We start from the raw sequence: 57,134 nt of genomic DNA, 5'->3' as shown, positions 1-57,134 counted from the left end.
ACATGAATCTGGCAGCACAGTGACCCGTCGGACAGTCCCTAGACCGCTGCTCCACGCAAAAGGAGCCCTGCATCCCCAACGGAAGTTTCTCAAGCCTCTGAGTTGCGAGGTCTCCTTGCGCGGTGTTCCAGCACGCCTACCGAAGGAACGATCATGGTGGGCATCGGTTCGATTGAGGCGGCCCGGACGGGTGATCTGCGGCTGTGGCGCGCATGCGTTCCTGTCAGCTCGGCGCTTTCGAAGCTCGAACACCGCAGGCCTGGGGCAGAAGACTACTCCCCGCCTCAATCTTCGGGAGTTGGGACGGGTGATGTGCCCACGAGCTTGCGAAGGAAGCGATCGACCTGGTCCTCCAGCGGGGGCCAGTGCTGGTCGGACTGGTTGACCCGCATGGAGACCGCGCCGTGTACGGCGGCGCGCAGGTCGAGGGCCACGGTGGATGCGTCGTCCGCGGGAGCCAGGCCGGCGTCCATGCATCTCTGGACCGCGGCCGTGGTCGTGCGCCCGAGCTCTTCCTTAAAGCGCATGTCCGCGCGCTGGTTGAGGGTGCTCTCGTGCAGCACCTTGTAGAGCCCAGGGTGGTCATGTGCCCAGGCTCCGAGTACGAGGGTTCTGGCGCGCAGTTGGGCGACCGGGTGGCTCTCGGCGAGCTCAGCCTGTTGCACGGCGATCATCAGGTCCTGGTGGCACCGCTCCAGCGCGGCCAGGACGAGCGCGTCGCGGTCGGGGAAGTGGAGGTATACCGACGTTGCGGCGACGTTGACCTCCCGGGCGACGGCTCGCAGGGACAGAGCCTGGTCGTCGCCGAGCTCGTCGAGCATGCGGAGAGCAGCGGCGACGACCTCCTCACGGAGACGTTCGCCCTGGCCCCGGGGATTGCGCCCGCGCCGTTGTCGCTCACTCGGTGACTTCTCATCCACGGTGATTGATTGTATCTGCACGACCGTTGCCCTACAGTCGTAGCGCTACAGCTGTTCACTTATAGGGGAGAGACATGCCGAGCGCACGACTCGAAGAGAACAAGCAGACGGTCCTGGCCTTCTACCAGGCCGCGATCAACAACAAGGACTACGACGCTGCCTCGAAGCTGCTCAGCCACAGCTACATACAGCACAATCCCCGAATCGCCGACGGCCTGGAGGGCTTCCGGGAGTTCGTCGAGACCCTCAAGGCGGACTTCCCCCACCTCCGCGCCGAGGTGAGGCGAATCTTCGCCGAGGGCGACCACGTGATCGCCCACGTCCACGGCGTCCGGGTGCCGGGCGGCCCCGAAACGGCGATCGTCGACATCTTCCGCCTGGAGGACGGGCAGATCGCCGAACACTGGGACGTCATGCAGCAGATCCCCGACGAGGCGCGGAACCAGAACGGCATGTTCTGACGAAGACGCCGGCCTCGGTCGGGTGATCTCCGGCTGGTGCGCGCATGAAAGCAGGGCTTCCTGTTCAGCTCGGGGTTGCCGAAGCCCGAAGCCCGAAGCCCGAAGCCCGAAGCCCGAAGCCCGAAGCCCGAAGCCCGAAGCCCGGGAGGCCCTTGTGTTGCAGTGTTCCGCTGTCATGCCGGTGGAGTCCAACTCGGCTGCCCGGTCGTGTGATTGTCTCGCTCATCGGTTCGGAAATGCGGGCGACCGCCCGGACCGCGTGCGCCGCTACGACTCGGACATGATGGACAGGGAGCGTGATCCGACCCCAAAGCGGTCCCGGCCAACCAGCCCGCGGGGCCCGCTTCAGGGTCCGAACGCCCTCACCGCCGCTGCCCAGGCGGACGGCGTGCGCCGGAGCGAGGAGGATGACACCAACACGACCGATGATTGATCGCCTGCACCACGTCAAGGGACACACCCCCGAGGTGCCCGGCCCGCGGTTGCGTTCGCTCCCTCCTTCCACCAGTCCCATGGGGCAAGGGCAGGGCACATAGGGGAGTCAGCGTGCCGCAGCCGGCCGGCAGGCATCACTGCCGCATGGCGCCGCAGCTGACGGAGCGTTCTGGACCTGACGGACCGTGGTGGGGGTGATTTCGCGTCCCCCATCACGGCGACGAGCCGTTCCATGGCGACGAGGCTGTTGGCGTCGGCCGCAAGCGCAGCCAGGATCCTGGCCTGCCGCGGTCGGCCGAGCCGGACCTCGCGCCCAGTGATCGGGGCGTGCAACGGCCTCAGTACGCCGAATCTTATGTTTCCCGGCACTCCACGACCAGCGCCGCCTTGCTGACCTGCCACTAGGACGAATCTAGGACGGCCGACGGGCCGATGTCCGTAACGTCGCCGTTGAGCGCTCAGCCGTTCCCGCGCAGCGAAAGGAACACCGATGAAACGTTTGGTCAAGGCAGTAGTGATGGCCGCGACGATGGCCGTCACCGTGACCGGAGTGGCCGAGGCCCATGGCTGACCGATCGGTTGGCAGGACCGCAGTTTCTCACCAGCCCGAGCGGCCACGTCCAGCCGAAGCAGCACGCCTGTACCAAGGGGAAAGGTCAGCATGAAGATCCTCGCTGCCCGGAGCGGTGCTCACAGGCGGCGGACCGGGTCGGTACTCAAGGCCACGAGAGGGGGCGGATCAGTGGGAAGCATGGGCCAGTCGGGCACCGGACCCGGGCCGATCGCTCCGGACGGAAGCCCCGTGGAGTTCTTCGCGCTTTTCGGGGCCAGAGAGGAACCGGCGATCGTGCATCGGGCCGTCCCCGAGGGGGCGACGATCCTCGACTTGGGCTCCGGGGCCGGACGGATCGCTCATGCACTCGTCTCGCTCGGGCATTCCGTGGTGGCAGTGGACGAGTCCCCGGAGATGCTCGAACACGTCCGTACCGAGGCGGTCTGCGCCCGCATCGAGGATCTGCGGCTCGACCGGCGGTTCGACGCGGTACTGCTCGGCTCCTTCCTGCTCAACTCGGCCGACGAGAGGCTGCGCCGCCGGTTCCTGGACACCTGCCGGGCCCATCTGCGGCCGGATGGTGCCGTACTGATCTGCCGCGCTGTACCGCGTCCGCTGTCCGCCGTCGGGTTCAGCGAAAGCGGCGGAGCGGTCATCACGGTCACCGACGTCCGCCGCCTGCGCGACAATCTGGTCGTTGCCACGATCGAGTACCGGATGGACGGCCGGGTCTGGCAGCAGGAGATCACCAACCATGAGCTCGACGACGCGCAGCTCGTCAGCTGCCTGCACAAGGCCGGCTTGGAGTTCGACGCCTTTCTCACCGAGGACCGGAGCTGGGTCCGGGCGACCCTCTGTCGGACGGGTGGCTGAGGATGGGTTACCGGCACCAGTACCGCAACGATGCATACGAGTACCTCAAGGGACTTCGTCGCCGCAGTCCGACCGGCGTCCTCCGGCTGCCCTGGGGCGGCTGGTGCGTGAGTGATGCCGAACTGGCTCAGGGCTTGCTACGGGGGCCGGAGTTCAACTCCGGCAGATCGGGCTTCTTCGGGGATCTGCTGCCGACCCGTTCGGCGCAGGTCGAGGTCGGCCACGCGGTACGGAACCTTCTGCGGGAGCACGTGCCGCAGTACCGCGAGACACTCGCCGTCGAGGTGGCTCATCTGCCGCCGACCACGCAGTGGCCGGCCACCGCGACTGACCTGGTGTACCGCTGTCTGGCCGATCTGCTCCTGCATCCGGAGACCTCGCCCCGGGACCGGCGCTTGATGGACAGGGCCGTGCACGGTGGAATCGTGTTCCAGGCGCCACGCGTGTGGCAACGGGCACGTGCGGAACTACTGCGCGCCAAGTTCATCGCCGCGGTCACCGAGCAGGTGGGACATCGCCGGAAGAACGGTGCCGCGGGCGAGCCCCGCGATGTGCTGGGCGCCGTGCTCGGGGCATGTCCGGACGAGTTGGCGGACCGGACTGTGGCCGAAGTCTTCCTGGTGATGTACCGGTCGATCGTGGCACCCGTCAGCGCCTCACTGGCGTGGGCCGTCCTGCTGGCCTGTTCGCACCATATATCGGATTCCCCACTTCCGTGGCAAGCGGACTGGATCGTACGGGAAGCACTTCGGCACCGTCCGATGGTGTGGATGGTCGGCCGTACCGTCCCCCGTCCCGCTGAACTCGGTGGGGTCCCGTTCCAGGCGGGCGACACCATCTCGGTCAGCCCCTACCTGCTGCACCACGACGAACAAAGCTGGACCGACAGCGAGGTGTTCCGCCCTGAACGGTGGGCGGAATCGACCCCGCACGGCCCCTACATACCGTTCGGCGCAGGTCCTTTCACCTGTGCCGGCGCAGCGGTGGCGCACGTGTTGATGGCCGAATCGCTGATCGCCCTCACCAGCGGCTCCCGTCTGAGCATCACCGGCGGGGACATGCGCCCGGCCATGATCGAGGGCGCCGTCCCACGGCCCTTCACGGTCCACCGCACCGTGAGGCAGATCCACGAGATCGGAAGGAGGTGAGTGAACATGGCTGCACTGCACCGAATCCTCAACCGCAAGCCGGCCCTGAGGTGGGAATGGCCGTAAACACCGGTCGGTGAACCGACTCGGAGGGCTCACACGGCTGACTTTCGGACGTGTGAGCCCGTCGAGCCGAGTGGGTGAGCCCTCCACCGCGCAGGCCCCGCACTCACCGCTGGTTCAGCTCTCGTTTCCTGGAACGTAGACGACAGCACGCTGCCCATCTTGCTTGGTCTCCACCGCCCGTCGACCGTCACCGCCAGGAAGCGGCAGGTGGCGCGGGAGGCGAGCATGGGAGCAATAAGCGGGATGGTTCGCTGGGCAGTCCGGCACCGGGATACGCCTTTCACTGTGCAACGAGGTCCTTGGCGCCGCCGGCTGCCGCTGGAGGTTCCTCTCACTGGGTGGTTGTCCGACTGAGGAGTAAGAGACGATACTCAAACTGGGCCGCCGAGCCGCATCACTCGCGGCGGTGGCGGCGATGACCGTCGCCGGAGTGGGGACGGCGACGTGAAGCGCGTACCGGCTTGGCCCGGTCCACGGGGCTCGGACCTGTGTGTTCGCCCCGTTTTCAGCCCTGACGTGGGCGGAGTCGAGGACGACGCGGGTGACATCGATCAGGCCGGCATCGTCGAGTCGGTGCAGCACCGCCTCGTGGAGACGACCCCAGACACCAGCCCTCGACCAGATTAGGAACCGTCGATGAGCGGTCGACTTCGATATGCCGAAGCACGGCGGCAAGGCCCGCCAGGCGCAACCGCTGACCAGGACGTAGATGATGGCCGCGAACAGCGTCTCATCAGGCGTGTCTTGAGTCCCGCCGCCCTGTGGTCGAACCTTCGACAGCGGGATCAGCGGCTTCGCGATCTCCCACAGTCCGTCCGGGACAAACCAACTCCACGTACCCGGCCCCGTGGACAGACCAACGACCGCCTCACCACACAGGACACGGTCTTAGCCAGCCGGCAGGATGCGGCGGCGGTAGCGGAGCTTGGTGATCGGCACCCCGTCGCTGAAGTCCCGCAGCACGAGGCCGTCGTGCGTCCAGCCCTGGCCCTGGTAGAAGGTCCGGGCGCGCAGGTTGCCCTCGAGGACCCACAGCGACGCCGACCTGGACCCTGCTCCGGCCATGGTCGCCAGTGTCCGCGCCATCAAGGTCTTGCCAATGCCGGTTCCCCATACCTCGGGCAGTGTGTAGAGGGCGCCGATCGTCGACACGGTCGCAGGGTCGTCGTCCAGGTCCTCGGTCGGATAGAACCGCGAGTACCCGACCGTCCGGACCTCACCGCCGACCGCTGCCTCGGCCACCAGCGTTCCAGAGGAAGGCCAGTTCACCTCGGCCAGCTTCTCCTTCCAGGAGGCGCGCAGCCGCTCGATGTCCAGCCCGGCCAGGTGGTCGGCGGGCAGCAACCCGGCGAACGCCGCCCGCCAGGAGGCGGCCTCGACCACTGCCAGACCCGCCACGTCTTCCGACACAGCCGGCCGCACATGCGCGGTCAAAACAGTCCAACCCCCATCAAGCTTTTCACGGCCGCCGTCAGGCGATGAAGACCCGGCGGGAGACATTCACCCTTTGGCGACAGCCGGGCCAGTGGGTCGGACCTGCGGCGGGAGCCGACACCTTGCAAAGACTAGCTGATCATCAGAAGAGTTGAGCCGTGGGTCTCGTGCTTGGCGATCCCTGGCCGGCAGGGGGTCCGTGCCTGGAAGACCGTGCGGCGGGAGGGGTCGAAGTGCGCGACCGTCCGGCCGACATCGCCCCGAACTCCTGGGAGATGAAGCCGACGCCCGCCTGCTTGTCACTGCCGGTGGAGCTCGTCCAGTAGATCTCGTCCCTGCCGCCCCCTGGTCGCCCACCGCCCGGATACAGCGGAAACTCCAGCTTCATGCGAAACGGCGCCGCCGCTGGCTCAGCGGCCCTGGCCGGCTGCTGCTCGGCTGGGACGCCCGCGACGGCGGGGGCCACCGGCCGGGGCCGCTGGAAGACGGTGGCGCCGAAGCCGTACTCGGACAGGCCGCCCACGAAGGAGCTGTGTCGACGGCCCCTTCTTTCGCCACCGTCTCACGGCTGACCACCGAGGTATTCGGCCGCGCAGCGTGCTCTTGCCCCAGCGCTGGCAGGAGCGCCTCCAGATCAGCCAGCTGGAAGGCGGTGGTCACCGGCAGCCGGGAGATGACCGGGGGAACAACAGCCACCCGCTCGCCGAGCGCCTGCACCTCCTGGCGGTACACCCCGTCCCAGTCCTTCATCTCCTGCTCGGACAGCACCGCTCCCGGCGCATTCAGCAGACGCCGCGCCAGACCCGTGACCGCCTGGCACCTGACGCAGCCGGTCGGCCGCATGCAGCGCCGCTCCGATCAGCACATTCGCATGCCCCTGCGAGACCCACCGCGCCGCCCGTGGATCCTTCGACGTCCCCCTCAACGAGGCACGCAAACGCTCCAGCCGCTCCTCCGGCGTCGCATCTCCAGCAGCCACGAGCTTCCCACCCCTTCTTCCTCCCCATCAGGCCCGAGCAACAGATCATGAGCGATTAACGAGCGCAGGCGGTAGGCGTCACCTCTCCCTCTCACTGCCTTGCGGTGCCCACAGGCCCTGCGGCCTGGAGCCGAGGGTCCGACTTGTCGGGCCCAGCGGCCTCCGGGTAACGGGTTGACCCGCGATTGATTTTTGTACGCAGGTCGCGACAGCTGTTGGCATCTCGTCGAGCAGCACCTGGTCGGCGCAGAGTCGATGTACACGAGCAGGACAGCACCCAAGGCAGTCCGGACGATGCGATGGTGTGATGATGTCGGTCATGGCTATCGAATCAGTGGTCGTGCGGCAGCGCGTCGAGAACCTGGACGCGGCTGTGCCCTTCTACGAGAAACTGACCGGAAGCACCGCATCCCGTTTCGCCTTCGCCGGGGTCACTCTGGCAAGCGTCGGCCCCTTCCTGCTGTTCAGCGGTCCGGACGAGGCCGCGCAGCGAGTTGCCGGCGTGGCGGCCACCCTGGCGGTCGCAGACCTGGATGCAGCGGTGAAGGAAGCGGTGGCGGCAGGCGCCGAGGTTGTGGCTGCTACGTCCCCGACACCGAATGGCCACCGCGCCGTGCTGCGGCACCCCTACGGCGGGGTCTTCGAGTACGTCGGTCCCTGAACCTGCGGCCACCGCGATTGATCGCCAGGCCGTGACATGACGATGGCCGCGCGGGTTCTTGAGATGTGAACATCAAGCAAGACCGCACGGCCATGTCGCATCCTGTCTTTTGCGGCGTCACACGCCCACATCTCGGAGAGTTGATCGAAGAACTCGCGCCCCGCTGGGAGGCGCACTGTGAGTCCGGACGGCACAAGCGGCGGCAGAGCGCTCGCCGACGGCAGGCCGGGGCCGGGCCGAAGTACGAACAGGTCGTCACCGATCGGGCATTGGCAACCCTGGTCCATCTGCGTACCGGGCTGACCCACGAGGCACTGGCAGTGATCCACGAGGTGGGGTCCTCCACCATCGGCCGTGCAATCACGGAGATCCGCCCGCTGCTTGCCGAGCGCGGGTTCGCGGTACCCGACCGGCCCGGCCTGCGGCTGCGAACCCTGGGGGACGTGTTCGCCTACGCCGCAGCCGAGAACATCACGCGGATCGACGGCACCGAGACCCAGGTCCGCCGGCCCAAGGCGCACTGCCCCGCCCGACGGGCTTCAGCAGTCGGGTGAGGGTGGGCAGGTAGAGGTCGTTCGTGCCGAAGTACTGGTAGGCGTCGATGCTCACGATCGCGTTGAAGTGGCCCTGTGCGAAGGGCAGGTCGTGGGCTTCGGCGAACACGGGCAGGACGCGGTCGGCGACGCCTGCCTCGGCGATGCGCGCCGCGTTCTCGTCGGGCTTGACCCACAGGTCGGCGGCGACGACCTGGAAGCCGTACTCCCTGGCGAGGAAGACGGACGTCATGGCGCGGCCGCAGCCAAGGTCGAGGGCGCCGGGGCGCAGTTCCTCGAGGCCGAGCGCGGGGGACAGCCATTCCAGCAGCCACAGGGCGTGCGGGCCCGTCTGGTTCTCGATGGTCCAGCGGACGTCGTAGCGGTTGCTGCGCGGGTGGCGAGGGTGGTTCAGCAAGCGGTGGCGGAACGGAGCGTGGCCCGGCGGAGAACCGTCTTCGATTCCGACAGAGCTCGACCCGAACGGAAGGAACCCTCGTGCCCCTCATCCGCGTTCTTCGGCAGCCGACCGCGCCGCGGCTCATGGCCGTGACCGTCGTGGTCCTGCTCGGACTTGTCGGCTGGTACCTGTTCTCGGGCCGAGGCGCAGGGCTGCTGCCGCGGGACAGCTGGGGGCCGTGGCGAGAGAAGCGGGTGCACGGCTGGTCGGTGTCGGTGCGCGTCAACTCCTGGAGCGACGCCGCCGAAGCGGATGGGCACTACGGCAAGGCGGAGGATTTCACACTGAAGGCCTACGGGACCTCGGCCACCGCCACGACCGTGATGGAAGGCCTCCGGTTCGCTCTAGCACCCGACGGCGAGCTCTCTGTTGACGGGCAGCGCGCGAGCTGAGGCACGACGCGTCGACGCAGTTCTCGGCAGTGGACGCAGGTTGGCACCTGCTGGCGCAGGATGTTGAGAGGTCTCTGCGTGCGTCACCGTTTGAGTTTGCGGTGGATGACGACCTGGACGGTGTCGATGGCGGCGCGGATGTCGGCGATGCGGGCTCCTTGCTCGTGGGAGAGTTTCAGGGCTTCGTCGACGTACTTCTTGTTGGTGAGCACCTTGGTGAGTTTCTTGGCGCACTCCTGGGTGATCGCGGTCTTCTCGTACGCCTCGACAGTCGCGACGACCGTGCCGAAAGGGATGTCGGTGAAGCGGCGTTCGGCCTGTTTGACGAGGCTGAGCAGTTCCTTCAGCTCCTTCATGTCGTCCCTGGTCGCGGTCTTTCCGGTCAGCTTGTCGAGCTCGACGGCCACCTTGTCGAGGACCGCTGACTCCCTCTGAAGGGGCTTGGCCGTGTTGTCGAGCCGACGGTAGACGAAGGTGGCGACGGCGGTGAGGAGGATGCCGGCGAGCGTGATGAGCGCGGCCCAGGTGAAGGTGCTGTTGAAGCCTTCGCTGGCCGTGCGGCTGGCCTGAATCAGGAGGGTGGGGAAGGCATAACCGGCGTTTTGCTGCGGAATGGGAGAAGGAGAGGGCATGATTAGGGTGTCCTAACTGAGAACTAGGGAGGATGCCGTCGGGCCGGTCCTGGCAGATCACCCGGCGAGCGTCGGAAGGTTCTCCGTGTACCGCTTGGGCGGTGCATGTAGTGGCTGCGGTCTCAGGCTCTGCAAAGCCTGGGGCCGCAGTCCGCGTTCAGGGCCTTTCAGCCCGGTGGATGCGGGGTGTCGAAAGCAGCCGTCGGGGAGCGCACGCGTGTGCGGGAGGATCGGTCATCCTCCGCCTGCTGGGCGGGCAGGATCGGACGCAAGGCATAGACGATTGATCAGTCGCCCCGCACAGCAGGCCGTGGATGGAAAATGACGACATGAGCTCTTCCTCCGTCTTTGTTCTGATCAGCAGGCAGGGGGTGGGCTGCGGCCGCTCAGCGTGTTCCATGGGCTCGCGATCCTGGAGGCGCTGGGCGGTTTTGCTTAGTCGAGCGGGTGGCGGGGGATCAGCCGGTTGAGGAAGCGGTGCCTCTGCCGCCAGCCGGGGTTGTCGTAGGCCACCGAGAGGCGCACGTCGTTGAGGGCGAGGTAGCCGACCCATGTGGCGGTGATCGGCAGTCCGGCCACCGTCCGCACCCCCCCGATGGTCATCGTCACGATCGCCATCGTCACGAGCAGCACCGCGACACCGATCGACAGAGGGCGCTGGGGGATACGCAGCTTCCGGTTCCTCTGCTGGATCACGGTCTTTCGGCTCTCACGGCGGGCCTTCGCGAAAGAGGCGGTGTAGGCGCGGGTGTACGTCTCCGGGTCCGGGAGCGTAGGGCGCTCGGCCACAGTTTCCTCCTGGGCATCGTCGGTGTTGCAGGTACTGGTCATGGCTTCCTTCGGTTTCTCTGAACTCACTTACGTACGTGCCTGCGGAGGATGGGACTTGGGCAGCTTCCCGGTCAGGAACCACTTCATCGGCACATCGTCGATGCCGTCCTCACGCATCTTCTTGTAGGCGTTGCTGATGTGGGCTTTCAGCCCGTCGGTGGTGATCCCCATGACCTCGGCCGCGGCAGCACGGCCCATGGGAATCACGCAGCCCAGATGGACGGACTCCTGCTCACGGAGCGTCAGCCGCCCGGTGGAGACGTAGTTCAGAGCGCGAAGGATCTCCAGCTCCTTCTCGGCCGGGTCCCAGCCGTCCGGCGCGTCGATCGTGAGCTGTGCGCGGATCCCGTGGGAGAGGAACGGCTCGAGCGGCTCCAGGAAGAGGGCGGCCGGCCTCGCCGAGTTGGCGAGGATCTTCCTCCGGTGGTTCCGGGCCGCCTTCATGGTCTTGCCGTAGAACAGCCGCCACCTGATGCCGAAGCGCGTGGCATCGGGCGACATGCGCTCCGTGACCCAGTCCGGGACGTCGAACACCGGTGCACCCTGGAGGTACACCTCCCGCACCAGCTCGAACCAGCGCTCATCGCCGTTCGGGTGGTGAGAGTGACTGCTGGAGCTCACCGGAGCCTCCTGTGACATCCCGGACGAGGTGAACCATGTCTGGGAGGCAAGCTAGTCAGTAGGTGAACTTTGGAGGTTTAGATGGGGAGTTCGACGCTCTGACCTGCGTTTGGGCAGTGCTGGGCAGCAGCCTGGGTACAGCCCGCTGCAGCACGGTTTAGATCCAGGGGCCGCGCCGCGCCTGGTCGGTCTCCCAGTCCGCCCGTCAGCCGGCCGACGCCGAGGCTGAGCGGATCGCGGTCGAGCTCGCTGACAATCCGGAGTTCCGGGCGGCAACGAAGCGAACCCACCACCACGGCATCGCCAGCTCCGCCTACCCGCCGCCGGTCGGTGCCGACGACGAGGAAGTTCAGGAACACCAGCGCGTCGTCCGCTGGGCCACGAGCCGGGCCATCGAGCTTGTCGAGGAAGCGTCCCGCCATATCTACGCGGGCTACGAGCGGGAGCTTGAGGCCCTGGCCGACAAGATAGCCAAGGGCCGGAGCTCGCGACGCTGGCTGAAGTCATCGCCGGTGCCCTCGTCGTCCTCGTCGAGGTGGAAGGTCGACGGGTTCGCGGTCGCTGCTTGCGAGTCGGTGACGACCCAGGGCAGGGTCGGTCGTATCTCTGTGAGGCCGAACTCGTTGAACCGCGTCTACGGAGCGGCGTGCGGATCCGGTCATCTTGTCGCACCTGGGACCACATAGGTTGTGCGTGACGGTAGGTTTCCCTCTTGATCATTCTTGATCGCGACCGTTTGAAGGGGGAACCTTTGTTGCGTTTACGCGCCAAATTTCTGGCCCTGGCGTGCGCTGGGGGCGCGGCGCTCTCCGTTCTGGGGACGGCACCGGCCAGTGCGTAAGCCGCCCACGAGGGCGTGCGGCACTCTCTACAGCGCGCAGATCACCTTCTGGTCGACGACGTGCAGCCAGCCCGGTCAGCCGATGCTATCCGAACACGTCCAGCGACCCGTTCTTTCCTCCTGGTATCGAGATCGGTCTGTACGCGGACAAGACGAAGCGAGCCACCCCGACGTACGAGCCTCGCTGGATGGAGACGGGCCCTACGGGCGGCCGCATGAAGACGATCAAGGCTGGGGTCAACCCGAACAAGCCGGACAACCGCAACCACACCTACATGACCGTGCAGCAGGCCCGCGGCAACCAGCGGGACGTCCTGTACGACTTCAACCAGGTCGGCTCCACCAGCAAGCAACTCAAGGTGATCGGCGGCGACACCAACCGGGTCGACGTGGGCCTGGAGGTGACCGGACCGCAGTACGTCAACGTTCCTCCGATCGCGAACCGCATGCAGTTCATGACGGGGAACCAAACATGGCAGCAGGTGGCCACGTCCAACGTGGCTAAGGTCTTCTCGCTCAACACGTGCAGCGCCAGCCACAAGCCGCCGTACTGCTTCAATGCCAAGCTGACCGACAGCAGCAAGTTCACGCAGTGGACGGTCAGCAAGCCGCGACGGCAACCCGCCGGGTCGGCACACAGGGCGTCGGGCCTGCAGTACCCGCTCCCGGCCCCCAGGCCACGCCCGCCACCTTCCACGGTGTCGACCAAGAAGCCCTGCAGAACTGCATGGCGAACGACCCCGACAGCTGCTTGGCCACCGTGCCCGGGCTCTCGCAGTGCGTCCTCACTGTGCGGATCTGCAACGCCGCGGCCCTGCCCGCGGACAACGCCTCAAACCTCACCGCAGTAAGTGAGGAAGCAGCTCCGGGCGACATCCGGGACCGGGCGGCAGCCGCCTTCGACGTCCCCGCCAAGGCCATCACCGTCACACCGCCCTCGTCACTCACCGGGCCCGCAGCCGTGCGCCCTGCTGAAGACCCCGCCTACACGGCGACCTCCACCCGACCAACGCCCGGCCTGCAGCACACCGGGCGGCGCTTCGACGGCTTCACCGCCCGCTACTCCGCACGCACCGGCGATCTGCTGCAGGCCTGCTGGGGCGATCTCTGCGATGCCACGTGACCACCACTACGGCCGGCCACAGACACATTCACCGCCCCTCACGCCTGAAAGGAGACCACCGGTGAACCTTCGCACCACACTCTCTCGCCTCGGCCGCGGCATCACCGCCGCTGCGGCAATGACACTGCTGACTTCCGTGACCGCAAGCAGCGTCCACGCCACATCGCTGCCCGCTGACCAACTGCCAGGCCTCAACCACCCGGTTCCCTACGCCGAATACGCAGGGACCCATGGAGCGTCCGCAACGTCTTCGAACGCGGTCGGCCGGCAGCCCGACACCGGGGACAGAGACCTGCGCCAGCAGTGCGCCAGACCCCGCCTGCCCGAGGACGGACAACTCCAACTGGCCGCCCGCTACGCACCCGCTGCCACCACCGCCGAAGTCGGCAGCGACTGGTACGACAGCTTCACCTTGCCCACAGGCCACACCACACTGATCATCGGCGACGTCACCGGCCATGACCTTCGCGCCGCGATCATCATGAGCCAGTTGCGCAACATGCTGCGCGGCATCCCCTGCGACCGCCAAGAACCCACCGGACTCATCCTGCGCCGCCTCGACTTGGCCCACCACGTTCTCTACCCGAGCGCGACCGCCACCTGCGTCTACGCTCTGGTCACCGAGAGCGCAGACGGCACGTGGACGCTGGAGATCTCCAGCGCTGGACATCCCCCGCCGCTGCTGATCACCCGCGAGGGGGGCACCCGCTGCCTCACCGGTGGCCGCGGCCTCCTCCTCGGCGTCGACGCCCACCAGCCGCGTCCGCAGACCACCGAGACGCTGCCCGCCCGCTCCACTGCGCTGCTGTACACCGATGGGCTGATCGAACGCCGCGGCGAGGGTCTGGAGGCGGGCATGACCCGGCTACGCCAGCACGCCGCGGACCTCGCGCGCGAGCCGCTGGACACCTTCTGCGACGAGCTCCTCACCGGACTCGCCGCCGACCACGCCGACGATGTCGCTCTCCTCGCCGCACGCCTGCCCCCGCCCCTTGATCAGGCCGCGTCCAGGCGCCGCGGGCGGCCGGCCTCACGATGGCCGGCCGAGGACCGGCTCGTACTGTGCACCAGACGCAGGTGGCGCCTGCGGGCATGGCGCGCCGCCCGCGGCCTGCCGAGCCAGTCCTCACAGCGGTCCATCCCGTACAGCAGCAGGCCCAGCATGGGCAGCAGCAACACAGCGACGGCGATCACAGCGCAGATTCCTTCCGGCCGGTAACACCGGTCCGGGTGCCCGCCCTGCGGTGGCAGGCAGCCCTCTGGTGTGAAGGTCTGGTGACAACCGTGCGGGGTGCGGATCGCGGCGGGGCCGCTGCGGGCTCGCGAGCATGGAATACGGCGGCGGAAGCATCCGGGAAGGCATGGAGTGTGTGATCTACCGGGAACGGACGGGTGCGAGCGAGGAGATCGACTGCCGGCAGGCGGACGGAGGATGCCAGGCCACTCTGGACCGTCTGGCTGTGCTGGCGCCGGATGAGTTCGCCTGGATCCGCATGGACGAACCCCGCGCGCAGGAGCTGCAGCGCCTCGGCGAGCACCTGAAGCTGCATCCTCTGGCCATTGAAGACGCTATCCGGGCCCACCAGCGGCCCAAGCAGGAGCACTACGGCGACGTGCTGGCCGTCGCGCTGAAGACGCTGTGGTTCGTCGAGCAGAGCGCCGATGTGGAAACCGGCGAAGTGATGATCTTCCTTGGCCCGTCCTTCGCGCTGACAGTACGCCACGGCGCCAACGACCCCACCCGGGAGGCGGCCCGCCGGCTCACCGAGCAACCGGACATGGCCCGGCTCGGACCGGTCAGCATCCTGCACGCGGTGACCGATGTGATCGTCGACGCCTACACCGAAGCCGCTGCCCAGGTACGCACCGATCTGACGGAGCTGGAGAGGTGCGTGTTCTCGCCCGACCGCGCGGACCTGACCGAGAAGATCTACTCGCTCAAACGTGAGGTGGTGGAGTTCCGCGACGCCATCGGCCCCCTGGTCCCGGTCATGCAGCCCCTCACCACGGCTCGCGAGGACTGGCCGCGGCAGGTCGTGCCGTACTTCCGCGACGTCGCCGACCACCTCACCCGCACCGACACCGAAGTCCGCGCCCTGGACGACCTGCTCACCTCCGTCCTTGACGCCCACCTCGCCAAGGTCGGCACATGGCAGAACGACGACATGCGCCGCATCAGCGCCTGGGCGGCGATCCTCGCCATCCCCACCATGGTCGCCGGGATCTACGGCATGAACTTCGCCCACATGTCCGAGCTGGACTGGCGCTACGGCTACCCCTGCGCGCTCGCCGTGATGGCGCTGGGAGCAGGACTGCTGTACCGGGCCTTCCGCCGCAATGGCTGGCTGTGACAGCTGACGGCACCCAGGACCCGCTGGCTTGCCGCAGCCGCGACTCGTGCAGTGCCCTACTGACCGCTGCCGACGGCTCGACGGAAACTGAGCCACGGTTGACAGCGTCCCGCCCGCTACCAGGCCCCGGGCACGCCTGTTGAGCTGTGCGGCACCTGCCTGAATGCCAGTGTCCCCGGTCCTGAACCCCGCCTTGTTCCGGGCCCTCAGACGTCCGGTCACCCGCTGGCTGGACGGTCATGGCAGACGGCCCCTGGCGTCCTCCCTCGAACCGGCGACCAGGGGGACCGTCGTCCCCGCGGCCCACCGGGCTCACCGCCTGCGGGAAGCCGTGCCGCGGCCCTGCGCGCTCGTTCATGCAACAACGCAGGCCGGGCATACGGGTAGGCATCCGTCCAGTCAGCCGTCAGGCCCTGGCAGCACTCGGACACGCCCATGGTCACTACGGCTCAAGGAGGTTGACCATGCACCTGGCCGATCTGCTCGCGGCTGCGATGCACCGGGAACACCTGAGTGCCGAGGCGCTCGCCTACGCCACCGGGATCCGCACCCCGCGCATCAAAGCGTTCGTCGAAGATGGAATCGCCGGACCTATTCGCCCCACGCCCGAAGAGCTCACAGAACTGGCAACCACACTGTCTGTGCCGCTGCACGAGCTGCTGCAGGCGAGCCACGGGGGTCGCCCTGGGCTAATGGCGGGCCACCGAGCGTGAACCAGATGCCAGGCATCACCGGCCCCGTTGCCTGCGGGGCCGTCTGCCTTCGTCACCTCTGCCCCACGCTTGCAATCCCGGGGCGTCGCGCCCCGGGCGGGTGAGTGCCGTACGCCGCGCTCCCGTCCCGGTGTACTCCTTGCGGGCGGTGTGGCCCCGGTGACCTCCACGGTGGCCGGACGCAGCAGGTGATCGCCAAGACGGTAGCCGCACACGCACGCCTGGGCGCCGGAGCACGCTTTAGGGGAGGTGTCCGAGGTACTCCGGGAGTGCGGAATGCGGGCAGCAGGAGTTCGCGCTCATCGAGGGACGCGATCCCGGCCCCGAAGGGTCGTCCGAGCACTAGCTCGCGTAGATACTGGCTCGCATGACAGAGGGCCCCGATCCCCAGCAGGACGCTACCCACCGAGCGCCGGTCGGTTCCATCGATCTCAGGGCGTTCGACCGATCTCAGGGCGTTCGACGCCGACGGCAACTCGTACGAGATCCATGCGTGACACGACTGCCTGCCGTGGCACGCCGAGGCCGTTGTCGTTGACGGGGAGATCCTCGTCAGGGAATGGCATGCCGTCGCATGCCCGCAGTTCCAGCAGCTCATCCAGGACTGAGACGGGAACCCATCGCTCGGGGCCGGGACTCATCCCGATAGGTGATGATGTTGTGGTGAGTCTGGACCTGAGTGACTACGAACTCTTCTGGCCCACATCGCCGTTCGTGTCCGAGGGCGAGCGCATCCCTCGGTCCTCGAACACCTCCTGGGAGGACGGCTGGGGCAGACGAGCTGGGACGACCTCGGCTCCTCGGCGGCCACGACGGATGCCTGCTCCAGCAGCGGGCGCGCGGCGAGGACCACCGGCGCGTGACCCCCACCGTGCTGCCCCGCTCCACCAGCGAGAGCCGGACCTTCGAACTGGACATGCTCCACGGCATCGCCGTCCGCGCCGCGATCCTCGACGCGGTGGTCACCATCGGCGCCCGGCTGCGCGAGCGCGACCAGGCCGCGAGCGGCGTGCAGCTCCAGCTGCGCTTCGCCGACAGGTCCCTGCTCAGCCGCTCCCGCAAGCTGCCGGCCGCCAGCGCACACGACGCGGACCTGCGCGAGTGCGCCTACCGCATCTTCAACGGGCTGCACCTCGAGCGGGCCCGCGTACGCGCCGTGACCGTACGAGCCGAGCAGCTCCTCGACGCCGACCAGGTTGCCGAGCAGATCTCCCTGGACCGCACCGAGGAGAACATCCGCCGTATCGAGACGGCCGTCGACCGGGCCAACCGGCGCTTCGGCTCGGGCACCGTACGCCCGGCCACGCTCGCCGGGCCGCGGATCGCGTAGCCGAGCGGGGGAGTAGGGCTACCAGGTCTCGCAGCCGTCGGACCAGCCGCATGCCTTGCAGGTGACGATCATGTACAGGTCGTCCCGCTCGTGATCGATCTCCAGACGACCGTCCAAGTCACCCGCCGGGGCACCGCACTTGGGGCAGGCGACCATGACCCCCATGCCGCGGAAGTCCCGGGACTGGATACCGGCGTCCCAGTGCGTCTGCTGCATGGCCTTGAGCAGTTCCGCCTGGGAGTCGATGCCGAGGATCCGGCGCACCGCGGCGTCCACGTCGGCGCCGTCCTCGAGGGAGACGTACTTCAGCGGGCGCAGCAGCGGAGGGAGCGGGGCGTCATCGAGCCGCATCGGGACGATGCGCACGGAGCCGTCGCTGAGCTTGCGGGTGAGGGCGGTCTCCATCTCGGTGTTCACCCAGGCGGATGCCGCCGCATTGCGGGACCAGAACAGGAGCACGGTGTCGACGAGGTCCAGCGCCTGGTTGACCTTGCCGACGATGGAGTCTCCGGGGTGGATTTCCCATTCGTCGAGCCAGACGCCGGCGCCGGCCAGCTTCATCCGGGCGGCGAAGGGAGTCACGTGCGGCTTGTCCCGGTGGTTGTGGGACATGAAGGCGTGCATGTCCCGATGCTTTCACCGCGGCGCCGTCACACGCAGGCGTTTGCGTCTGGTCGGCCGGAGTTGAAGGAGGCTGGTGCCTGGCCGGCATCGGCATCGCAGTAGGGCCCGGCCGGGCTTCGCGAGTCTCGCACGCCTCAGGGCCAGTACCGGCCGGCGGAGGCCGGCACGACGTCGGCCGGGCGCTGGGGGGCAGTCGGTTGGTTGATGAGACGTGTGGACCAGCGCCTTGAACAGCACCGGCTTCACCGTCACCCGCCACTGACCGACCTCGTCGGCGTCCCTCGCGGCAGCTGCCGGGACAGGCTTGCCCATCCCCGAGCGGCAGAGCTTGCCCGGCTCAGGGGGCGGCTTGCCCACCGAGTGATCCGCCCTCAGCCGACGGCCGGTGGCGGCGGCATCTCAAATGTCGCTGGCGTGACGACGCTGCCGACACGGACCCGCCGTCCTCGGCCAGCGGGTACACGACGACAGTCGGCGTACCGACCATGTACTCAGGTGCGGCGTGGACCTCGAGAGCACATGCGGGACGGAAGAGGCATTCGTACGCTGGTGTACGGTCTCGCCGCCGATGACATGTCGATCTTCTGTGACCTGCTGGTTCTCCATTGTCTCACCGCGATGTCTCCCAAGATCAGTCCAGGATGGTGCCATTTCCTCGGCGGAACGATGAATCAGACTGGACCGTCACCGAGGCGTGCATGGAGATCGGCTGCACCTCGCTCGGCTCGTTCAGCTCACCGGGCGTGCCGATAGGCGACCACCTTGGAGTTCTCCAGGTCCTTGTCCGCGTCGTCGGTGTTGTAGAGGAAGAAGCCGTAGCCAGCGAAGTCACCGAACGGCGTCACCTCGTACCGGTCGGCCCTGACCGTTCCGGTGGCGATGTCCACGACCACCGGGGATCGTTCCTTCGAGTCGTCCACCGGGAGGGTGCTGCCGAAGGCGGTGCCGTCGTCGGTCACGCCGTCGAAATTGACGGCCTTGGTCTGCGCTGTGTCCCCGAAGCAGCGGCCGGTGCCTTTCTCCAGGTCGAAGGCGGCGTCGTCCTGGACGAGGTAGCGCCCGTTCGCGGACAGCGACGCGCTCTTGGCGGCGTCCTCGTTCCGGTGGAACGCGTCCGCCGTGCAGTTCACCTTCGCCCGCACCTTGCCGGTCGCGGGGTCCAGGACAGCGAGGGTGTCCTGCGGGGCCCCGTCGTCGTGCCATAGGGCGAACAGGGCGGTGCGGACCGGGGTCATGAAGAGCTTGTTCTCGGAATCGGTGGTCAGGGCGCCGCCCGACCAGGCGCCGGGGACCCAGTAGTGGGCCTTGGGCTGCTCGTCCGTGGCGAGCAGCGGTCCACGCGAGGTCACTGCGACGGCCTTGGTCGACGCGAAGCACAGATGGCACTCGCCGGCCGGGGGCTTCATCTTCGCCAGGTCGAAGGACTTCGTCGCTCCGGTGGCCGGATCCACCGTCGCGATGGTCTCGTCGTCGAACCGCACCAGCAGGCCGCCGCCCCCGTCGGTGACGGTGCCCTCGCCAGGCAGTTCGAGATGGTGCGCCAGCGTGACAGCTCCGGAGTCCGCGTCCTTGGCGCTAAAGATGTCGAGGGTTGTGACGTCCCGGCCTTTTCTGACCGCGTTCTCGCCCGTCGTACCGGAGGACGTGGCCACGAGATAGTCCTGGCCCTGCTCGGTCGTCACGAGGGCCGACATCATGCCGACGCCTTCGACCTTCCTCGTCCACCTTGTTGCGCCGGTGGCCGCGTCCATGACGGTGAAATCGCCGTTGTTCGCGACTGGCTGGAAGACGGCGACGGCTGCGGAGTGCGGGAGGAAAAGGTGGGTTCCCATCATGTCCGATTCCCAGCCATGGGAGGTGTCGTACACGCTGGGCACGGACAGGCGATCATGGGGCGCGGACTGACCATGGGGCACGGATCCGGTCTTCCCTGCGCCGACCGGGGGCTTGTGTGTCTCTCCCGCACCGTGCCCCGAGCCGCCGACGCAAGAGCTGAGCAGACCCGCTGTGACGACGACTCCCGCGAGGACGTACCTGAGCCGTTGCATAGAGCTTCCCCGTTCGACACACGTCGTGACATGTTCTACGGGAGCAGGAGTATCCCCGACGTTCCCGCGACCGACACGGCGCCGGATCATAATCCCGCGATTTCCAGCCATTCCACGCCGATCAGGAAAGTGCGCCCCTGCTCCCGACTCCGTGCGGAGCAACGGAGCTCATAGAACAAAGGGAGCAGCGTCACGGCGCTCATGCGCGGAGCCGTAGCCTTCCCTGGCTGCGCCTCTCCAAAGTGGGCTGGCGATCTGCCACGTTTACGTCGATGGCGTACCGCAACGTTCACCGGATCCGGTGGATCCGCGGTGAACCGAGCGCGCGGCCCGCCGGTGGCGCGCCGTTAGTTTCAGCGCCTGCTCCACAACCGAATAGCCGCCAGCAACGAGGACGAGTACCGCAGTTCCGGAAAGCTCCGACCAGGAAGTCTCACAACGTCGGCATACGTGTCACCGTTGTGCCATCACGGCTGAGACTGTTCGTCGCGTCCGACATGTCGATCTTTTGCGACCTGGGCTTTCTTGGTTGTCTCACGGCCGTGTCACCATGATCAGTCTCAAGTCCGTGGCATTCCTCGTCCGACACCGGGCAGGTCAGCGGTCGTCCAGCCCACCACCGCTGTTGGCTCATCCCAGGGCGCTCAGGGGCGCACGCGAATGACGGTCTTGCCCTTGCGCCGCTCGGTCGGGTTGAGCGCAGGGACGGCGTCGTCGAGGGCCGCGACGGCTCCGAGGTGCGTGCGAAGGCGTCCGTCCCGCACCCGGTCGACGATCTCCACCAGCTGACTCGGAACGGACTCGACGACGAAGTCGACCGCCAAGCCGTCGACAGGGCGAGCCTCAACAGGCCCCACCACCGACACCAGCGTCCCGCCAGGCCGGATGATTCTCGCCGAGCGCCTTTGGATGTCAGCGCCGATGACATCGAAGACCACGTCGACCCCGCCGATGTCGTCGAGATCCTCGGTGGCGAGGTCGAGGAACTCGTTCGCGCCGAATCGAGCGCCGCCTGGCGGTCCGCTGCCCGCCCGGTACCGATGACGTAGGCGCCGAACTCCCGGGCGAGCTGCGTAACCACAGACCCGACTGCGCCGGCGGCGCCGTGTGCGAGGACGCTCTGCCCCGCCTGAAGACGACCGTGCTGGAACAGACCTTGCCACGCGGTCAGGCCGGAGATCGGCAGGCTCGCACCCACCGTGAAGTCGACGTTCCCCGGCAGCGGCGACAGGTTGCGTGCCTCCACGGCCGCGTACTCGGCCAGGGTTCCATCGCGGTGCCAGTCCGTGATCCCGAACGCCCGCTGTCCCAGCGAGAGCCCCGTCCTGCCGTAGCCGAGGGTGGTGACCACTCCGGCGAACTCGTGGCCGATGATCGCCTGGGCTCGATCGCGACCGGCGCGATCGACCCACGTCGAGGGCCACTCCCACTCCGCGGGGACGAAGCCCGACGCATGGACTTCAACGACGACGTCGTTGATCGACGGCGTCGGCTCAGGCCGCTCCGCGAGTGTGATCCCGGCTGCTTCCGCGCCCGGATCCGTCGCGACGATTGCCTTCACCAGTAGAGGAACGACAACGTCCGGCTCCCGCAATGTGCCCTCGATGCGCTGACCGCGGTCATGGCCAGACACGGCGCCTCGCGGGATGCGGCCATGCGCTGACTGCTGGCCGAGCATGTCGAGCGGCAGGAGCAGACGGATCCCGACGAGAGGCTGACGCACATCTCCACCGTTCTGCGCTATCCGCCGCCGCGCCGGCGAAAGGATCCCCGCCAGGACCGCCCCTTGCGGTTTCGGGCTGTCTCGCTGGTACTGCCAGGGCAGTACCAGCGCGCATTCCGTGACTACCAGAGCCGGGCACTGACCGACGCCGTGGTGACGGCCATCGCGGTGGCCGAACCGTTGACGGACGACTTCCTGGACGGACTGCTTCTCCACCTGCACCACCGCGCTGCCCGCAACCTGTGGAGGCTGGCGACCGCCGGGCTCTGCACCGGTCCGGAGCGCGCACTCCTGGAGGCCGCTGTGGCGGTGCGCGAAACGACAGCCGGGACACCCGAAACCGTGCTGAACACAGAAGCGCAGCACCTGCTGGCGGTTGTGAAGGCCCTCGAGAAGAACGTGGCCTGGCACTCCCCGGCCCGCTTTCAGGTCGCAGCCAATATCGCCCGTGAACTGCTCACCGGTCCGCAGGCCAAGGCCAACGAGCGGCTGCTACAGCAGGAGGGCGAGGACTGGAACGATCTCTACCTGGACACCCTCTACGCCGACGGGAACCGTCGGGCCCACCTGCAGCGCGGACTGACGAGCTACGACTGAAGGGGGCGCGGTGGGGGAGCAGTATGGCGGGCCGAGCGCCAGGTCAGCCTGGACAACCTCGGGAACTGGCTCACCGGCCCCATCCAGACGGACACGGACCAGTACGTGGTCCGTCCGCCAGGCTGGGTACTGTCCCGCCCGCCCGGCTGGCACGCGCTCGTCCCCGAGCCCACACACGCTGGCCGGCTGCCGCAGCCGTACGCGACATGGACGGACCAGGGCCGCGCCCTGGTCTTCCCCTACCGAGACAAACAGGCCGTCTGGCCACTGCAGCGCCAGCCCAACCGGCCGGGCTTCCAACCGGGCCCGGCCCCGAAGCACTCCTCGCCCCCGCGACCGGCCTCAAGCTACATCGAGGTCGTACTCGTCGACTCGAACCACCAGTTCGACACCGAAGACGACCCCGACCTCCGCCTTGCCCTGGACATCCCCGTAGGCCCGGCGTACGACTTCGGCCTCATCAGCGCCGAGGAACGCCAGCGCGCCATGGCCGACGCACGTACGGCGACCCTGAACAGCATGGACGAGGTCATCGACCTCCTCACCGATGGCGATTGCGACGCGGAGGATCTGCAGTACCTACGACAAGTGCGTGGGAACTTCCGTCAGTTAACGCACGTGGCCACCCGCCTCGACCCGTCGATCGGTGCACGAGTCCGGGTACACAAGGCGACCTGGCGATGGCCCGGACTGTCGGTGGCCGGCGAGTTCCTCGCCGGAACCTCCACCGACCTGGTGCAGTGGCTGGCCACCGTCGCGCACGCACGCTCCGGGGCTCAGAACATGTCCAGCAGCCAACCGCACAGGCCGAAGAAGAAGGCGACACAGATCAGCCGGAGAGCAATGACCTGCAGGCGCTCCACCGTGCGTTTGTCGGCCTCTCGCTGAGCCACTCCCACCTCGGCCGCGCGCTTCAGCTCGTGTTCGTCCATGACTTCCCCCTGATCAATGAGCCCCTGCAGAATGCCAGAACGACGGTTGGCTCGGCGCGTATGGCTGCGCGCCAGTGGGTAACAGGACAAAGCCCTTGGTTTTGGGCCGGTCGACGGTCTTGATGGTGAGGCGGAGACGGTCCTTTGCCCAGCTGACGAGCTCCCCGCCGTACGCGGAGTCGGCCCACACGAGGGAGACCTCCGGATGGATCAGGCGGAGCCGGAAGAGGAAGTCACGGGCGGCGTACGCGTCGTGGATGTTGGCGGGGGTGACCATCACCATCACAGGTAGGCCCCGCGTGTCCACGGCGAGATGACGCTTACGCCCGGTCGTCTTCTTCCCCGTGTCATAGCCCGATGTCGTCCTAGGAACGGTGGCGTCGGCCTTGGCGGTCTGGGAGTCGACGACCACGGTTACCGGCCGTGGGTTCTTGTCCTCCCGCAACCGCACCTGCTCGTACACCTCGGCGCAGATCCGGGCCGTGACCCCGGCGGCGTGCCACTCGCGGAACCACCGGTACACCGTGCTCCAGGGCGGGAAGTCGCCGGGTATCGCCCGCCATTGGCAGCCCGTGCGGTTGACATGCCGTACGGCGTCGACGACGTCACACCGGGCGTAGACCTCCGGGTGCCCGCCGGTCGGCAGGGTGGCGGCCGGCGGCTCCTCCTGCTCACCCGGGCCTGAACCATCAGGCGGCCGGGCCCCCGGGCCCGGCCGCACCCGCAGGAGCCGCCCCTTTTTTGGCCCACCCCGGGTCCCGTCAGGGGCCCGGTCCTCGCATTGGCTTTGTTCACGATTTGCGGTTCTGGCACAGCTTCCGTGCTCGATGACGCTACGTGGCCGGTATTCGTCGGCGGGAAAGACCACCCTGCTGTAGGCGCGGCATGATGCGATCATGCGGAATCAGCCCGTACTCGTTTTTGATGGAGATTGCGGCTTTTGCTCTACGTCGGTGAGGTTCGCTGAGCGGCGCCTACAGCCTCGTTGCGAGACCGTTCCTTGGCAGTTCGCGGACTTGGAAGCTCTTGGTGTCACCTCAACACGAGCCGAGCATGAAGTGCTGTGGGTGACTCCCAGTGGCGTTGTGTATGGAGGCGCCCAGGCTGTGGCGAAGGCACTGTTGAGCGCAGGCGGAGGGTGGGCGCTGGCGGGTGCGTTGCTCATGCTGCCTCCTATGCGGTGGGCTGCCCACGGTGTGTACCGACTCGTCGCGAACAATCGTCACCGCATGCCAGGAGGCACTGCGGCATGCGCTTTGCCCAACCGTCGAGCGGTCGGCCTGTAGCCGAACCTCCCAGCACCGTCAGGACAGCAAGACGCGTTTGCGGAGCAGGGCGAAACCTGCCGGGCATGGTCGACCAGGAGCTCGCCGACCTCATCCGGCCGGGCCTGACCCCCGCACAGGCGTGCGTTCTGGCGGTCGCGTCATGCCCAGGAGTGACGGATGTCCTCATCGCCGCCTCTAGTGCGCCGCACTGGAGCGAGGCGGCCGACGCCGTCGCTCAACCCTCCCTGGCCGCCGTCCAGTGTTGCGGGAGATCACGGGTGTACTCGCCTCCCCCTGACCCGGACACCGAGCGCCGCATGCGCGTCCACCACGCCCGCGCCGCGAAGGCCCTGGACGTACGGGTTGAGCCGGGTAAGGAGTTGTGGGGGTGGGCGGGGCGGGGCGCACTCTGGGCCCCGGCCCGCACTGCCGACGGGCAACCGGCGTGGCTGCGGCTGGTGTCCGCGCCAGCGGATAAGGCGTTGGGGAAGCTGTGGGACGGCGCCCTTGACGCCCAGCACGCCTTCGGTGATCTCGACGGGCACCGGCCCGCGCTTCTGGCTGTCCACGACACTGTCGAGGACGGCACCGGCTACAGGGCGGAGCTGTCGGTGCGCGTCGACCAGCCCGTCCTGTCCGACGACCCGATCCCCCAGCACCCCCTCCAGCTGCCCCTTCGCGACTCTCAGTCACTCGCCCGGAGTCAACGCGCACTACCGGCGGCGGCGCGAGGCTGGAGACTGGCATGCCCAAGCCCTGCGGCATCTGTTCAACCGCATGCTCGGACAACTCCATCACTTTCTCCAGAACCGTGTGCTCTTCGACGCATCCATCGCCTTTCCGTCTCCTGCCGCAGCTGGCTGATCACTGAGGACTCGGCTTTGACAGGCTGTCCTCCTGAGCGCGGAAGGGGAGTCATGGCAGAAGTCGGTGGATGGATCTGGGAGCGCAACCTACGGTCCTTCCTGGAGTTGCTGTCGCGCTACGTGGGTTACGGCTTCGATGCCACCGACTGGGAGTGGCACTGGCGGTTGAGGCGACCGACGACGATCAGGCCGACGGCTGGTACTCGTACCCCTTGGTCGGCAAGAAGCAAGAGGTCGAGGTTCGGCTTGCCCGCTCGGTCGGTGCCGATGAGGTCTCTGTGATCGTTGACGGGCCTCTGACGCCCCAACTGGAGGTCCGGGCAGACACGCTGCTGTCCGCATTCGCGACTGGCTGACCCCACGCAGGACAAGGTCAACGTGACCCGGTAGCCGCATGAGGTGTCTTCCCACGTGACAGCCGCGGGAAGGAGCTCTATCCGCGCACACCCCGCGGCCTCGAGCACGGCGGGGGGCTGGCCGACCCAGGACTCCAACCACGACAGGTCAGCGTGCTGGCGCACCTCCCCGATTGTCGGGAGGCACGAGAAACGCTGGCATCCGCCGCAGCCCTACGCGTCGGCCTCCTGGCGCAGGTCCAGGAAAAACCGCAGCCGCACGCCGGGCTCGTCACGGGCCGTTGTCGAAGCACTCGCCTACGCCCAGTCGCTGCTTGAGCGCGGCGTCGACACCCGGGTCGGCACAAGGCGAACGCACTGCCCACCTGGATACCGGCAGCCCCCAAGGCGCGCGCGGCGGACAGCCCTTCCGGCGTGGCGAATCCGCCGACCAGCGTAGGAGGCCATGCGGTGACCCTCAAGGCGAGCGCCGCCGCAGTCAGGCCCCTGCATGGATGTAGGGCGCCCACAGCCACGGTGTCGCGTGAATCTCCTGCTCCTCGATAAGTGTTCTGAGAGTCTGGTGCAGGGCGATCGCGGCGTCGTCGACGTTCAGGTCGCCGGCCGCGTCCCGCAGCGCGGTGTAGAACCCGGTGGCGACGTCGACGGCGGTTTCGTCGTCGATGGGCCACAAGGTGCCGATCACGTGCGGGTAGCCGGCCAGCTGCATGGCCCCGGCCAGGTGGATCGACTCGTCCAGCAGATCGACGGCGTGGTTGGCCGAGGTGTTGCACGCCGACAGATAAGCCAGGCGTGCCGTGCGGAAGTCGACCGGAGCCAGGGCGGCGACGGTGAGCGGATGCTCCCGGTGGTCGTGCAGCAGGAGACGGCTGTTCGAGGGGTTGTCGGCGTCGCTGACGCCGTGGCAGGCGAAGTGGGCGATCGTGCATGCCGACATCTCCGCGAGGACGCGTTCCCGCGTCGGCGGGTTCTGCGCCGGCGCGCCCTGCTGCGGGCCGCTGAGCGTCACAGGGCTGGGCAGCAGCTCGGCCAGGCGCGCGGCCTCCATGGGGATGTGCCACAATTCCGCGCCGCGCAGCTCCTCCGGCAGGTCCGGGGTGGTGGGCATGGCGACGATCAGCGAGGACGCCGCCGTGACGTTGGGGCGGGGCCGACGGGCGTGGCCCAGAGCCCGAACGGTGGGAGTGTGGGAGGACACGACACGATCGGCCACCCTCCGCCGGCCCGGGTCGGAAACGTCTTCATAGTGTCCGGCGGCGTGCAGCGGCAGGAGTCCCAGCAGGCCGCCGGTGGCCCACCACACCCGCGGCCAGGCCGCACCGTCGAGCGGTGGGTGGCGGTGCCCCAAGTGGTCCAGCACCGGTTCGGTGACCTCGTCCCACAACCAGGCCAGCGTGTTCCGCAAGGCCTGACCCGCTTTGAGGCGTACGTCTTCCGAGCCGTGGACGTCGTCCAGCCCCTGGTGGAAGGCGTCGATGTGCTCGACCAGGGCCTCCGGTGTCAGGCCGGGCAGTGGCACCGCGGTGATGCCGTCGGTGGTGAGGATCAGGGCCGCGCTGTGGTGGACGCTGACGGTGAGGCTGACGACCGGTCCGGCCGCTGCCTGGGCTCGCAGCTGTTCCATCGACGGCGGCAGGCCGAAGGACTCGAAGCCCGGCAGCGCACGGATCCGCTCCAGGACCGCCGCCAGCTCAACCGCCCACTTGGCGCGGGTGCTGCCGGCCACCGCGCCGTCGGCCGGGTCGGCGGTGACGTGACGACCGCCGGACTCGGCGTCCAGCAAGGTGCGCAGCTCGGTGAGCCTGCGGGCCAGTTCGGGGTGTTCGGCTTGAAGGTCGGTGACGTCGCTGCGCAAGCCCATGGCCCGGCTGAGCAGCACTCCACGCCCGGCCTCCAACAGCGCCAGAGCCCGCTCGGCCCGCTGGCCTGCGGGTTTGGAGGTGTCGAGCAACGCCAATGCTGCCGCGTCGGAGGACAGGCCGCTGAAACGCCTGAGCGCGAACTGGCGGTCGTCACGTCGCAGTCGGTCCGAAGCGATCTCGGGCAGCAGGCGTACGGCCTGTTCGAAGAGATCGGCGGCCCGGCCGGGGTCGGTGACCCCGATCAGCGTCCCCGCCTGAAGCGCGGCGTCGATCCGGTCGGTCGGAGGCGCTGAGGGCAACGAGGCCGCCTGCTCGAGGAAGTCAGCGGCCCGCTCCGCGGCCGCGGGGTCGGCGCCACGCTCGGCCTGGATCCGCAGCCCGTTGCCAAGCAAGGTGAGCATGAGGGCACGGCTGGCGTGGTCGTCCGCGGTGGTCTCCACGGCCAGCGCCGCCACACGGATGGCCTCGTCCAGGTCGGCCGGCTCACCGGTTCGCTCGAAACGGGCCTGCAACGCAGTGCTGAGGTTGGTCAGCATGAGGGCACGATCGGCGTGGTCCTCGGCGGTGGCCGCCACGCCGAGGGCGGCCACCCGCACGGATTCGTCCAGGTCGGCCGACGCGCCGGTGTGTCCGAACCGGGTCCGCAGGGTGACGCCGAGGTTGGACAGGAACCTGGTGCGTTCCGGACGGTCGTCGGGGCAGCTATCCACGGCCAGGGCACCCAGGCGCACGGCTTCGTCGAGGTCTGCCGGATCGCCGGTGCGCTGGAACCGGGACGTCAACGCGACGCTGAGGTTGGACATCCAGGTGCCGCGGTCGGGGTGGTCCTCGGCGAGGGTCCCCAGGACGAGTGTGCCCACGCGTACGGCTGCGTCGAGGTCCGTCAGGCTACCGGTGAGCTCGAACCGGGTGAACAGGGCCGCGCCGAGATTGGTCAGTCGCTTGATGCGGTCCGGATCGCCGTCAGGGGTGGCCGCCACGGCCAGGCCGCCCATCTCCACGGCCCTGTCCAGGTCGGCCAGTGCGCCGGTGCGCATGGCCCGCGCCCGAAGTGCGTTGCCCAGGTTGGCCATGGTGAGGGCCCGCCCGGGGTAGTCCTCGGGAAGGCTCGCCAGGACCAGGGTGCCCATGCGTACGGCTTCGTCGAGGTCCGCGAGCGCCCCGGTGCGCTCGAACCGGGCGTGCAGCGCGGCGCAGAGGTTGGACAGCCATTTGGCGCGGTCGGGATGGTCGTCGGCGGTGGTTTCCACGGCCTGGGTCATCATGCGCACGGCCTCGTTCAAGTCCGTCAGCGCGCCGATACGCATGAACCTGGCGAGCAGTGCGGCACCGAGGTCGTTCAGGATGCTGGCCCGGTGGGGATGGCCGTCGGCAGCGGACTCCAAGGCCAGGGTCGCCGCCTCCACGGCTCGGTAGAGGTCCGGCAGTGTGTCGGTGCGCAGGAACCGCGTCCGAAGCGCGCCGCTGAGATTGGTCAGGATGAAGGCCCGGTTGGGATGGTCCGGGGGCGTGGCCTCGACTGCCTGGGCCGCCACCTCCACGGCTTGGTCCAGATCGGCCAGGACGTCTGTCCGGTCGAAACGGGCTCGCAGCGCTTCCGCGAGGTTGGACAGCATGGTGACGCGGTCGGGGCTGTCGTCGCCGGCGGCCTCGGCGGCCAGGGTCTGCAGGCGTACGGACTCTGCCAGGTCGGCCTGTGAGCCGATGCGTTCGGCTCGGGCCTTCAAAGCGCCCGCGAGACTGACCAGCCTGCCGGGGCGGCCTGGATGGCCTACGGGGGTGCGTTCCACAGCCAGGGTCGCCAAGTCCACGGCCCGGTCGAGGTCGTCCAGCGCACCGGTGCGGGCGTACCGTGTCCGTAGCGCGTTACCCAGGCTGGACAGCCACGTGGCGCGGTCGGGGTCGCTCTCCGAAGTGGTCTCCACAGCCAGGGTGCCCACGCGGACGGCCTCGTGCAGATCGCTGAGCGCGTCGGTGCGTTCGAATCGGGCCAGCAGCGAATTCGAGAGATTCGACAGCATCGCGCCGCGGCCGGGGTGGTGACCGGGGCTGTTTTCGACGGCCAGGGTACCTACGCGGATGGCTTCGTTCAGATCTGTCAGCGCACCGGTGCGCTCGAACTGCCGGTACAGCGCACCACCGAGGTTGGTCAGCATGATGGTGCGGCCAGGGTGGCTCTCGGGGGCGGTGTTCACAGCCAGAGTGCCCAGACCTACGGCCTCGTTCAAGTCGGCCGGGTCGCCGGTCTGCCCGAACCGGGCCAGCACCGCGATGCTGTGGTTCGCCAGCATGGTCGGGCGATCGGGATAGTTGTCCGGCGCTGTTTTCACGGCCAAAGCCCCCAGGCGCACGGCCTCGTTCAGATCGGTCGGCACGCCTGTGTGCTCGAACCGGGTCCGCAACGCCTCGGCGAGGATGGAAAACAGCGCGGCGGCCCCGAAGTAGTTCTCGGGGACGATGTCCAGCGCCAGGGTGTCCATGCGGATGGCCTCATTGAGGTCTTCGAGCACACCTGTGCGCTGGAAGCGCATCAGCAAGGTCGTACCGAAGGCGGAGAGCAGAGCCGGACGGTTTGGGTGATCCTGGGCTGTGGCGTCGATGATGCGCCGCCACCGTTGGACGGCCTGTGTCACCAGCTCTGGATCCGGCGAGAACTGCGCCCGTTGGCTGAGCTCCATCGTGCTTGCCGCGGCACGCTGCACCAGGTCGGGGATCACTTCCTCCGGCAAGTCCTGGTTCCCGGCCAGAAAGCATGGATCGAACGAGGAAAGGGCCTGTTCCAGCGCATGCTGGTCCGCACCGTGGGGCAGCGCGCCATACCGGTACCAGTGCAGCCAGCCGAGCGTATGGCAGCACTCGATGTCGCCCGGTCCACCTCCGGCCTGTCGCAACTGTTCGGCAAGAGCGCCGACACCGGGATCCAGCGCCAGTGCGTAGTCGCGTGTTTGCCGGATCTTGGCCAGAAGCTCCCTGACCTGCGTCAACGCCTCAGTCCTGCGATCCATGCGTTCCCCCACTCCGGTCCCTGTGGTGTGTCGGACGCCACCGTATCGGCACAGATCGTGATCATCTGAGTACTTAGTGAAATCATGGAATCGTCTCAGAAGCCACACGGCTCTGGCCTATGCTGGCCCGGGACCGGCCGCGCTCGACGGCCGACGCTGGGGGAATCGCCGTGAACCAGGCCACAGGTCGGTCCGCCGACCAGGTCGCCCGAGGACTCGCCTATGTCTGCGAACATCGCTCGTATATCGAACGGACCATCGCCGAGAGCTCGGACGACCAACGCGCGGCGCTGATCAGGCTGACCGATCCCGCCGGCACCACGGATGTCGCCGCCGACCTGGAGAAGATCCATCGCGCTCTGCGTACCGCTCGCGACTCCCTGGGTATCTACGGCCAGGCTGGCGCTCGTGGCCTGGTTCACCCCGTCGGGATCGAGCAGGAGCCCTTCGAGCCCGTGCTGCGCTGCCCCCGGCGCGAGTACCCCTGCACGCGGTTCGCCCAGCCCGGTCCGGGAGCCGTTTCCAGGTGTGAACTGACCGGTATGGAGCTGGCCCGGGGCGAGTTGCAGTGACCGGTTTTCTGGGCCAGCTGGGCCAGAAACTGGCGGAGCGCTGGCTGACCCTGTTGGTCCTGCCCGGTGCGCTGTATCTGGCCGCGGCCGCTTGCGCCCGCGCCCTGGGCCAGACCCATGCGGTCGCCGTCAGCCGCATCAGCGGCCGGATTACCACCTGGTCCCATTCGCGGACGGCGGCGACCACCGCGGGTCAAGTGCTGGTGTTGGCCGGGATCTTGGCCGGCGCGGCGGCCGCCGGGCTGGCCGCCCAAGCTCTCGGCTCCGCCATCGAGCGCGGGGTACTGGCCACGGACTGGGGCCAGTGGCTCTTCCCGGCACGCAATCTCGCCGCCCGGCGCACCGCCTCGCGCCGGGCGCGATGGGACGCCGAGCACGAGGAATACAGCAACCTGTACCGGGCTGCCGCGCAGGCCGGCGCCACGGTCACCGACGAGACCCGAGACCGCCGGCTGGCCACCTGGCATAGGAGAACCCGTATCGCCGCCGAGCGCCCGGAACGGCCGACCTGGAGCGGCGACCGCATCAACGCCGCTGCCGTACGCCTGAAACGGGACCGCCACCTGGACATGGGTACGCTGTGGCCACACCTGTGGCTCACCATGCCGGAGACGACCCGCACCGAAATCACAGACGCCCGGCAGGACCTGACCCGGGCCACTGCGCTCGGCGGCTGGGCCGTCCTGTACGCCGCGCTGACCTGGTGGTGGTGGCCAGCAGCGGTCCTGGCCGCGGTACTCGCCACCGTCGCACGGCACAGAATCCGCGCCGCAACCGACACCTACGCCACCTTGTTGGAGGCCGCAGCCAGACTCCACACGGGCGAGCTCGCGGCCGCCCTCGGTGTCAGCGACGCCGGTAGCACGGGCGCCGAGAGCGGCGACGTGGTCATGAGCCTGCTGAGACCCCTGCCGCCACCCCTGGCCGGGGACTGACGGAGACGGGGTCTTCTACACGGGTCGGCCTGGCCTGGCCTGGCTGGCAAGGCCGACCCGCGGGCAACCACTCGCTTGCGTACTCGCCGACACGTCGGAGTACCTCGCGTAGCGGGCGGAGAACTCGGCGGCCGCGGCGCGGTAGCGGTCGGCGGCCGGGCGGCACTTCGCGGCGAGACGACGCCCGGGCCACGGCGCAGGCCTCCAGGCCGGGGCCCGGGGGCCCTCCGCATTCTGAGCTGGCGTCCCGGTCGGACCGGGCACCCATGCGTCGGTGCCTGCCCGGCCCTGCTGCTGGGCTAACTCACCTGCTGGCAACAGTGCGGGCCGCGACGCCGTGATCGCTGGCCTCACCCTGCCCTGGAGTTCTAGCGTCGTCGAAGGACACGTCAACCGGATCAAGATGCTCAAGCGCCAGATGTCCCGCCAGCCCCGGCTTCGCTCCCCTGCGGAAGAGGGTTCTTCTGGCCAGCTGACCACAGCCACCCACAGGGTGACCCAGACGAGAGAAGATGCACCATGGATCCCCGCATCCCCCGCCTGCGCCGCAAGCTGGCCGCGATCCCGCTCCAACCGCTGCGCAGCCACTCCTTCGGAGAAGAGCACCACAAGTTCTGCCTCGGTCCCATGCTGGCCGAAGCACGCGTCGCTGCCTTTGAGGCCGAGCACGACATCGTCCTGCCCGACGCCTATCGGCAGTTCCTCACACACATCGGTGGCTCAGGCGCGGCACCGTTCTACGGCCTCATGCCGCTGGAGCGGTGCTCCCTGCTGGTCATGAACCCGCATGGGGAACCAGGGGCACCCCGCGGCTTCGACGACGCAGGTCCGGGGGCACACGAACGTGACCTCTTCCTCCACGTCATCGAAATGGGCTGCACCGACGTCTGCGTCATCGCGGTGACCGGTCCTCTCACCGGCCGTGTCCTCACCGGGAACAGTGACGGATTCTGGGGCCCCGACGTCTCCTCCGCCACCGACTTCCTCGACTGGTACGAACGCTGGCTCGACCACATGAGCGCCGGACGCGACAACCGGGCCCTGGAACTGACCTCACCTGGGCGTCGGGCCCATCCAGATCGTCATCGCACGGCTCCGAAGACCTGACTTTCCGTGAGCACTTCACGGAACGTGCGCCAGAACCTCGTGAACAAAGCCAACCCCGGGTACCGGCGGTTCCCCGCCCGTGCCGGTCCCGGCCGAACATGAAGGGGCGCCGAGCAGCGCGCCTCCCGGTGGACCGCCGACAAAAATGCCGTGGCGCCGGCCCGTCGGTGAGGCCGGTCTGGCGCGCGTGCCCGTTTTTGTCCCTGGCGGTCCTGGGCCGCTGCTGCTGAGATCACTGCTGTCCGACCGATGCTTCCCCTTCTCGAGGAGCCTTCGGTGAACCAGCGCCCGTCCACCTCCCGCCCGCTCTCCGGCATCCGCCCGGACGAGTCCGACCGGCCGTGTGCCCGCCCCGGGGAGGACCTCGCCGCGCGCCCGTTCGCCTCGTCCGCGGCGCGCCCGTAAGAACGACGCCCTCCCAGTCCATGCGCCCGCCCAGGCCCTCATCCAGCCCGGGCGGGCGCCGCCGTTTCAGCCCTCCAGGCCGATGGCTTTCAGCTTCTTGTCGAGCGCCTGAGCCTTCGTGTACACGTCCTGGCGCCGCTCGGCCGCCGTCCCCTGCTTGGCGTCAGCCTCCTCCATGATGGCGCCGGCCTCGTCCACGAGAGGTTGGTAATACGGATCGCTGCCGACCTCGGTCACGATCGCGACCTGCACGTCGCGCACGAAGTCCCTGATCCTCACGGCAGCCGCATCGCACTGCACCTCGCTGTAGCACGCGTTCACGTCGTCACCTGGAAGGAGCTGGTTGAGCGCCAAAGCCGCCTCGGTCGACTTCACCATGTCCGACGACTGAACCGACGGCCGCAGGCTCGTTGTCGGCTTCGCATCCGCCTTCGTACTCACCGGCTTGTCGCTGCCCCCGCAGCCCGCCAGCACGCTCAGTGCCCCACCCACGGCCACCGCGGTCACACCCCGGCCGGCCCATCTTCCGATCTCCATGCGCGGAACCGTACCTGGACCGTCGCCTCCGTCTGACGGTCGTCTTGCGGGCCGCTTAGGAATGCCGAAGATCAGTTGCGCAGTCAGCGCCCGTGTTCCAACAGGAGACGGGCTGCCGGGCGGCATGGCCGTCCGAGCTGGGCGCATCGGCTTTCGAAGTCCGTCGGAAGCCAGCCTCGTCCCAGCAGCCGCGGGTGGGCAGGGAATGCCGTGATCGCGGCCAGGACGAACAGCAGCGATGCCCAGGGGGTGCGGAGCTGCACCGTGGTGTACCGGTGGTTGTTGATGTCCCGGAAACTGGTTTGGAAGACGTCCGGTGCAACGAGGTCGATGGTGTCGAGGCCGACCCAGAAGAGGTCGAGTGGACACTGAGGATGGCCGAAGTAGACGCTGCGCGTGGTGACGGTGATTTCGCCGGCCCCGTCGAGTACCCAGCGAGGTTGGGCGTCGTTGGCGGCGGCACGGCGCCGGGCGGAGTTACCGACAGCCGAGCCGACCATGCTGCCGATCACGAAGGCGGGGCTGCCGAAGGCGAACATGTTCTGGTGCCTGTAGCTGCCATCCCCGATGGCCCTCCAGGTCAGACGCTGAGCAGGCCCGACGGCCAGTGCGCGGTCACCGGGTTCGAGCCGGGCCATGGTGGCGACCAGCGGTCGCTGATCGATCCGCTTCTCGACCAGGTCGGCGATGATGTCGCACGAGTGCCACAGGTACTCGTCGAGCGCGGACCACGCAGGTCGGTGACCGTTGTCGGAACGAGGTGGGGCGAAAGGGTTGTCCACTGTCTCTCCGATATCCCCGTCTGCACGCGCTGTTGGCGGCGGCCTTCGTCTGGCAGCCACTTTAGTGACGGATCGCCAGGCTCACGAAGGAGTTGACCTGATGCCCGGGTCTGCCGCCGTTGCACTGTCCGGACGGCCGGGCTGACGGTCTCGGTGCGCGCCAGGCGGTAGCCGCTGCCGGTGGAGCCCTTGTGGGGGCACACCGCGCGATGCGCCCCCACAGGGCGCGGTTATCTGCGGCGTACGGGCAGCGTCTGCGCGAAGGCGCGTAGGACTGCCGCGCGTTCCTCGGGTGGCGTTCCGCGTACGGCTATGGCGAGAGCGACCAGGAACGTCGCCGCAAGCACCACGACCACCGCGAGCAGGAGGCCGGGCGTTCCAGTGGCGAGTTGCGCGAGGAGAGCAGGAACCGTCGTCATGGGAGTCCTCCGATGGCAGGCCAGAGCTGTCGGGACAACTTCCGGAGAGCCAGGTACCAACGGTGGAGTGCGTCCGGTCGGAGAGGGGATCGGACAGGCGCGGCAGGGTCCGTACTGCCGACTCCGCGCAGAAATGCCCCTGCGATTGGCCCCGGCTAAATTCCGGAGTCGTAGCAGTTGATCCACAGGTGGGACATAGCGGTCATGTCCATCACCTCCTGCGGGCGCATCCCCCTGACGGGTTCGTACGGCGCAGAATCGCGCCGCTCGCTCCCACCATGCCCTAGCAGGCACCAGCTGCGCCATCACTAACTGGCCGTTATCGCATGCCTGTTACCAGCGCGAGTTGAGCGCCGGTGCCGGACCTGCGGCGCAAGGCATGTGTGCGGCCCCACTCCGGCCACGCCCGTCCATCGATGAACCTTGGCGCCTTCCACGCCTCACACCCCTGGTTGCGGCCCCCGTCACGCTCGCTTTTCAACAGCTGAGGGGAGAGCCGACGGCCGAGCCGGTATCCTGCCCGCAGGGCTGACGCCCTGGGCTTTGCCGACGCCCACACCGCATCCGGACAGCCACACTGGCCGGAACACTGGTGGAAGGTCTTCCGGGATCAACGGACCGCTTGACGAGCACCTTGAGGATCCGTCGAGCCGGGGTTGCCGTGTGGGGGCGAGGACCCGGTGCCGAGAGGACTCGTCCATGACCAAACGCACTACCGAGCAGCAGCGCGCCCGCGGACTCCAGCGCACCGCACTAGCAGGGCACACACTTCAGCTACCACGAAGCCCTCAACTGGGTACGCGCCACCGCCGAGGCGCAGGCGGAGAATCCAGAGAAGATCGTCGTCTTCGCACCGCACGCGGCCTGCATCATGATCTTCGACGCGGACGAGGACCCCAAGTACATCCGTGACTCAATCACGCCGATCCTCCGACGAGGCGCCGCTTAGCACTCAGTGTTCGGTAGCAGTGCCGCAGGATCAGAGCGTGAGCACAGGCCGTGTGGAGAAGTCCTCGCAAAGGTCTTCACCATCCGGTCCGTAGACGAACTCGGCCATAGCAGGGTTGCGGTTGGCGGTGGCCAGGGGAAGCCACGCCAGCATGCGGCCGTAACCCCCGCACACCGACTCGCCGCCGTCTCCGCCGTGGACCGCGGTGACGTCGCTGGTGAGCTCCGCGCGGTAGGTGTCGTAGGCGATGCGCAGGCCAAAGGCGCTCAGCTGCTGCTGAGGGCCGGTGTGGTCCCCGTACGGGATGCGGTCGAGTGGGCAGTCGTTGCCCCACCGGAACAGTGTGTCCGCGCCTGCTCCACAGGCGTGCTCCCATTCGTCGGAACTCGGCATCCGCAGGCCACGAGCCGCGAGGGCAGCTGGCACGTCGGTAGGCGGCTCGGTCAGGTTCTCGTCCTCCACGGCCATGAGCACCGTCGCCAGGATGACGCTCCGGCGTGGGCTGAGCACCTGCGCGAGGTGGGCCCGAAGATCGGGTCCATGGCCGAAGCTCTGAGCCAGACTCTCCGCGTAGTCGGTAACCTGCTCGGGCGTCGGCTGCCAGGCTTCCAGGTCGAATCCGAGTGTCAGTGCACCACCGGGGATCAGTGCGAATTCCTGTGAATTCCGCTCGATCCGAACGCGGTGCAGCGGGGCACCGAGGTGCTCAATGGTCTCGACGACGGTCACACGGCCATCTACCAGGTCCGCCGCCTCCTGAGCGACACGACGTGGCTACACCAGCCCCAGTTCTCCAGGCTTCGATGTTTCAGATTCGGGGACCCGGCCGACCTGACCAAACCGCCTACCCCGGCATCGCCTGGTGGGGCCAAGTCGCAACTCGCTGCCTCCGAGCCCTGGCTCAGCTCAAACAGCCGTGCTGAAAGCCGTGGGATGCGAGCGCGCGCTGGAGCGGTTCAGCGGGACCGGGACGGCGTGGATGGCCCTCCATGCTCGGAAGCATCGATCCCGTCCTGGGCACAGTGCGCAGAATCGTCTCTCCGCGGGGTGTGTTGTGCATATGGCAGCGCGTGGGTGGAGGGCATGGCTGTGGGGTGCGCTCTGTGCCTCCGTCACGCCCCTGGCCTGGGTTTGCTGCGGATGGTTGGGACGGCGTCAAGTGGAAGGTGAGCGCCGCGGGCACGGCCGATCGCGGGATGCCGATGGAGGTGTGAGGATGTGGCCCACTCTTTGGGGAGGCGATCGGGATGACAGTGGTCTCCCCGGCACGGCCGGTGCGTGATGCACGGCAGATACTGCGGGATGCGGGCACGGAGACGTATCCGGTGCTGCGGGCGGCGGTCGAGCGGCTGCCGGCGGGTATCCGGCATCCGGTGGGGGCGCATTTCGGCTGGTGGGACCAGGCGGGCCAGGCACTGGAGGGCGGGTCGGGTAAGGCGGGGCGGTACGGGCAGTACTGCCTTCTTTCGCCGCCCCGCGGGGAACAGCTTCTGGGTCCGTCGCGTCTCTTCCTCGTATCCCGTGCGCGCCATGAGGTCGGCGTGGAAGTTGCGGGAGGCGTGGCCCGTCCCGCCGATGTAGAACCCGTGCATGGCCCTTCACGGGCAGCAGCCCCTCGGCCACGTCGTCGTACACCTTCACCTGGGCCAGCGGAGCCTCCATGAACCCTTCCGGCACCTTGCGCACGATGTCCCCGTACGCCTCGGGCCGGCTCGGCGGCCAGTGCAGCGGCAGCCAGCCGTCGGCGATCCGGAGTGTCTGCGCCACGTTCTTCGGTCCTTCGGCGCCGAGCAGGACGGGGAGGCCGGGCCGTAGCGGATGGGTGATCGGCTTCAGCGGCTTGCCGAGCCCTGTGCCGTCCGGGCCCCGGTAGGGCAGCGGGTGGAAGTGCCCCTGGGCCTGCGCCGGCGCCTCGCGCCGCAGCACCTGCCGTTCGACGTCCACGTATTCCCGGGTCGCGGTCAGCGGCGACTTGGGGAACGGGCGGCCGTACCACCCTTCCACGACCTTTGGTCCGGACAGGCCCAGCCCGAGCATCATCCGTCCGCCGGAGAGGTGGTCCAGGGTGAGCGCGTGCATCGTGGCCAGCGAGAAGAGGCCGTCAGGGGTCGGGGTGAACGGTCGGCCACCGGTTCGACGGTGGTACCAAAACTCGTCCGTAGCGTGGGGCCCCTTCACGTGCTTACAGACAGCACGTGGTCGGGGAGCATGCGACTACCGCATCACAGCCGCCGGAGGGGGATTGAGGCTCATACGCACCGTCGCACGCGCACGTACTCAGGTTGCCCCCACATCCTCGTCACTGCGTCCCATGGAGGACTGGTGCTGACGCCGGTCGGCGTAGCGGGTGGCAGTGTTCCGGCCGCCACACGGCGTTGCTGACGGAGCTCGTGGGGTGTCGGGCCGGTGGCGACCGTTCTGGACTGGCCGTCCACCGAGATTACGGTGACTTCAGCGTCCGCCGGCCACCGTCCCGGACACCGACCGGCAGCTCCCGGCCGACCCGGGCACACCGGCCGCGCCCCGGGTCCTGGATCCGGGGGAGTGGGCGATACCTCGCGTGCCGTTGCAGTACGAGCGGGCCGTCCTCGCCGGCGCGGTGGTCCGCGAGAGGCTGCGCACCGCCGTCACCGCCGCAAGGGGCGGGGTGTACGGGGTTGTCGCGCACCAGCAGGCGGCGATGCCCGAGCAGTTGCTCGCGTCCCCGGCCGCCGACCGCGAGCACGGCGACCAGGTCCGGAGGCCGGCTGATAGGAGGCGATCGACCTGATGGCGCTGCGGGTGTTGGGGGAGTCCCGCGCGGATGTCGATGCCCTTGATCTGACGGCCGGGTGGCTGGGCCATCTCCAGGGCGCGTTCACCAAGGTGGCCGCCAACTCCCGCGCCCGTGCGGACCGCTACGCCGAACAGGTCGATGCCGACCCAGTGCACCCGGTGCGCGAGGACGACCAGCGGGCGCACCGCCTGCAGGAGCTCGGCTCGCATCGCGGCCGGGCGGCCGGCCACGAGTGCACCTGGCCGGGAGTGGACGACATTGTGCGGGAGCGCGCGACATCGGGTCTGACGTGTTCGATGGCCTCCGCGCCAGTTTGAGCGCATGACGTGCGGCTCTGGCCCGGTGTGGCGCGTAGTTGACGCCGTGGTCTGGGACCGAGGCATCCGGAAACGGTCCCCTCCCGACCTTCCACCTGCTCCCCGTCCGCCCTGGTGTCAGCATGCAGGTAAGTAAGAGCCGCCACCCCCGTTTCTCGGGGGAACGAGCCGGTCATGTCCGTTCCAGGCCCGGCATGTCTCGAAGGTGGTGGTGGGTGCCGCGGCCGGACTCGGGGATCGGCTGCGGCACCCAGCCCGGCGGGTGCCCGTCGACGGCATGCGCATACGGAGCTGAACGGGTGATGTGATCACGGCGTCCGGGCAGTGGTCGGGACCGGTTCGCCCATTCTTGCCCCATGGACACCATGACCGTCGAGGATTAGGTCCTCGCCACCGTGCACCCTGGTCAGCATGCCGCCCGGCCACAGCGAGCAGGAACCGGCGAGCCGACCTGCCTGCGCGGCGGGCAGCGTGCTACGCCCAATGAGTGAGGTCGTAGACGGCGTCACAGTTCGGATCCTGTGCGTCCGGCACCAGGTGTCCAGCGAGAGTGGTCGGCCCGTCAGGGGTGAGGATGGCGTTGAGCTTGGTCGAGGCCCACCAGCCCGTCGAACGAGGCCTGCCCGTTTCCTCATCGACAACAGCCAAATCAACACCGATCGTACGCGGAGAGTACGCAATTTCCAGGTACACGCGGACGCGGTCTTCCGTCATCAGGTCGAACCCGATGAGCTGGTACAGCTCGGGAGCGGGACTGCGCTGGCTGTGCCAGGCAGGGTCAGCGAGAAGATCACCGATCACGTAGTCAAGACTGTCGTCAGCGGTCGTTTCGGTTACAGCAGGAATCACCCCGTCGGCGATCAGATTTTCCCCGTCGAGGTCGCGCCATTGCTTGCCGACCTTCACTTGGGAGGGATCGATGTGGGAGAGGTCGACCAGCCAGGAGCCGGGCAGCGCCGCATCGAAGACCGGGTTGGTGACGTGGGCCGTCGGCGACGCGAGGCCGGCGACGGCGCCGTTGGCGCCTGCGGCGAACGACAGGTTCACATCCAGGCCGACCAGGTGGCGCTTCATGCACTCGGCGTCGGTGAGGTCGCGTGCCCGGTCGTAGGCCTCTTCGAACAGCTTCTCGTCGGGGCCGCGTACGTGGAAGCGGGGCAGGTGCGCGAGGACGGGGTGTCCGTCGGTCGCCTTGCACGGGGCCGGGTCCATTGGTTCGGTGCCCAGCGAGCGGGGGCGGTGCTCGCAGTGGCGCCGGCCGTCGGCGTCCGGCTGGCTGGCGCGGGTCGGCGGGTTGAGTGCGGTCATCAGCTGCAGCCCGGTGACGGCCGCAGAGCCGACCGGGGTCATCACCCGCGTCGCGTAGACGCCCAGCACCCGGGCCAGCTCCGCCGGCTCCAGCTGCGCGGCATGACCCCACGCGCGACCGTCCAGGGCGTGCCAGGACGGGATGCATAGCTGCACGCACTGCCGGCGGCCCCCTGGGTGGGACGGTAGATCCGCGCCCACGGCCCCAGCCCCCGCTTGGTGAGCTGCCAGTCGGCACGCTGAAGCTGCTTGATGACCTTGTGCCCCTCCGCCAGCCGCCCGACGAGCGCTCCTCGTGCGTCAGCGCGGCGGGCAGACCGTAGCGCTCGCACGCGGCCTCGGTGAGCACCAGCAGCGCTTCGGCGTCCTTGCCCGAACCGTGCAGCTTCTCCGCCCCGGGCTGTGCCTCGGTAAGCGTCCATTCGATCAGGGCGGGCAGGGACTTGGCGGGTACGTCCAGGACGAGACCGCCGACGCCGTAGCCGGTCACATTCCGGTCGGCGTCGGCGTCGAGGACGAGCAGCGGGCCGTGCGCGTACACACCGCCGGGACCGGGAAGACGCTGGTGTCCATCCGCGTCGCGGACGGACTCGGGCGCGGCTGGTGCTGTTCGTGGTGCCCACCCTTGACCTGGCAGCGCAGACCGCGCTGGCCTGGCGCGGGGACGGCCACGGCGAGCACATGGTGATCGTGTCCTCGATGGGCGTGGCCGGCCGCGACGATCTGGTGGCCGCCCGCGTCATGTCGACCACCGACGCGCATGCGCTGGGCGGGCTGATGTCGGTGGTGGGGGAGGCAGAGGATCAGGTCCCGGCTTTGACGGTGATCTGCACCTACGACTCCCTGAACAAGATCGAGGAAACCCAGAAGACGGGGTGCGCGGTCCTGCCGTTCGACCTGGCTGTCATGGACGAAGCGCACCGGATCGCCGGCCGGGCCGACAAGAAGTGGGCGATCGTCAACGACGCCCAGCGCATCTACGCGGACCGCCGCCTCTACATGACCGCCACGCCCCGGATCTTCGCCGCGCCCGAGCTGGCGGAGTCCGCCGGCCTGACCCGCCCGCACCGAAGGCGCCCGCAGGGCGAGGAGGTGGACGCGTTCGCCCACTCCATGGACAACGAGGCCGTGTACGGGAAGAAGGTCGTCGAATACCCCCTCGCGAGGGCCGTGGCGGACGGACGGGCGGCGGACTACCGGATCGTGGTGCCCACGCTCACCGACACCGACCTGCGCCGCCGCCTGAACCTGCCCGCCCCCGGCGCCACGCCCACGGGCACCGCCGCGCAGGAGGCGACAGACGACGGTGCGCTGCGCACCACCGCCCTGCACCTGGCCGTCCTGCGCGCCATGACCGAACACGGCCTGAAGAAGGTCCTGGTCTACTTCAACCTCGTCTCCGACGCCCGCCGCTTCGCCCGCGAACTCCCGCATACCCTGCGCCTGCTGGCCCGGACCGACCCCGGCCTCGTCCCCGGCATCGACCCGGAGCTGTTCTTCGCCCACGGTGAGCACACCCCCGCCCAGCGCGCCGACATCTTCGCCGCCTTTGCCGCCGCCGACTTCGCGATCCTCGCCAACTCCCGCCTGATCGCCGAAGGCGTCGACATCCCCAGCGTCGACGCCGTCGTCTTCGCCGACCCCACCCGCAGCGTCATCCGCTGCGTCCAGGCCCTAGGCCGCGCCCTGCGCCTGGACGTCTCCGGCAAGACCGCCTCCCTGGTCGTTCCCGTGTACATCCCGCCCGGCACGGACGGCGAGAACATCCTCGGCACCGCGTATGAGCCGGTGTGGGCGATCGCCTGCGCGCCGGCCAGCCACACCACCGCATCCTCGAACGCCTCCCCGACAAGGCCAACCGCCTGCCCAAGGAGACGAGCGACGTCATCGCGCGGCGCTGGCACTTCGACTTCACCGTCCACCCCGAACGCATCGCCCAGGCGATGGACCTGATCTCCTTCGGCCCCCGCGACCCGGCCGTCTCCCGCTCCCGCCGCCTCGGCCTGGCCGCCCTGCAGGGCTGAAAACCCCGCGCCCGCCTGGATGCGATGTGCCGGTTTGGTGTCGGTGGGTGGGTGTCAGTGACGGCACATCAGAGCTGCTGCACTCGCACGGAGCGCCCGTTGGGTGATCCAGGCCGCCCAGATCCGTCAACAGAGTGTGGCTGTGTCCCAAGGGCCACTGCTGTGGAGGGCGTCGAGCCTGCACCTGTCTCCTCGGTTCGTGGTCCCGGCCGGTCCGACCATTCCCCTTGTGGGCCAACAAGGTACGGACCGCACCTCGCGCGTGTTCCGCATGCCGACACAATGCAAGTGCATGATCGCGCGTGGGGCTTCACAAGACCTCTGGATCCGACGGGACTCACCCGAACTGAGTACGTATCCGGTGTGCTGCCAGCTGAGGGCTTCTGGTCGGGAAGCGTTGCTGGCACTCGGGCCCGGCCGGGCTGGGCGCACGCCGTCCCCGACGGGACAACCACATGTCCGGTCGGCACTGCCCCCGTGGTGACCCGTAGCAGGCCGCCGCAGGGCACCGCCCACCCAGCAAGAGCTCGACTCATCCACGAGATCGCCAACGCCTGGCCCAGGGCGCGTAAGCCGGTGCGTGAGCCGGCCCGTGACGAGGTTTCACGTGTGACGTACTCGGGTGTGGGCGCCGCCGTGCGATCCTTCGCAGGATCACGGACGCCCGAGGCGTGGCCCCGGACGATGTCCCGCCCAGAGTCAGGGCTGTCGGCGGTGGGACCTGTGTTACCTCGACCCGACAGGCGCTCCACCCAGTAGAGCTGCCGATGGCCGTGGGTGTCGAGGCTGTCGCTGACCTTCTGGGCTTCGTCCCGGGTGGCGTACCTGCCGACCCAGTAGCGGTTTCCGTTATCGTCCTGGCGGATCACTAACCAGGGGACGACTGCTTCGCTGCCCTCGTTGCCGGTGCCGTGCATCTCAGCCTCAACTCCCCAGGCCATCGGCAGGGCGGAGGCGTGCAGAGGTAGCGCCCCCCTTGTCGGCGGCAGCGAGAGCGACGCGGGCGGACTCGGCACCACTTGAGGTGAAGCGGTAGTAGTACGGGAGATCGGGCGGGGGTTGGGCAAGCCGGTGCTGATGCATCCGGAGGGTGCCCATGGTCATCCAGTGCTCGGATTCGTTGTCGAAGCCGATCGAGTCGTCCTCCTTGCGGAGCCACTGGTCAGGTGACTGCTGCTGAGGGCTGGAGTTCGTGGAGAGTGCCGTCGCGGAGCAGCGCCCGGTTCAGCCTCCGAGGCGGTGTGCAAGGTGGAGCAGGTCTGTCAGGTTCAGCACTCGTCCGTCGAAGCCTGGGAGGGGGACATGGAGCGGCTGGGTCCAGCGGGCGGGGATTGCATCCAGCCCGTAATACGCCCCCGCGAGGCCGCCGGTCACTGCGGCGACGGTGTCCGTGTCACCGCCCAGGTCGATTGCCGCGCGAATCGCGTCTTCGAAGCTGGTGGTAGTGCGTACGGCCCAGACGGCGGAGCCCAGGCAGGGCCAGACCGCACCGTTGAACTCGGTTGCCTGATCAGGGTGCCAGTCGGGCGCGAGGACGGTGGCGTAGCGGCCGCGGTGGTCGGGGTGGACAAGAGCCAGGGTGTCCGGGATCGCGGTGAGGGGGTCGGTGTCCTCGAACGTGACGCGGATGAGTTCGTGGAAGATCGCGGTGCCTTCCCAGGCCGCGCGGTCCCCGTGAGTGAGGGCAGCGATGCGGCGGGCCGCGTCCATGGTGGCTTCTTGGCCGGCGGCCGCGAAGTACACCGCGGAGGTCGATGCCCGCATCAACGAGCCGTTTCCCGCTGCTCGCTGGTTGACCTGGAAATGGATCGCGGCGGCGAGGTCCCAGGGCATGCCGTTGGTCAGGACGTCTTCGGTTTGCAAGCCGATGTCCTTCGGGTCTGATGCTGCCCACCGCTGGAAGCGGGCGAAAATGTCCGGCAGATCCAGTCCACCCCGCTCCAGCAGCGACTCCGCGACCAGGACGGCCATCTGCGTGTCGTCAGTGGCCTCGCCGGGGTCCCAGCCGCCGCCTCCGCACATCTCGCCACCAGCACCAGGCGCGGGAAACCGCGCGGAGAACGCTCCTTGGAGACCGAACTCGAAGGGGCCACCCAGAGCGTCCCCCACCGCCGAGCCGACGACCGCGCCAGCAGCCCGCTGAATCCGCTTCATTCGCGCAGGTTATCTGGGTTGCGCCGACGGCCGGACGGCCCTATTTCCTTCTTCGGCTCGCCGAACCAGATCGCCGCCCGCACAAGCGACGTGTCGGAACCCAGAGCTCTGAAGGGGCCGACGACCGATCCTCGGTTGTCGGCCTCATCTCGTAGTTCAGAGAAGGCGCCGACTACGACCACCCGGGCCCGCGGCCAGACCGGCACTACGCCGAGCTGGTCGGCGGGCCACTGGACGGCCTGCTGCTCGACATCACCGGCTGGACGCAGACGGAAGTCGACACCGGCGTCTCCCTCCAGACCGAGCTGGGACAGTTCGGCCCCGACGGGCGGGCGCTGTACGACCCGCGCCCCGGCGACCCGACCCGCTGGGACTGGGGCGGTGACACTCCCTGACCGCCCCTGCCGACTCGCCCCGCCATTCCGTAAAGGACACGCTGGGAGGGTGACCAGCGCACCGATCATCGTGCACTGGCTCTGTTCACGAGAATTCTCGTAAACAAGGCGAGGACGTCGTCTCCGGCTTCGGCGTCAGACGGGGATGGCTTTCGCGCCCGCCGCGCGGTTGGAAGGTCAGAGCCGGGCTCCGGCTTTGATCCACAGGCCGCAGCCTGCGTTGTGCAGGATTTTGGGGATGCGGCGCGTCGGCTGGGCGGTGGCTGTGAGAGTCAAGCGGTACAGGCGGACGTATTCGTTTTCGAAGCCCCAGGCGGATGCGTCCAGGAAGCGGTCGTAGGCCTTGACCGTTTTCTCGCCGACCAGCGCGACCGCCGCTGAGCGCTGACGTTGCAGACGCGTGTGCCATTCCGTGCACGTGCGCTGATAGTGGTGCCCATCAGAGCGCAGTGCTTCCACGTTGAACAAGCGTTCCGCGGCTTCCGTGATCTCCGACAGGAACGGCATGTTCGACTGCGGGAACAGGTGAGCGATATGACTCCCGTCGCTCAATAGCCTTCTGTCCATCGGGAGACTGGGGCCCCAAGCCATGAACTGCAGGGCCAGACGGCCGCCTGGGGTCAGCCAGGTGTGGCACTGGCGCAGGAAGTGGCGGTATGCGCGTACCTTTGCCCAACGCGGCAGTCCTGGTCTGACGAAGTGTTCGATGGCTCCTGCGCTGATGATCGCGTCGTAGGACTGGGCAGGTGCGTGGGTCTGCCAGCTCTCCTGGCGGACCTCGATCTGCGGGTGGTGGGGCGATCGTGCCCTGGCGACTTGTGCGGGGCTGGGCGTGAGGCCGACGGCATGTTGAACTCCGTGATGCTCGACGAGACGGCGTAGGACGCTTCCCCAACCGCAACCGACGTCCAGCACCCGGGTACGTCCGGCGGCCCGGGATTGCGCGATGAGATAGTCGATCTTCCGTTGCTGAGCGGTTTCCAATGAGTCGCCGTCTTCCCACAGAGCGCAGCTGTAGGTGAGTGTCGGGCCGAGCCAAAGCTCGAAGAACCGGTCGGGCAGGTCGTAGTGGTGCCGCAGTGCCGCTGCGGTAGCTCCTGCGTTCCTGATGGGCATGTGCGCCTTCCTTGGTGTGCCGAGGGTTGTCACGGAGCGGAGGAGTCTCAGGAGGGGGGCTGGGGCTGGCGCTGTGCTGTGGAGCCCCGGACGACCTTGTGGCCAGTGAGGCCGAAGGAGTGGAAGCAGTTGTCGCGGCGGATGGGGCTGTGGGTGCGAGAGTGGAAGGAGAGGAGACCCACGGCCGCGCTGCTGGCGAACCATCCGCCCTGAACAAGGAGGTAGGCGGGCAGTGGGGTCGTGGAAAAGCTGGCGCCCGTGGCGGCCTGCATCGCGCCGTAGGACGGCAGATAGCGCACGATGCTGCCGTCGGGATTGACGCTCCAGAGCGGATTTTGCAGGGCGAGGTCGATGATGCTGGTCATCACGATGGCGAACATCCCCTCGACCTCTCGCCGCAGGAGCGAGCCGAAGGCGACGCCCAGGGCGCCGTAGGTGATGCCGGCCCCGAAGAGAGCAGCGGCGAGCAGGGCGGGTTGCTCGGGGGTCCAAAAGGCGCAGGTGGCAACGGTCGCATAGGCGGCCACCACAGCAGAGGCCAGCACCAGGGAGGTCAGTTTGGCAAGGACGAGGTGGGTTCGGGGATAGCCGGCCAGGGCCAGGCGGCGGTCGAAGGGACCGCCGTTGAAGGAGACCGCGAACATCATGAAGCCGATGATCAAGGTCACGGCGTTGAGAGCCCCCGTGATGCCGCTCAGCTGATTGCCGTGCGGAGTGAGCAGCTGCCCGGTTGCATGAAGCCGGAACCGCGTCAGGGTCTCGGGGATGCACCAGAACGCCAGCGTGGCCCAGAGGGGGATGAATACGGCGATGAGGACCATGGCCAAGCGGTTGCGCAGGTGCTCGATCAGGGCGTAGTGGGCTGCGGTGAGAAAGAGGGTGCGGTGGCGGCGCAGGCTCAGGGGAGTGCTCATGCGGTGTTCTCCCTGGCCCGGTCGGCCAAAAGCCCGTCCTCCAGGCGCCAGAGCACGTCGAGACGTTCGGCGTCGTAGGCGAGGTGGGAGACGACCAGGATCCCGCGGCCGGCTTCGCGTAGCCGGGCGGTCAGATCCCAGAACCGCTGGTAGGTATCCCAGTCGAAACCCTGGTAGGGCTCGTCGAGAAGGAGAGTCTGTGGGTCGTGCATCAGCGCCAGGGTGAGGTTCACCTTCTGCCGGGTTCCGCCGCTGAGGACACCGGCCCGTTCGTCGGAGTACTCGCTGAACTGGAGGGCCTCCATGAGTTCTTCGGCTCGTCGCAGGTCGCTGAGGCCGTAGGCGACTTTGAAGTAGTTCAGATGCTGACGGACCGTGAGTGCGTCATTGAGGACAGCGGCCTGCGGGCAGTATCCGAACCCTCCGTCGTGGTGGACCGTGCCGCGACCTGGAGACAGTTCACCCGCGAGAATCCTCAGCAGGGTCGACTTGCCCGCTCCGTTCTCCCCGACGATCCCGGCTACGGTTCCCGGGGGCAGCTCGAAGTTGATGCCGCGCAGGACGGTACGGCGGCCGTAGGCGTGGTACACGTTTCTCACTTCCAAGGCGCCCTCCCGTGCCGAAGCGATGCCAAAGCCACAACTGCTTCGGATAGCTGCAGGTCACTGCCCGTCAGTGAGGGGTTCGCGCCTGTCATTCATTGGGTGGGTTTACGCACGACGCCGCGACAGTGCCGGGCCCGGGGCTCATAGGTTGGCCGCGTGATCGACTTCCCCGCGGCCGTGCCCATCAACAGCCGGTATCCAGACGCGGACTTCTCGACCCGTTGACCCTGCTGGCGCTCCACGACCGGAGCTGTCTTCCCGAGCGCAGCGTCGCAGCCATCGGGCAGCAGCCCACCCCTGTGTGCGGACAAAGACGAGTGGCTGGGAGGAACCTGTGATGCTGGTACGGCGGTGGCTGGACGCGGCAGGTATCCACGATCCGGTCCTGCGGCAGTGCTACACGGTGTGCGTCCGGCAGCTCCACACCTGCGATGACGGGCGTGCCGGCTGGTGGGCGCTGCGGCCGGCTCCTGCGGCGCTGCGGCCGTATGCCGCGGCGCTGTTCGCTCACGGGTGTACGGTCGATGCGCACTGCGATACCGGGCCTGTCGAGGAGCGGCTGCGTCGCCTGGATGAGTACTGCCAGGCCAGTTTCGCGGCGCTCGAGTCAGGCAGTACAGACCCGGTCCTGCACGCGACGGCACACACCTACCGCACCTTCGGCCTGCCCAGGTCCCTGCTGGAACACGGTTTCGCCGTCATGCGCAGCGAGATCGGTATGGCCCAGCACGCCACCTATGAGGACTGGCAGCGATGGGCCACAGGCATCTCCGGTACTCCGGCCGTCGTGCTGATGTTGGTCTTGCATTCCGGCACTCTCGGTCCATGGGAGCCCTTGGTGCGTGAGCTCGGCGAGTTGTACCAGCTGACCGACGTGCTGTGCGATCTGGCCGATGACCTGGCGGAGGGGCGGCTGTGGCTGCCGGCGGAAGATTTCGATCGGTTCGGCGTACGTGTTCCGGACTTCCTGGCCAGACGCTGGACGCCTGCCACAGCCGCGCTCATCGCGTTCGAGGCCGATCGCGTCCAGCGCCGGCTCCCTGAGCTGGTCGCTGCCTTGGAGGACAGTCCGGCCGGTTCCTGGGCCCGCGCCATGAGCCGCCATTGCACGCTCCTCGTCGACCTCGTGCGCGCTGCGGGCGCCGAACTGCTGCACCATCCCGTGCGCCCGCCCATCTCTGCGCTGGTCGAGGTGTGGCAGAACCAGTGGCGTGCTGCCATCCCCTGCTAGACCCGAAAGGCCCTGCATGGCTGCCACCGCCTCCCCGTCGCCCCTCACGCTGATCCCGCTCATCGAAGCCGAACTCGCCCGTCTCGTGGGCAGTGGTGAAGATCTGCTGGAGCTGGCATGTCTGGATGCCCTGTTCCCCACCGGCAAGCTCCTGCGGCCCACGTTGTGCATCGAATCGGCACGGGCGGTCGGCGGCCGTACCGAGTCGGTGCTCTCCTTCGCAGCCGGAATCGAATGCCTGCACGTGGCCAGCCTCGTCCACGACGACATCGTCGACCAGGACCCGATGCGCCGCGGACGGGCCTCCACCGCTGAGCGCTTCGGCATCGCCGAGGCACTGCTGGCCGGAGACGGCCTGTACACAGCCGGATGGGTCGCCATGCTCCATGGCAGCCCCGCCGACCGCGTCCTTCAAGCGTCCCAGGCAGTCGCCGAAGCGATGCACGCCATGTGCCGCGCCAGTATGCACGAGACCACGATCCGTGAGGACCTCTCCTGCGGCCGATCAGCCGTGCTGAAGGTGATCCGCGGCAAGACCGCCGCCCTCACCGGCGCCGCCTGCCAGGCCGGCGCGATCCTGGCTGCGGCGACACCCGGACAAGCCGAAGCCTTGCGCCAGTACGGCGAACTCCTCGGCACGGCCTTCCAGATCCGAGACGACCTGCTGCCCTACACCGCCCACGAACGGATCACCGGCAAGCACGCCATCAGCGACGTCGCGAACCGGCAGCCGACCCTGCCCGTCCTGCTCGCCTACGAGTCCGCAGACGACCACGACCGCCGCCTGCTCACCCGGGTCTTTCACGGCGACACCGACCCCGCCAGAGCCCACCGCGACCTGCTCGACGTGCTCACGCGGACCGGCGCCATCGCCGAGGCAACACGGCAGGCACAAGACTGCGTCACCCAGGCACGCGCGGCCCTTGACGGCCTGCCGTCCACCGAGCGACTCGGCCAGCTCGCCGACTCCATCGTCGACCGCCACCAATAGCCTCCCTCATAGCCCGAGCGGTCTGCGGATCGAGGCCTGCGCTGCCGCGACAACGACCACCTCGTCCCGCCGGCCGAAGCGCAGATCGACTTCGCAGCCTCCACCTGGACGAACAGCGCGCGCTGATCGTTGCGCACTCCCCACACGCTCCCCGCCTCAGCCATCACAGACCAGCACGCCGCCCGTCTCAAGGGCCCCTTGAGAACAGGAAATGACGATGAGTTCCATCCGCACCGAGGAGACCGCTGACGTCATCGTGGTGGGAGCAGGCCCAGCCGGCTCCACCACGGCCTACTACCTGGCCCGAGCAGGCCTGGACGTGTTACTGCTGGAGAAGGCGCACTTCCCGCGGGACAAGGTCTGCGGTGACGCACTCACCCCGCGAGCCGTCAAAGAGCTCCTCGCCATGGGCGTCGACCTGCACGGACCCGGTTGGGTACGCAGCCGCGGGGTACGCGCCTGCGGCGCAGGTCTGCGGATCGAAATGGACTGGCCCGACACCATCGGGTACCCCAGCTTCGGGCTGGTGCGCACCCGGAAGGATTTCGACCCCCTCGTAGCCGAACGGGCGCAGGCGGCCGGCGCCCGCCTGCAGCAGGGCACCAAGGTCACCGACGTCCTGCTGGATGAGCGCACCGGCCACGCCCGGGGCGTCGTCGCCCGGCGCAACGGCGTGGAACACAGGTACGGGGCGCAACTGGTGGTTGCAGCAGATGGCGCCTCCAGCAGGGTGGCCGTGCGGATGGGACTACAGCAGCGAAAAGACCGCACCATGGGCGTCGCGGTGCGCCGCTACTACACCACCGACCGCACGAGCGACGACTACATCGAATGCTGGCTTGACCTGCGGGATCCCGCCTCGTCCGGTCGCCGTTCCATGCTGTACGGGTATGGATGGCTCTTCCCAGTGGGCAACAGCATGTGGAACGTCGGGATCGGCACGGTCTGCGTCAACCGGCGCCTCGACATCGACCACCGCGCACTGCTCCAGGACTGGACCAGCCGGCTGCCGAAAGAGCTGCAGATCGACGCAGATCACGCCACCACCGCCATCCGCGGCCACGCCCTGCCCGGCGGCATGAGCCGCACGCCGCAGTACACCCGCGGCGTACTCCTGGCCGGTGATGCCGCAGGCCTGATCAACCCGCTCAGCGGCGAAGGCATCGACTACGCCATGGAATCCGGCCGCTTCAGCGCCGAAGTCATCATCCAAGCTCTCGCCCGACCCACAGCCAGCCAGCGCGAACGCGCCCTGCACGCCTACCCGCACCTTCTCAAAGACGCCTTCGGCGGCTACTTCACCCTGGGCCGCCTGGTCGTCCAGGCCCTCGGCAGCCCCCACCTCATGAAGTTCACCACCACCCACAGCCTGCGCCACCCAGCGCTTGCCCACCTGATGTTCAAACTGTGGGGCAACCTCATCGACCCGCACAGCAAAGACGCCAGCGACCGCATCATCAGCGCCGTACTCAAAGCCACCCCGGCCCCGTGAACGCCTTCCGGGCCCTGCCTGGGGCAGTGCCCGTGCAGCGTGCCGGAGGCCCGTACGACCCAGCGAACATGCCGGCGCACAACTGCGCGGCCTCCTTACCCTGCACCAGCAGCCTGTTGCCGTGTGGGGACGGCGATCCGGGTCAGCTCAGTGCACGCTCGTGGAGACACGCTGGAATGCGAGTCTGGCTGCCCCAAAATCATCCTCGATGTCACGAAAGCGGTTCCGGAAAGGACGCGAGGCGCGTCCCTGTCCCTGAGACGCTTGCCACTGCACCGGTGCGCCCCTTTGGCACTCGTGTAGGTGATGGTCAGGGGCAAGGCCGCCAGGCCAAGTTGGATCTATGCCTCATGCCGCTGTTGTGGACGAGCATGTCACCCGCATTGGGCTGCGGCTCCACCGCCCCGAAGCTAAGACGTACGGGCAGCCGTCGCCCACTCTGCTTCGTCTCAGCGGCCCCAACCACCCAGCGTCGTCTCAGTAGCGTGCCCCCGACCAACGCTCCTTCGTGGGGAGATGCCTCCCTACTAAGGGCCCGCGATATTTCAAGGAAGACGCACATGTTTACCGGGTACAAAGGCGCCACCCCAGCAGCACTACAGCATCACTACGACCAATCCAACGAGTTCTTTGGACTCTGGCTTGACTCGGCGCTCACCTACAGCTGCGCCCTATGGGAAGACGGCGACTCACTGGAGACCGCCCAGCAACGGAAGATCGACTACCACGTTGCACAAGCCCAGGCTGCTGGAAGTACCCGAGTGCTGGACATCGGTTGCGGCTGGGGAAGCGCCCTGCGCCGCCTTGTCGAGCACCACGGCGTGCAGCATGCCGTCGGCCTCAACGTGTGCCCTGCACAGATCGCCTGGGCACGATCGCCTCACCACCCGCAGATCGAAGTCCGCCAGGAGAGCTGGCAGAAACACAGCCCTGACCACACCTACGACGCAATCATCTGCTTCGGAGTCCTCGAACACTTCGCCAGACCAAGCCGGCCCCGGACAGCGAAGGTGCGCGCCTACCGCCAATTCCTGCGCCGCTGCCACTCCTGGCTGAACCCCGGCGGCCGCCTGTCCCTACAGTTCGCCGCTTGGGGCCCCAGCGTGCCGATGGACAGAAGATTCTTCAGCGACGGCGGCTTCATTGCTCGGATGTTTCCCCAGACGAACCTCCCGTTCCTTTCGGAGGTCATGCACGCTTCGGAAGGCTTGTTCAATGTGGCGGCACTGCGTTCCGACGGGAGCCACTTCCAGCGCACATGCGAGGAATGGCACGCGCGCCTGCTCCGTCAACGGTCTGCGGCGGTCGCTCTGGTCGGCGAAGAAACGGTCCAGAACCACGAGCGCTACCTGGATATGGGCGTCCGCTTCTTCCAAGGCGAATACCTGCACCTGTACCGGCTCACCCTCACAGCCGCCAAACTACCGACGCGCCGCATGCCCACTGTCCTCATCAACGCAGGCTCGGGCCTTTCGGCCAAGGTCGGAGCCTGGCTCTGACTCGCGTCAAGCGAACGTACCGCCGAAGAGGCAGCGCGGCGGTGATCCAGCCCCCTGCACCGATTACCTCACGGTGATCCCGCCGCTGGCCGAGGCAGCTCGTAGTCGGAACACTACGGTCGTGCACCACACGGAGCCGGACACGAGGGCGGGCTGCACCGAAGACCGATGCGTCCCCCCGACGCCGTTAGGTCCAGCGCATGCCGATGGCGGAGAGCTGTTCTACTCGCTCTGGCGACAGCGTGGCGGCTCTGCTGCGTTGGTTGCCGATAAATGCACCAAGCCGGATCTGCCATTCCTCCTGGTCCTGGCCGCTACAGTCCTTTCCGTCGCCGACGACGATCGTCTCGACGTGCTTGCGCGGTACGCGTAGGTGTCCTTCGCGTTGGTAGTACTGCCGGGCGGCCGTGTAGTTGAGGGCCCATTTGTCGGCCTGGCTGCGTCGTGGCTTCGGTTTCTCGTCCTCGGTGGCGGGCTTGATCCCGAGGATGTGCTCCAGCATCCACTGCTGCACGGTGGTGAGCTTGTCCCAGCCGAGCCGCTGTGCCCCTACCCACCGTCCGAGGTCTTCGCCTTGGTGCACGACCATGCCCGGCGACGTGGGCAGCTGGCCGCCGGCCTGGAGATGCTGCCGGACGAGGTGGAAGCAGCGTTGCCATTCCACGGGCCAGGTGGGGCACCAGGCGGGGTCGATGTCCTCGAGCTGCTCGCGCCGCTCCTGTGACAGCGCGCCGGCCGCCGAGCCGACCGGCACACCTTGGGCACGCCGCTGCTCGATCTCCTGCGCCTTGCGGGCGGCGACCCTGGTGTTCTTCAGCCAGATGCCCACCTTGAAGCCCTGGTGGGTGGCGTCCAGCGGGGCGAGCAGGTGCCCGTTCGCCTCGGCCCAGCCTCGGGCGGCGGCGAGTCCTTCTTCCCATGCGACGTCGTAGTGTGACCACACCATGCCAAGCTTCTCCAGCTGCGCGATGCGGTCGGCGTCCATGTCGCCACGGGCGTAGAACCTCCTGGCGTCGGCGATCCACTGCCCAAGCGGGAAACCGGCGAGCGTGGCCGGCCACCCCTCGCCGTTCTTCGCCTCTTGCTCCTGGTTGTCGCTGCCCGCGGTGGGAACGCGGTAGGTGAAGGGCACGCGCAGGACGCCGTGGAGCCGGTTGTAGATGACTGCGGCTTCGATGCCGCGTCGCCAGTGGGCGTGTTCGGGGTTGAGCACGCGGAGGTTGATGAAGGCGGCCAGCTGCGTGGGGTCGCGGGGGATGGAGAACTTCAGTAGTTCCCGGGCGGGCACCGAGAGTCGGTCGCTTCGGTCGCTTCCTGCTCCCTCCTCTTCCGCCCTGCTGCGGCTCTGTACGCCTCTGGCACGGCTTGGCGCCTGGGGCTGCGCCAGAGCTTCCACGCCCCGGGTGTCGTGTGCCCTGAGCGCTTCCAGCAGCTTGGCCAGGCCGCCGAAGGCCCGCGAGGTCAGCATGCTGTCGACCGTCTCCCCGGGCCCGAGCAGGACCGGCACCACGAGGGAGGCGACCTTTCCCTCACCGGGCTGCATCCGCAGCGCCCGGCCCACCGCCTGGACCAGATCCGGCATGGAACCGCGCACGTCCGCCCAGTAGACGCTGTCACAGTTGCGGATGTCGACGCCCTCGCCGAGCACCCGCACCGATCCCAGGAAGCCCTTCTCCACGACCGTGCCGTCCGTGGCGATCCCGGCCGCGAACTCCCCGAGGACCCGCCGCCGATGGCCCGGCTTGTGCTCGCCGCACAGCCAGTTGGCCCAGATCGTCTTCGGGTACAGCTCGGGGTCGGCGGCGTGCAGCCGGCCGGCGACGTGGGGGAGGCCGGCCGCGAACGCCTCGGCTTCCTTGACGACGTGGTGGAAGACCAGCGTGCGCCGGAAGTTCTCCTCCGCCGACGCCTTGAGCAGCGCCGTCTGGAGCGGGGCGAGCCGGGCCCCGCGGACCTCGTCCGAGCGCGCTTCAGCGCCCAGGAGCTGGGCGGCCTGGAGGTGGGTGTCGGTGATGTCCAGGCACACGACCTGGTACGGCGCGCAGATCCCCCGGTCGATCGCCTCCGACAGCGTCAGCGTGTAGCAGCGGGCCCCGAACGGCCCCTGTGGGTCGTCTTCCATGCTCGCCACCAGCTCGCCCGGCACGCCCTGGTCGGCGTCGTCGTCCAACTGCCACAACCTCGGGGTGGCGGTCATGTACAGGCGGCGGAGGGCGGGGATGCGGGTGTTGTCGTGGACGACCGCCCACGGTTTCCCGATCCGCCCGGAAGTCCGGTGGGCTTCGTCCACGACGATCAGGTCCCATCCCGGCAGTCCCGCGGTATGGGCTCGCTCGAGTGTGCCGAGCCCGAGGGAGGCGTAGGTGGCGAACACGGTGACCTTGTCGAGCGGGCGGACCCAGGCGACCAGCTCGTCCACGTCCGTGGTGTTCGGGAAGGACGCCTCAGGCCCCCGGAGGGACGAGACTCCGATCATGGGCCCCGTACGCCCGCCCTCGCGCCAGGCGGCCTCGGTCTGCGCGAGCAGGTCCAGCGACGGCACGAGCACCAGCACTCGACCCGCCTGCAGCTCCCCCGCGCTGCGCACGGCGACGAGGGTCTTGCCCGAGCCGGTCGCCATGACCACCTGAGTCCGCAGCCCCCGCTCAGGCACAGTAGATCTTGCAGGCAATTCGAGTGCTCGGAGAACCGCGTCTACGGCTTCACGCTGATGAGGACGAAGTTCTTTCACAGTCATCCGATCCACTCTCCCCGGCGAGCTGGACAACAGCCCTCACGCACCTACACGCGCCCAACAGCCATGCGTGCCAGGGGCATTGATCCTCAGGCCCCCACCGCGACACCGGACTGCACACCTCCGATGCGGGACACAGACAGCTGTCTCCAGCGGATGACCCGCCCCCATAACGCTGCAGCCATCTCAGTCCAGAGTCTATCGCAGACAAAAAATGAAGCAGCTGCATCAGAGAATCGACTCGGAAGCCACGGGTACTCCGCAGTCATCGCTGCCCACCATCCGGAAGAGATCATGGAACAGAAGACCGAGAACCATCAAGGCAACCGGTTCTGCAAGGCCTGCGGCACGCCCGCCGAAGACGGGAAACTATGCAGCCGCTGCGGCGCCGTCCTGGACTTCCCAGACGGTGACGGGCTGATCGAAGACCAAGGAGCTGCAGTGCGACACGACTTCGAAGGACGAACCCAGCAGCACGAGCAGAGGTGACCGAAACAGCAGAAAAAGCCAGTCTGCTGAACAACGTGCACGGGGGTACACGGGCCGGCATGGCATCCACGACTGATCGCATCATGTCCCTGCGGGCCGTGCGGCAGCTACGCCGGGTCCGCACCTTCTACGCGGTGGGCGTCCTGGTGTGGACGGCATCGACCGCCTGGGCCGGCTGGCAGACCCCCGGAAGCCGGCAGATGTGGGTATCCGCCCTCCTCCTGGCCATCTTCACTGGCCTGCTGCTCACATCCTCCATATGGCTCCAGCGTCTCCAGCCCGCGGACTCGGCTGAACCCGCCCACCATGCCGCACCACGGCGGGCGCCCCGGGCACGCCATGCGCATGCCTGACGTACCGCTGGGAACGGCCCGAACCTCCCGGTGTCTGCGGGAGTGATAGCCGGGCATACGGGCTTCACCCCCCTTGTGGAAGGAGCTCGTCATGCTTGGCATAGTCGCGGCAGTGCTGTTCTTCTTTGCGTTTTTGATCAACGCGGCTGATATCAGTACCAACGATGCGTTCACTTCAACGAACGTCATGCTTCTGGGGCTGACGGCTCTGGCTTTGCATGTGGCCGGAGTCGGTGCCGGTTGGGCCCGCAGACGCTGACTCCTTGCCGGCGGCCTGCGGTGACAGCCCGTCACCGCCGGCCGCCGAACCACAAGGCCCACCAACCCCCTTTTTTCGCCCACCTGGCCCGCGTCAGCGGGCCCCACAGTCCCCGGGGTGCAGCCCGAAGGAA

The 57,134-nt window shown here is 68.2% G+C and carries 49 protein-coding genes and 9 pseudogenes; 31 read left to right on the top strand and 27 right to left on the bottom strand.

Annotated features, from left to right (window positions below; genetic code table 11):
• Window positions 1-284: 284 nt before the first annotated feature.
• Window positions 285-920, bottom strand: a complete 636-nt coding sequence (locus tag ACZ41I_RS35095; RefSeq protein ID WP_468515960.1) for a TetR/AcrR family transcriptional regulator — start codon at window positions 918-920, stop codon at window positions 285-287.
• A gap of 74 nt (window positions 921-994) precedes the next feature.
• On the opposite strand from ACZ41I_RS35095, the gene ACZ41I_RS35090 reads away from it, so the two are divergent.
• From ACZ41I_RS35090 to ACZ41I_RS35080, 3 genes are all read left to right on the top strand, one after another.
• Window positions 995-1,381 (top strand): nuclear transport factor 2 family protein, encoded by a 387-nt coding sequence (locus ACZ41I_RS35090; protein WP_399776399.1) that lies wholly within the window; start codon window positions 995-997, stop codon window positions 1,379-1,381.
• Between the two features lie 1,282 nt (window positions 1,382-2,663).
• Window positions 2,664-3,242 carry a class I SAM-dependent methyltransferase gene (locus tag ACZ41I_RS35085; protein ID WP_468515959.1) on the top strand — a complete coding sequence of 193 codons (579 nt, stop codon included), beginning with the start codon at window positions 2,664-2,666 and terminating at the stop codon, window positions 3,240-3,242.
• A 2-nt stretch (window positions 3,243-3,244) separates the two neighbouring features.
• Complete coding sequence (locus tag ACZ41I_RS35080; protein ID WP_468515958.1) at window positions 3,245-4,390, top strand: cytochrome P450; 1,146 nt, start codon at window positions 3,245-3,247, stop codon at window positions 4,388-4,390.
• Window positions 4,391-4,913: 523 nt separating this feature from the next.
• Here ACZ41I_RS35080 and ACZ41I_RS35075 read toward each other — a convergent pair.
• Both ACZ41I_RS35075 and ACZ41I_RS35070 read right to left on the bottom strand, forming a co-directional pair.
• A pseudogene (locus tag ACZ41I_RS35075) lies at window positions 4,914-5,311 on the bottom strand (transposase); the annotation flags it as partial.
• 33 nt (window positions 5,312-5,344) lie between these two features.
• Complete coding sequence (locus ACZ41I_RS35070; RefSeq protein WP_468515957.1) at window positions 5,345-5,866, bottom strand: GNAT family N-acetyltransferase; 522 nt, start codon at window positions 5,864-5,866, stop codon at window positions 5,345-5,347.
• A gap of 1,322 nt (window positions 5,867-7,188) precedes the next feature.
• Between ACZ41I_RS35070 and ACZ41I_RS35065 the strand changes: the two genes are divergently transcribed.
• On the top strand, window positions 7,189-7,530 hold the full coding sequence (locus ACZ41I_RS35065; RefSeq protein WP_468441956.1) for a VOC family protein: 342 nt from the start codon (window positions 7,189-7,191) through the stop codon (window positions 7,528-7,530).
• Between the two features lie 92 nt (window positions 7,531-7,622).
• On the top strand, window positions 7,623-8,084 hold the full coding sequence (locus tag ACZ41I_RS35060; protein ID WP_468515956.1) for a helix-turn-helix domain-containing protein: 462 nt from the start codon (window positions 7,623-7,625) through the stop codon (window positions 8,082-8,084).
• Here ACZ41I_RS35060 and ACZ41I_RS35055 read toward each other — a convergent pair.
• Window positions 8,056-8,478 (bottom strand): annotated as a pseudogene (locus ACZ41I_RS35055) (SAM-dependent methyltransferase); the annotation flags it as partial. The gene ACZ41I_RS35060 and the pseudogene ACZ41I_RS35055 overlap by 29 nt on opposite strands.
• 83 nt (window positions 8,479-8,561) lie before the next feature.
• On the opposite strand from ACZ41I_RS35055, the gene ACZ41I_RS35050 reads away from it, so the two are divergent.
• Window positions 8,562-8,915 (top strand): hypothetical protein, encoded by a 354-nt coding sequence (locus tag ACZ41I_RS35050; RefSeq protein ID WP_468515955.1) that lies wholly within the window; start codon window positions 8,562-8,564, stop codon window positions 8,913-8,915.
• Window positions 8,916-8,998: 83 nt separating this feature from the next.
• On the opposite strand, the gene ACZ41I_RS35045 is transcribed toward ACZ41I_RS35050, so the two are convergent.
• The 5 genes from ACZ41I_RS35045 to ACZ41I_RS35025 form a co-directional block, all read right to left on the bottom strand.
• A complete protein-coding gene (locus ACZ41I_RS35045) occupies window positions 8,999-9,547 on the bottom strand; it encodes a hypothetical protein (RefSeq protein ID WP_468515954.1) in 549 nt (182 codons plus the stop codon).
• Between the two features lie 435 nt (window positions 9,548-9,982).
• A complete protein-coding gene (locus ACZ41I_RS35040; protein ID WP_468515953.1) occupies window positions 9,983-10,378 on the bottom strand; it encodes a hypothetical protein in 396 nt (131 codons plus the stop codon).
• Window positions 10,379-10,405: 27 nt separating this feature from the next.
• Window positions 10,406-10,999 carry a hypothetical protein gene (locus ACZ41I_RS35035; protein WP_468515952.1) on the bottom strand — a complete coding sequence of 198 codons (594 nt, stop codon included), beginning with the start codon at window positions 10,997-10,999 and terminating at the stop codon, window positions 10,406-10,408.
• A gap of 77 nt (window positions 11,000-11,076) precedes the next feature.
• Window positions 11,077-11,421, bottom strand: coding sequence for a hypothetical protein (locus ACZ41I_RS35030; protein ID WP_468515951.1), 345 nt, complete (start codon window positions 11,419-11,421; stop codon window positions 11,077-11,079).
• A 690-nt stretch (window positions 11,422-12,111) separates the two neighbouring features.
• On the bottom strand, window positions 12,112-12,429 hold the full coding sequence (locus ACZ41I_RS35025; protein ID WP_468515950.1) for a hypothetical protein: 318 nt from the start codon (window positions 12,427-12,429) through the stop codon (window positions 12,112-12,114).
• Window positions 12,430-12,432: 3 nt separating this feature from the next.
• Here ACZ41I_RS35025 and ACZ41I_RS35020 point away from each other — a divergent pair, with 3 nt between their 5' ends.
• The 5 genes from ACZ41I_RS35020 to ACZ41I_RS35000 all read left to right on the top strand — a co-directional run bounded on the left by ACZ41I_RS35020 (window position 12,433) and on the right by ACZ41I_RS35000 (window position 17,357).
• Entirely contained in the window at window positions 12,433-12,963 is a 531-nt protein-coding gene (locus ACZ41I_RS35020; RefSeq protein ID WP_468515949.1) for a hypothetical protein, read from the top strand.
• A 136-nt stretch (window positions 12,964-13,099) separates the two neighbouring features.
• Window positions 13,100-14,182 carry a PP2C family protein-serine/threonine phosphatase gene (locus ACZ41I_RS35015; RefSeq protein WP_468515948.1) on the top strand — a complete coding sequence of 361 codons (1,083 nt, stop codon included), beginning with the start codon at window positions 13,100-13,102 and terminating at the stop codon, window positions 14,180-14,182.
• 142 nt (window positions 14,183-14,324) lie between these two features.
• Window positions 14,325-15,314, top strand: a complete 990-nt coding sequence (locus ACZ41I_RS35010) for a magnesium and cobalt transport protein CorA (protein ID WP_468515947.1) — start codon at window positions 14,325-14,327, stop codon at window positions 15,312-15,314.
• Window positions 15,315-15,778: 464 nt separating this feature from the next.
• Entirely contained in the window at window positions 15,779-16,027 is a 249-nt protein-coding gene (locus tag ACZ41I_RS35005; RefSeq protein ID WP_468515946.1) for a helix-turn-helix domain-containing protein, read from the top strand.
• A gap of 859 nt (window positions 16,028-16,886) precedes the next feature.
• Window positions 16,887-17,357, top strand: coding sequence for a DinB/UmuC family translesion DNA polymerase (locus ACZ41I_RS35000; protein WP_468515945.1), 471 nt, complete (start codon window positions 16,887-16,889; stop codon window positions 17,355-17,357).
• Window positions 17,358-17,375: 18 nt separating this feature from the next.
• On the opposite strand, the gene ACZ41I_RS34995 is transcribed toward ACZ41I_RS35000, so the two are convergent.
• From ACZ41I_RS34995 to ACZ41I_RS34985, 3 genes and pseudogenes are all read right to left on the bottom strand, one after another.
• Window positions 17,376-17,981: a toll/interleukin-1 receptor domain-containing protein gene (locus ACZ41I_RS34995; protein ID WP_468515944.1), complete on the bottom strand. Its 606-nt coding sequence runs from the start codon at window positions 17,979-17,981 to the stop codon at window positions 17,376-17,378.
• A gap of 734 nt (window positions 17,982-18,715) precedes the next feature.
• Window positions 18,716-19,858, bottom strand: a complete 1,143-nt coding sequence (locus ACZ41I_RS34990; protein ID WP_468515943.1) for a hypothetical protein — start codon at window positions 19,856-19,858, stop codon at window positions 18,716-18,718.
• An 815-nt stretch (window positions 19,859-20,673) separates the two neighbouring features.
• Window positions 20,674-21,590 (bottom strand): annotated as a pseudogene (locus tag ACZ41I_RS34985) (NADP-dependent oxidoreductase).
• A 315-nt stretch (window positions 21,591-21,905) separates the two neighbouring features.
• Here ACZ41I_RS34985 and ACZ41I_RS34980 point away from each other — a divergent pair.
• Together ACZ41I_RS34980 and ACZ41I_RS34975 are read left to right on the top strand one after the other, a co-directional pair.
• Entirely contained in the window at window positions 21,906-22,349 is a 444-nt protein-coding gene (locus ACZ41I_RS34980) for a hypothetical protein (protein ID WP_468515942.1), read from the top strand.
• Window positions 22,350-22,454: 105 nt separating this feature from the next.
• Window positions 22,455-23,237, top strand: coding sequence for a hypothetical protein (locus tag ACZ41I_RS34975; RefSeq protein WP_468515941.1), 783 nt, complete (start codon window positions 22,455-22,457; stop codon window positions 23,235-23,237).
• A 57-nt stretch (window positions 23,238-23,294) separates the two neighbouring features.
• On the opposite strand, the gene ACZ41I_RS34970 is transcribed toward ACZ41I_RS34975, so the two are convergent.
• Window positions 23,295-24,002, bottom strand: coding sequence for an IS5 family transposase (locus ACZ41I_RS34970; RefSeq protein ID WP_468515940.1), 708 nt, complete (start codon window positions 24,000-24,002; stop codon window positions 23,295-23,297).
• Window positions 24,003-24,177: 175 nt separating this feature from the next.
• Here ACZ41I_RS34970 and ACZ41I_RS34965 point away from each other — a divergent pair, with 175 nt between their 5' ends.
• The 3 genes and pseudogenes from ACZ41I_RS34965 to ACZ41I_RS34955 all read left to right on the top strand — a co-directional run bounded on the left by ACZ41I_RS34965 (window position 24,178) and on the right by ACZ41I_RS34955 (window position 25,771).
• The gene (locus ACZ41I_RS34965) at window positions 24,178-24,567 is read left to right on the top strand and encodes a thiol-disulfide oxidoreductase DCC family protein (protein WP_468515939.1); all 390 of its coding nucleotides are present in this window, start codon (window positions 24,178-24,180) and stop codon (window positions 24,565-24,567) included.
• 657 nt (window positions 24,568-25,224) lie between these two features.
• A pseudogene (locus tag ACZ41I_RS34960) lies at window positions 25,225-25,413 on the top strand (IS110 family transposase); the annotation flags it as partial.
• 154 nt (window positions 25,414-25,567) lie between these two features.
• Window positions 25,568-25,771 carry a hypothetical protein gene (locus tag ACZ41I_RS34955; RefSeq protein WP_468515938.1) on the top strand — a complete coding sequence of 68 codons (204 nt, stop codon included), beginning with the start codon at window positions 25,568-25,570 and terminating at the stop codon, window positions 25,769-25,771.
• Window positions 25,772-25,984: 213 nt separating this feature from the next.
• Here ACZ41I_RS34955 and ACZ41I_RS34950 read toward each other — a convergent pair.
• Window positions 25,985-26,059: pseudogene (locus ACZ41I_RS34950) on the bottom strand (hypothetical protein); the annotation flags it as partial.
• A 190-nt stretch (window positions 26,060-26,249) separates the two neighbouring features.
• Window positions 26,250-30,638, bottom strand: coding sequence for a CHAT domain-containing protein (locus ACZ41I_RS34945; RefSeq protein WP_468515937.1), 4,389 nt, complete (start codon window positions 30,636-30,638; stop codon window positions 26,250-26,252).
• Between the two features lie 170 nt (window positions 30,639-30,808).
• On the opposite strand from ACZ41I_RS34945, the gene ACZ41I_RS34940 reads away from it, so the two are divergent.
• The 4 genes from ACZ41I_RS34940 to ACZ41I_RS34925 all read left to right on the top strand — a co-directional run bounded on the left by ACZ41I_RS34940 (window position 30,809) and on the right by ACZ41I_RS34925 (window position 33,657).
• Window positions 30,809-31,210, top strand: coding sequence for a hypothetical protein (locus ACZ41I_RS34940; protein WP_468515936.1), 402 nt, complete (start codon window positions 30,809-30,811; stop codon window positions 31,208-31,210).
• The gene (locus ACZ41I_RS34935) at window positions 31,207-32,145 is read left to right on the top strand and encodes a hypothetical protein (protein ID WP_468515935.1); all 939 of its coding nucleotides are present in this window, start codon (window positions 31,207-31,209) and stop codon (window positions 32,143-32,145) included. Before ACZ41I_RS34940 ends, ACZ41I_RS34935 begins: the two co-directional genes overlap by 4 nt.
• Before the next feature lie 519 nt (window positions 32,146-32,664).
• The gene (locus tag ACZ41I_RS34930) at window positions 32,665-33,252 is read left to right on the top strand and encodes an SMI1/KNR4 family protein (protein WP_468515934.1); all 588 of its coding nucleotides are present in this window, start codon (window positions 32,665-32,667) and stop codon (window positions 33,250-33,252) included.
• Window positions 33,253-33,528: 276 nt separating this feature from the next.
• Window positions 33,529-33,657 carry a hypothetical protein gene (locus ACZ41I_RS34925; protein ID WP_468515933.1) on the top strand — a complete coding sequence of 43 codons (129 nt, stop codon included), beginning with the start codon at window positions 33,529-33,531 and terminating at the stop codon, window positions 33,655-33,657.
• A gap of 66 nt (window positions 33,658-33,723) precedes the next feature.
• Here the strand turns inward: ACZ41I_RS34925 and ACZ41I_RS34920 are convergent, their stop codons facing one another.
• The 5 genes and pseudogenes from ACZ41I_RS34920 to ACZ41I_RS34900 all read right to left on the bottom strand — a co-directional run.
• Window positions 33,724-34,194, bottom strand: a complete 471-nt coding sequence (locus ACZ41I_RS34920) for a hypothetical protein (RefSeq protein WP_468515932.1) — start codon at window positions 34,192-34,194, stop codon at window positions 33,724-33,726.
• An 83-nt stretch (window positions 34,195-34,277) separates the two neighbouring features.
• Window positions 34,278-35,036: a hypothetical protein gene (locus ACZ41I_RS34915; RefSeq protein WP_468515931.1), complete on the bottom strand. Its 759-nt coding sequence runs from the start codon at window positions 35,034-35,036 to the stop codon at window positions 34,278-34,280.
• A 170-nt stretch (window positions 35,037-35,206) separates the two neighbouring features.
• The gene (locus tag ACZ41I_RS34910) at window positions 35,207-35,395 is read right to left on the bottom strand and encodes a hypothetical protein (RefSeq protein ID WP_191878581.1); all 189 of its coding nucleotides are present in this window, start codon (window positions 35,393-35,395) and stop codon (window positions 35,207-35,209) included.
• 979 nt (window positions 35,396-36,374) lie between these two features.
• Entirely contained in the window at window positions 36,375-37,073 is a 699-nt protein-coding gene (locus tag ACZ41I_RS34905) for a hypothetical protein (protein WP_468515930.1), read from the bottom strand.
• A 614-nt stretch (window positions 37,074-37,687) separates the two neighbouring features.
• Window positions 37,688-38,509: pseudogene (locus tag ACZ41I_RS34900) on the bottom strand (LLM class flavin-dependent oxidoreductase); the annotation flags it as partial.
• Window positions 38,510-38,904: 395 nt separating this feature from the next.
• Between ACZ41I_RS34900 and ACZ41I_RS34895 the strand changes: the two are divergent.
• On the top strand, window positions 38,905-39,114 hold the full coding sequence (locus tag ACZ41I_RS34895; RefSeq protein ID WP_468515929.1) for a hypothetical protein: 210 nt from the start codon (window positions 38,905-38,907) through the stop codon (window positions 39,112-39,114).
• On the top strand, window positions 39,114-39,437 hold the full coding sequence (locus ACZ41I_RS34890) for a hypothetical protein (protein ID WP_468515928.1): 324 nt from the start codon (window positions 39,114-39,116) through the stop codon (window positions 39,435-39,437). Before ACZ41I_RS34895 ends, ACZ41I_RS34890 begins: the two co-directional genes overlap by 1 nt.
• A gap of 861 nt (window positions 39,438-40,298) precedes the next feature.
• On the opposite strand, the pseudogene ACZ41I_RS34885 reads toward ACZ41I_RS34890, so the two are convergent.
• Window positions 40,299-41,454 (bottom strand): annotated as a pseudogene (locus ACZ41I_RS34885) (telomere-associated protein Tap); the annotation flags it as partial.
• Between ACZ41I_RS34885 and ACZ41I_RS34880 the strand changes: the two are divergent.
• A complete protein-coding gene (locus ACZ41I_RS34880; protein ID WP_468515927.1) occupies window positions 41,349-42,698 on the top strand; it encodes a helicase-related protein in 1,350 nt (449 codons plus the stop codon). The pseudogene ACZ41I_RS34885 and the gene ACZ41I_RS34880 overlap by 106 nt on opposite strands.
• Before the next feature lie 799 nt (window positions 42,699-43,497).
• Here ACZ41I_RS34880 and ACZ41I_RS34875 read toward each other — a convergent pair.
• Window positions 43,498-43,686, bottom strand: a pseudogene (locus tag ACZ41I_RS34875) (SPOR domain-containing protein); the annotation flags it as partial.
• 307 nt (window positions 43,687-43,993) lie between these two features.
• A complete protein-coding gene (locus ACZ41I_RS34870; RefSeq protein ID WP_468515926.1) occupies window positions 43,994-44,923 on the bottom strand; it encodes an ADP-ribosylglycohydrolase family protein in 930 nt (309 codons plus the stop codon).
• Window positions 44,924-45,087: 164 nt separating this feature from the next.
• Here ACZ41I_RS34870 and ACZ41I_RS34865 point away from each other — a divergent pair.
• A pseudogene (locus ACZ41I_RS34865) lies at window positions 45,088-45,318 on the top strand (hypothetical protein); the annotation flags it as partial.
• Between the two features lie 177 nt (window positions 45,319-45,495).
• Here the strand turns inward: ACZ41I_RS34865 and ACZ41I_RS34860 are convergent.
• From ACZ41I_RS34860 to ACZ41I_RS34850, 3 genes are read right to left on the bottom strand one after another with little or no spacing between them, the layout of a single operon-like run.
• Window positions 45,496-46,434, bottom strand: a complete 939-nt coding sequence (locus ACZ41I_RS34860) for a class I SAM-dependent methyltransferase (protein ID WP_468515925.1) — start codon at window positions 46,432-46,434, stop codon at window positions 45,496-45,498.
• A gap of 47 nt (window positions 46,435-46,481) precedes the next feature.
• Complete coding sequence (locus ACZ41I_RS34855) at window positions 46,482-47,348, bottom strand: ABC transporter permease (RefSeq protein WP_468515924.1); 867 nt, start codon at window positions 47,346-47,348, stop codon at window positions 46,482-46,484.
• The gene (locus ACZ41I_RS34850; RefSeq protein ID WP_468515923.1) at window positions 47,345-47,953 is read right to left on the bottom strand and encodes an ABC transporter ATP-binding protein; all 609 of its coding nucleotides are present in this window, start codon (window positions 47,951-47,953) and stop codon (window positions 47,345-47,347) included. The genes ACZ41I_RS34855 and ACZ41I_RS34850 overlap by 4 nt, the downstream gene beginning before the upstream one ends.
• 337 nt (window positions 47,954-48,290) lie before the next feature.
• On the opposite strand from ACZ41I_RS34850, the gene ACZ41I_RS34845 reads away from it, so the two are divergent.
• The 4 genes from ACZ41I_RS34845 (at window position 48,291) to ACZ41I_RS34830 (ending at window position 53,166) form a co-directional block, all read left to right on the top strand.
• Window positions 48,291-49,184: a phytoene/squalene synthase family protein gene (locus ACZ41I_RS34845; protein ID WP_468515922.1), complete on the top strand. Its 894-nt coding sequence runs from the start codon at window positions 48,291-48,293 to the stop codon at window positions 49,182-49,184.
• Window positions 49,185-49,200: 16 nt separating this feature from the next.
• Complete coding sequence (locus ACZ41I_RS34840) at window positions 49,201-50,175, top strand: polyprenyl synthetase family protein (RefSeq protein ID WP_468515921.1); 975 nt, start codon at window positions 49,201-49,203, stop codon at window positions 50,173-50,175.
• Between the two features lie 217 nt (window positions 50,176-50,392).
• Complete coding sequence (locus tag ACZ41I_RS34835; RefSeq protein ID WP_468515920.1) at window positions 50,393-51,667, top strand: geranylgeranyl reductase family protein; 1,275 nt, start codon at window positions 50,393-50,395, stop codon at window positions 51,665-51,667.
• A 560-nt stretch (window positions 51,668-52,227) separates the two neighbouring features.
• Window positions 52,228-53,166, top strand: coding sequence for a class I SAM-dependent methyltransferase (locus tag ACZ41I_RS34830; protein ID WP_468515919.1), 939 nt, complete (start codon window positions 52,228-52,230; stop codon window positions 53,164-53,166).
• 187 nt (window positions 53,167-53,353) lie between these two features.
• On the opposite strand, the gene ACZ41I_RS34825 is transcribed toward ACZ41I_RS34830, so the two are convergent.
• Entirely contained in the window at window positions 53,354-55,903 is a 2,550-nt protein-coding gene (locus ACZ41I_RS34825; protein WP_468515918.1) for a helicase associated domain-containing protein, read from the bottom strand.
• A 291-nt stretch (window positions 55,904-56,194) separates the two neighbouring features.
• Between ACZ41I_RS34825 and ACZ41I_RS34820 the strand changes: the two genes are divergently transcribed.
• The 3 genes from ACZ41I_RS34820 to ACZ41I_RS34810 all read left to right on the top strand — a co-directional run bounded on the left by ACZ41I_RS34820 (window position 56,195) and on the right by ACZ41I_RS34810 (window position 57,001).
• Window positions 56,195-56,389 (top strand): double zinc ribbon domain-containing protein, encoded by a 195-nt coding sequence (locus ACZ41I_RS34820; RefSeq protein WP_468515917.1) that lies wholly within the window; start codon window positions 56,195-56,197, stop codon window positions 56,387-56,389.
• Between the two features lie 59 nt (window positions 56,390-56,448).
• On the top strand, window positions 56,449-56,742 hold the full coding sequence (locus ACZ41I_RS34815) for a hypothetical protein (RefSeq protein ID WP_468515916.1): 294 nt from the start codon (window positions 56,449-56,451) through the stop codon (window positions 56,740-56,742).
• A 91-nt stretch (window positions 56,743-56,833) separates the two neighbouring features.
• Entirely contained in the window at window positions 56,834-57,001 is a 168-nt protein-coding gene (locus ACZ41I_RS34810; protein ID WP_468515915.1) for a hypothetical protein, read from the top strand.
• Window positions 57,002-57,134: the final 133 nt, after the last annotated feature.

Source organism: Streptomyces sp. NPDC030799, assembly GCF_055572255.1.
This window is presented reverse-complemented; position numbering and strand designations above follow the sequence as displayed.

Coding starts and splice junctions, on each gene's coding strand:
- ACZ41I_RS35090 (WP_399776399.1), top strand. CDS start 995: ATGCCGAGCGCACGACTCGAAGAGAACAAGCAGACGGTCCTGGCCTTC.
- ACZ41I_RS35080 (WP_468515958.1), top strand. CDS start 3,245: ATGGGTTACCGGCACCAGTACCGCAACGATGCATACGAGTACCTCAAG.
- ACZ41I_RS35065 (WP_468441956.1), top strand. CDS start 7,189: ATGGCTATCGAATCAGTGGTCGTGCGGCAGCGCGTCGAGAACCTGGAC.
- ACZ41I_RS35060 (WP_468515956.1), top strand. CDS start 7,623: ATGTCGCATCCTGTCTTTTGCGGCGTCACACGCCCACATCTCGGAGAG.
- ACZ41I_RS35045 (WP_468515954.1), bottom strand. CDS start 9,547: ATGCCCTCTCCTTCTCCCATTCCGCAGCAAAACGCCGGTTATGCCTTC.
- ACZ41I_RS35040 (WP_468515953.1), bottom strand. CDS start 10,378: ATGACCAGTACCTGCAACACCGACGATGCCCAGGAGGAAACTGTGGCC.
- ACZ41I_RS35030 (WP_468515951.1), bottom strand. CDS start 11,421: ATGGCGGGACGCTTCCTCGACAAGCTCGATGGCCCGGCTCGTGGCCCA.
- ACZ41I_RS35010 (WP_468515947.1), top strand. CDS start 14,325: ATGGAGTGTGTGATCTACCGGGAACGGACGGGTGCGAGCGAGGAGATC.
- ACZ41I_RS35005 (WP_468515946.1), top strand. CDS start 15,779: ATGCACCTGGCCGATCTGCTCGCGGCTGCGATGCACCGGGAACACCTG.
- ACZ41I_RS34995 (WP_468515944.1), bottom strand. CDS start 17,981: ATGCACGCCTTCATGTCCCACAACCACCGGGACAAGCCGCACGTGACT.
- ACZ41I_RS34965 (WP_468515939.1), top strand. CDS start 24,178: ATGCGGAATCAGCCCGTACTCGTTTTTGATGGAGATTGCGGCTTTTGC.
- ACZ41I_RS34945 (WP_468515937.1), bottom strand. CDS start 30,638: ATGGATCGCAGGACTGAGGCGTTGACGCAGGTCAGGGAGCTTCTGGCC.
- ACZ41I_RS34930 (WP_468515934.1), top strand. CDS start 32,665: ATGGATCCCCGCATCCCCCGCCTGCGCCGCAAGCTGGCCGCGATCCCG.
- ACZ41I_RS34920 (WP_468515932.1), bottom strand. CDS start 34,194: ATGGAGATCGGAAGATGGGCCGGCCGGGGTGTGACCGCGGTGGCCGTG.
- ACZ41I_RS34910 (WP_191878581.1), bottom strand. CDS start 35,395: ATGACGACGGTTCCTGCTCTCCTCGCGCAACTCGCCACTGGAACGCCC.
- ACZ41I_RS34890 (WP_468515928.1), top strand. CDS start 39,114: ATGGCGCTGCGGGTGTTGGGGGAGTCCCGCGCGGATGTCGATGCCCTT.
- ACZ41I_RS34870 (WP_468515926.1), bottom strand. CDS start 44,923: ATGAAGCGGATTCAGCGGGCTGCTGGCGCGGTCGTCGGCTCGGCGGTG.
- ACZ41I_RS34860 (WP_468515925.1), bottom strand. CDS start 46,434: ATGCCCATCAGGAACGCAGGAGCTACCGCAGCGGCACTGCGGCACCAC.
- ACZ41I_RS34855 (WP_468515924.1), bottom strand. CDS start 47,348: ATGAGCACTCCCCTGAGCCTGCGCCGCCACCGCACCCTCTTTCTCACC.
- ACZ41I_RS34845 (WP_468515922.1), top strand. CDS start 48,291: ATGCTGGTACGGCGGTGGCTGGACGCGGCAGGTATCCACGATCCGGTC.
- ACZ41I_RS34840 (WP_468515921.1), top strand. CDS start 49,201: ATGGCTGCCACCGCCTCCCCGTCGCCCCTCACGCTGATCCCGCTCATC.
- ACZ41I_RS34835 (WP_468515920.1), top strand. CDS start 50,393: ATGAGTTCCATCCGCACCGAGGAGACCGCTGACGTCATCGTGGTGGGA.
- ACZ41I_RS34830 (WP_468515919.1), top strand. CDS start 52,228: ATGTTTACCGGGTACAAAGGCGCCACCCCAGCAGCACTACAGCATCAC.
- ACZ41I_RS34825 (WP_468515918.1), bottom strand. CDS start 55,903: ATGACTGTGAAAGAACTTCGTCCTCATCAGCGTGAAGCCGTAGACGCG.
- ACZ41I_RS34820 (WP_468515917.1), top strand. CDS start 56,195: ATGGAACAGAAGACCGAGAACCATCAAGGCAACCGGTTCTGCAAGGCC.
- ACZ41I_RS34815 (WP_468515916.1), top strand. CDS start 56,449: ATGGCATCCACGACTGATCGCATCATGTCCCTGCGGGCCGTGCGGCAG.
- ACZ41I_RS34810 (WP_468515915.1), top strand. CDS start 56,834: ATGCTTGGCATAGTCGCGGCAGTGCTGTTCTTCTTTGCGTTTTTGATC.